Raw genomic sequence first — 57,671 nt, 5'->3', positions numbered from 1 at the left:
CCGGAGGCATTCGTGACCCGCTCAGCCGTGCGCTCCGCCCATGCGCTCGCCACTCGGCGGCTGCTCTCTCTTCAGTGTGAGAACGGGAGTTGGGAGGGGGAGTTGGTGATGAACAACACGCCGCTGTCCCAGTACGTGATCGTGCGTCAACTCGTCGGGCGGCCGGTGCCCGAGGCATCGCGGGCGGCGATGATCCGGCACTATCGGGCCACGGTCACCCCGGAGGGCGGTTGGCGGATCATCCCCGATCGGGAGGCCGGGCCGTCGTCGCACTGCACCGTGCTCGCCCATGTCGCCCTGCGGTTGTTGGGGCTGCCCGCCGACGATCCGCTGCCCGCGCGCGCCGCGGCCTGGGTGCGGGCCCAGCCCGGAGGCGCCGCGGCCGTGCCGGCATGGGGGAGGATCTGGCTGGCGGCATGCGGACTGTACGACTACCGGGCCATCAACCCCCTCCCACCCGAGGCGTTTGTCATGCCGCGCCTCTCCCCCTTCCACCCGGACCGGCTCTACAACAACGCCCGCGTCGTCTATCAGGCCATGGCCTGGCTGTACGGCACCCGCTACCACGGCGACCTCGGACCCGTCACCGCCGAACTCCGACGCGACCTCTTCGCCGACCGTCCCCCACGCCCGGCCGACCGCACCCTCCTCGGCATCGACACCCTCCGGCCGCCGTCACCCGTCCTGCGCCTCGGCCACACCGCGCTGTCCTGGTACGAGCGGCGCCCGGCCGGCGCCCTGCGGGAGCGCGCGCTCGGCGCCTGTCTGGCGCGGGTCCAGCACGAGCAGCGGGTCACCGGGCAGGCGGCGCTGTCGTCCATCGCCAATCTGCTCAACGTCCTCGTCCTGCACGCCTCCGGCGCCGCACCCGACACCGTCGACCGGGCCCTCAAGGGCCTGGAGTACTGGAGGTGGCACGACGAGGAGGAGGGCACGCGCTTCGTCGGCAACCGCTCGGCCACCTGGGACACGGCGTTCGCCGTGGAGGCCCTCCTCGCCCACCCCACCGAAGCCGCCGACGCTCCCAGCGCTCCTATTACCTCCGGGAGCCAAGGCACTCCCGGCACCCCCGACATCCGCAAGGCCCTGCGCCGCGCCTGTCACTTCCTCCTGGACGCCCAGGAGACCGAGGAGATCGCGAACCCCGCGCTCAGCGCCCGGAGTCCGGTCGTGGGCGGCTGGTCCTTCTCCGACGGTTCGGCGCACTGGCCGGTCAGCGACTGCACGGCCGAAGCGGTGGTCGCCCTGCTGCACGCGGGGCACCCGCCGTCGGAGCACCTCCTCGGCCGGACGGCCGCCTTCCTGCTGGACCGGCAGAACCGCGACGGCGGCTTCGGCGCCTGGGAGGCGCGGCGCGGCAGCCGATTCCTCGAACTCCTCAACCCCTCCGAGCTGTTCACCCAGTGCATGGTCGAGCACTCCTACGTCGAGTGCACCGGTTCGGCCCTCCTCGCCCTCGCCCCGCTCACCGCCCGCGCACCGGCAACAGAGCGCGCCCGACTGCACGCCGCCCTGCGCCGGGGCGTGCGCTTCCTCCTGCGCCGTCAGCACGGTGACGGCTCCTGGTCCGCCGCGTGGGGAGTCAACCGCCTCTACGGCACCTTCTTCGCCGTACGCGGCCTGCTCGCCACCGGCTGTCCGCACAACCACCCCCGGCTGCGCCGCACCGCCGCCTGGCTCCAGTCCGTCCAACTGCCCGATGGCGGCTGGGGCGAGCACTATCAGGGCTTCCTCGAACAGCGTTACGTCCCCCATGCCGAGAGCCAGCCCGTGATGACGGCCTGGGCCCTGCTCACCCTGATGGAGATCACCGGTCCCGACCACCCGGCGGTCCTCGACGGCATCCGTCTGCTCACCGAGCGACAGCGACCCGACGGCACCTGGCGGCAGACCACCGCCGTCGGCGCCTTCAACGGCAGCGGAATCCTCGGCTACCGCCTCTACCCGCAGTACTTCCCCCACTGGGCCCTCGGCCGCTGGCTCGCCCTGACCGCCGCCCGGCCGCTGACCTGACATCCGGAGCGGCCTCGGTGTCGTACAGCTATCTCGTACGGCTGTATGAACATCGCCAATCCGGGCAGTAGGCCCCCGTGACATGTGAACGTTTACGTGCCGTTCACGCCAGACCATTGACTGCCATTCAGTCACAGACAACGCTGAATAGTCATATGCAGTCGGGTGAGGGGCAGCCTTGATCAGATTCGATGCGGTGAGCAAGAGGTATCCGAACGGCACCACGGCGGTGGACGAACTGTCCCTGGAGCTGGCGGAGGGCGGCATCACGGTCCTGGTCGGGCCCTCCGGCTGCGGCAAGACCACGACCCTGCGCATGATCAACCGCATGGTGGAGCCGACCAGCGGCACGGTGAGCCTGCGCGGCCGGGACATCCGTGAGGTCAACGCCCCCGAACTGCGGCGCGGCATCGGATATGTGATCCAGCACGCCGGACTGTTCCCGCACCGCACCGTCCTCGACAACATAGCCACCGTGCCCCTGCTCCTCGGCCGGCCCCGCAAGAAGGCCCGGGCCAGGGCCGCCGAACTGCTCGAACTGGTGGGCCTGCCCGCCGAGTTCGCCAAGCGGTACCCGCATCAGCTGTCCGGTGGCCAGCAGCAGCGTGTCGGGGTGGCCAGGGCGTTGGGCGCCGACCCGCCGGTGCTGCTGATGGACGAGCCGTTCAGCGCGGTCGACCCGATCGTCCGGGCCGAACTGCAGGGCGAGTTCATCCGGCTGCAGAAGGAACTGCACAAGACGATCGTCTTCGTCACCCATGACATCGACGAGGCGATCAAACTCGGTGACAACATCGCCGTGTTCCGAACGGGCGGAAAGCTCGCCCAGTTCGACACCCCCGAGCGGCTGCTGTCCCGGCCCGCCGACGACTTCGTGGCCGATTTCGTGGGCCACGACCGGGGCATCCGCCGACTCTCCTTCGTACGCGCGGCCGATGTACCCCTGCGCGAGGGAACGATCCTGCCCGCGTCAGCCCCCGTGGCACAGGCCCGTAAGACCGACGAACCCTGGGTCCTCGTCGTCGACGACGACCGACACCCCCTCGGCTGGGCCGCCGTCCCCGACCTCCCCGAGAGCGGCACCCTCGCCGACGTTCGACTCGCCTCCCTCGGCCACACCTTCAGCCTCGTCGGCGACTCGGCGCGGGCCGCCCTTGACTCGGCGCTGCTCTCACCGGCGAGGCTGGCAGTGGGCGTGGATGCGGACGGCGCGGTCGTCGGCGTCGCGGATGTGCACGAGATCACCGACAGTGCGGGCGGTGACCACGAGTGAACGAGGACGAACCGCTCGTCCGGTGGGGGTGGATCGCCGATCACGCCGGTGAACTCGCCGACTACACCGGCGTCCATCTCAGACTCGGACTGCTCCCGGTGCTGTTCGGGCTGATCATCTCGGTGCCGCTCGGCATGCTGTGCCATCGCTGGCGCTGGCTGTATCCGCCGGTGTCGACCCTGGCGAACATCCTGTACGCGATCCCGTCGCTGGCCCTGTTCATGATCTTCGTGCGGTACACGGGGCTGACCGAGCAGACGGTGATGATCCCGCTGACCCTCTACACCCTGTCCGTGCTGGTGCCCAATGTCGTGGACGGTCTCGCCTCGGTGCCCGAACCGGTCCGGCTCGCGGCCACCGCGATGGGATTCGGCGCCGTTCGAAGGGTCGTCCAGGTCGAACTGCCCATCGCCGTACCGGTCGTCATCGCCGGCGTACGGGTCGCCGCCGTGTCGTCGATCAGCCTGGTCGCCGTGGGCCAGCTGATCGGGCAGGGCGGCCTCGGCTACTACATCACCCGGGGTCTCCAACTCGACTTCCCCACCCCGATCGTCACCGCGATCGCCCTGATCATGCTGCTCGCCCTCGCCACCGACGCCCTGCTGGTCCTGGCACAGCGACTGCTCACCCCCTGGTCCCGAAGCAAGGTGACGGCGGCATGAACGACTTCCTCAACCAGATCGAGCTGGTCGCCGACTGGCTGACGTCCTCCGCGCAGTGGCACGGCGACGACGGCATCCCCCAGCGCCTCCTGGAACACCTCACCTACAGCGGACTGTCCCTGCTCTTCGCCGCGCTGATCGGGCTGACGTTCGGGCTGCTCGTCGGGCACACCGGCCGGGGCGCGTTCGCCGTGGCCAGCGTCGCGAACCTCGCCCGCGCGATCCCCACCTTCGGCCTGGTCGTCCTCGTCGTCACCCTCGCCGGCCTCAGCACCGCGCCCGTCCTGGTCGCCCTGGTGGCGCTCGCGGTCCCGCCGATCCTCATCAACACCTTCGAGGGCGTACGGGGAGTGGACCCCGACACCCGCGACGCGGCGCGCGGGATCGGGATGACCGAGTGGGAGATCCTCACCAAGGTCGAGGTGCCGATGGCGCTGCCGCTGATCCTGCTCGGGCTGCGGGTCGCCGCGATCCAGGTGGTCGCCACCGCGACCGTCGCCGCCTACCCCGGGCTCGGTGGACTCGGCCGGTTCATCGTCGACGGACTCTCCCGCAACGACTACGAGTTGGTCATCGGCGGCTCCACCGTCGTCGTCGCCCTCGCCCTGGTCGTCCAGCTCGCCTTCACCGCGCTGCGGCGCGTCGCCGTCTCCCCGGGCCTGAGGGCCTCGGCGTCCAAGTCCTGAACTTCCTCCGCCCCGGCCAACGAGGGCTCCCAGAAAGGAAACACCCATGCGAGGCATGTACAGAGGCACGGCGTTCGGTCTGATCACCGCGCTCACCCTCACGCTCACCGCCTGCGGCGGGGGCGGCGACAGCGACGACAACCCCCTGACCGGCGGAGACGAGGGCGACGGTACGTCCATAGTCGTCGGCTCGGCCAACTTCCCCGAGAACCAGCTCCTCGCCGAGATCTACGCCCAGGCCCTGGAGGACAAGGGCCTGAAGGTGACCCGCAAGTTCGACATCGGGGCCCGCGAGGTCTACTACGACCAGGTCGTCAAGGGCGGCATCGGAGTCTTCCCCGAGTACAACGGCGCCCTGCTGTCCGTGGCCGTCGACAAGAACAGCACCGCCACCACCACCGAGGACGTCAACGCCGAACTGAAGGAGAAACTCCCGAAGTCGGTCGAGATCCTCGACTCCTCCCCGGCCGAGGACAAGGACTCCGTCACCGTCACCGCCGAGACCGCCGCCAAGTACGACCTCACGACCCTCGCCGACCTCAAGCCGGTCGCGAAGGACCTGACCATCGGCGCCAGCTCCGAGTTCAAGACCCGCACCCAGGGCCTGGTCGGGCTGGAGAAGGTCTACGGCGTGGAGTTCGGCAAGTTCCAGCCACTCGACGCGGGCGCCCAGACCACCCTGGTGAAGCTGCTGAAGTCCAACGAGATCCAGGCCGCCAACCTCTACACCACCGACCCGGCCATCGTCGCCGACAAGCTGGTCGTCCTGGAGGACCCGCAGAACCTGTTCTCCTCGCAGAACGTCACCCCGCTCGTCTACAAGGACGCGGTGAACGACACCGCCAGGTCGGCGCTCAACGCCGTATCGGCGAAGCTCACCACCGAGGACCTGCTGGAGATGATGAAGAAGCTCGTCAACGACAAGGAGGACGCGGACACCGTCGCCGAGGAGTGGCTGACGAAGGCAGGTCTCGCCGGCTGACCGGCCTTCGGGCCTCCGTCACTCCGAACCGCGCAGCACCGGCCACACGCTGGGGCGGACGACTCCGTCGGCGTCGAGGCCGTGGTCGGTCTGGAAGGCGATCACCGCGGCCTCCGTTCCCTCGCCGAAGTAGCCGTCCATGCCGTCGGAGCCCACGTCGTAGCCGCGTTTGATGAGGATGCACTGCACCTGGACCACACGATTGCCGCTCTGGCCGGGCTTGGTGTTGCCGTTGCCGTTGTAGTAGGTGCAGTCCGAGACCCAGGCCGGGTCCCCCGACGTGGGGGGTGAACTGCTCTGGGTCGGCGTGGGTTCGGCGGGCCCGTCGGTCGTGGTGCCGGGCGTGGACGGCTCGGTGCCCCCGTCCTCGCCGGTGGGGGAGGAGCCGGGGGCGTCGACGTCGGCGGTGCCGTCCTCGACGCCCGAGCCGTCACCGCCCTTGCCGCCCTCGCCGGACACCTCCGACACGGAGGCCCCGCCGTCCGCCACGGGAACGCCGTCCGCGGAGGGCCCGGACGCCGTCGAGGAGGCGTCGTCGTCACCGGGGACGCCGTCCACGGCCGTCGACCTCCCCGGCTCCCGCGCCTCGGTCGTGGACGCGTCGGGGCGGGTGAGCACATAGGTGCCGGCGGCCACCGCGCACAGGGCGACGGAGGCGGCGACGACCGACACCTGCTTGCGCCGCGTCCGCGTACGGGACTTCGACGCGGCGGACCGGGACGCCTTCTCCTCCACCGCCGCCGCTCCCGGCCGGGCGCCCTCGCCACCCGGGGTCTCGCGCTTGTCCTGGGCGGCGCCCTCGTCCCGAGCCGCGCCTCCGGCCGAGGCGGCAGCCGCGCCCGCCGCCGACCGTTCGCTCTCGGACGGGCCACGGCGGACCTGTTCGAGGGGGAGCACGCGCAGCTCCTCGTACGCCCGCTGCCGGGCGCGCACCCGGCCGCCGAGCGGCTCCGACCAGTCGACGGCGCCCATGGCAGCCGCGGCCCCGGAGGCACCCGCGACCTTGGCCCCGCCGAGCGCATCTGAGGCACCCGCGGCCCCGGCCCCGCCACGCGCACCGGCGTGCGGCCGGGCCGCCTCGACGAGGTCCTGCGGGGTCGGCCGCTGACCGGGCTCCTTGGCCAGACAAGCGGTCAATAACGCGGCGAGCGTGGCGTCGGCCGCCGCGATCTCCCCGATGACCTTCGCGTTCGGCTCCTCGAACGCCACCCGGTGCATCACATCGACACCGGTGCCGTCACCGAACGGGGCGCTGCCGGTGACCGCGTAGACCAAAGTGCAGGCGAGGGAGAACACATCCGACGCGGTGTCGCACTCACCGGTCCGCAGATACTCCGGCGACATGTACGCCGGGGTGCCCACCCGGTTTCCGGTGCCGGTGATGGCGCTGGCGTCGGCGGCCTTGGCGATACCGAAGTCGATGACATGCGCGCCCCGCACGGACAGCAGGACGTTCGACGGCTTGAGGTCCCGGTGCACGATCCCGGCGGCGGAGAGATCGGCGAGGGTCCGCCCCAGCTCCGCCACCAGCCGCCACACGGTCGCCGCGCCCAGGGCACCGCCCTCCTGGACGGCGACCGAGAGATCGAGTCCCGGCAGATACTCGGTGGCCATCCACAGCAGTTCGTCGTCGAAGCCCGTACCGCACAGCCTCGGCATGTTCGGCGTACGGACCCGCTCATGGACCGACGCCTCGCGCTCGAACCGGCGCCGGAACCGCACATCCTCCGCGTACTCCGGCCGGATCACCTTCACCGCGACCAACTCGGGGCTGCCGTCCATCGGACGCGCCACATAGACGCGCCCCATGCCACCACTGCCGAGCAGCCCCAGCGACACATACGGACCGACACGATCCGGGTCGCCGGGGCGCAACGGCAGAGCGCCGGACCGTTTCAGCGCCTCCGGCGCCGGAACCCGGTCCGACGCTCCCCGCGTCGGCACCCCCTCAGCCGCCCGACGCGCCGGAACCCCGTCTGCCGCTCGATGTGGTGGCACCGGCCGCTGGTCTGACACAACACCCCCGAAGTGACTTTCCCCGTACGTCAGTTCGCCCCCAAGGGTGTTGACATTAGCTCAGCCGGGGCCGGGGTTCCGGGTTTCCGTCACTTCCGTACCACCTCCGTGACGCCCGAGCCGACCGGACCGATCCGCAGCACGGTGCCCGTGAGGTCGGTGAACGACTCGACCTTCACCGACCCCCGACCGTCGGCCGCCGTCCCGGTCACGTCGTACGCCGCCGGATCGGCCTCCCCGATCTCCACCTCCAGCACCGCACGGGAGTTCGGCGGCACGGTCACCCGCGTCGAGTGCGCGTCGCCGGAGCGGCGCACCCGTACGGAGACCGGCCCGCGCACCGAGGGAACCGTCCCCTCGGCCTCCGTCAGCGCCCCCGTCCTGGGCCGGATCAGGAACCCGGCCGCGCCCGGCTCGCTGACCTGCACGCCGAGGATGTGCCGGGCCACAGCGTTCGCGGGCGCGGACGCCCAGGCGTGGGAGAGCGTCATATTGGACTTCAGCGCGGGGTCCCACGCCTCCGTGACGATGGTCGCCTTGAGCGCGTCCAGCATGTGCAGCCACGAGTTGGTGGCCGTGGAGGTCAGCAGGGCCAGCGCCGCGTCGGAGCGGCCGAGCCGGAAGAGCGCGTCCAGCAGGAACTGCGACCCGTAGACGCTCACCTTCATCCCGCCGCCCGCGAGGGTGTCGCCCAGTTTGGCCAGGACGTCCTCGTCCAGCCCGTCGGCGACACCGAGGGCCACGGGGAACGCGGTGGCGTGCTGGGCGCTGTGGGTGGTGCCGATGCCGTCGACGAACCGCCCGGCCGAGGAGTCGAGGAGCGTGGTGCGCATGGCCTTGGCGAGGGTGTCGGCCCGGTCGTGCAGCGTGGCCGCGTCGTCGTCCTTGCCAAGGACCTCGGCGCACTTGGCGAGGGCTTCGAACGCCGCGTACTGGAAGGCGTTGACCACCGTGTTGACGTTGGTGAAGACATACCCGTCGCGGCTGGCGGCCGGCCAGTCGACCAGGTCGCCCAGGTTCTGGCTGGTGTTGCCGGGCGCCTTGCGGACCAGACCGTCGGTGTCCAGATAGGAGGTGAGGTTCTTGGCCGTGAGCAGGTCGTAGTCCTTGGCGAGCTGCCGGTCGTCCCCGGTGGCGAGATAGTCCTCCCACGCGGAGATCGCGCACATCAGCCGGTACTCGGTGGGCCAGGTGCCCTTGCGGACCAGATAGTCGTTGGACCAGCGCGCGAGGGCGTACGACCGCTGGACGCCGTACTCGGAGAGCTGGTTGATCAGCGCGTCGCCCTCGTACGGGCCGCGTTCGCGGGTCGGGGTGTCGGTGTAGAGGTCGCCGCGGGTGGCCTCGATGGAGTACCGGCACAGTTCCCACACCCGGTCCAGGTCGGCGTTCGAGCTGCGGAACGAGGCGTGGGAGTCGTCCCAGTCGAGTTTCCAGGCGCGGCCGGTGACGACCGCCGTCGACAGGTCGAGGGAGGTGCGCAGCTCGGCCCAGCGGAAGCCCCGGTAGCCCCAGTGCTCGAAGCGCTGCTCGCCGTCGCGCAGCGTCCACACCTCGCGGTAGGTGTTGGTGGCGCGGAGCTGGTACTTGACCGTGCCGTCGGAGTTCAGCTCCTCGCCGAGCCGCACCTCGACGGTGTCGCCCGCGCCGCCGGAGATCTCCAGGGCCAGCCCGCCGACGATCTCCCGCCCGAGGTCGACCAGCCAGCGGCCGTCCGCGACCTTGGTGACGGAGGCGGGGGTGACGTCGTGCGGCCGTACCGCCTCGATCGGCGCCGGTACGAGGGCGTCGATCGCGGTCCGGACGACCGGGGCGAGCCAGTCGCCGTCGTCGAAGCCGGGCTTCGTCCAGCCGACCGGCTCGCGCCGCAGATCCCAGTACTCCTGCGGGACGGTGAAGTAGCTGCTGCCCGCACTGCCCTTCGACGGCAGCAACCCGGCCTGACGGCGCGCCTTCCAATGGTCGCCGGACGCGACGGTGGTCCGGCTGCCGTCCGCGTACGTGATCTCCAGCTGGGCCAGGAACTTCTGCTGCGAGGTCGTCCAGCACAGCGCCGCCAGCGCGTTGGCCTTGCCGTCGGCCCGCAGCGTGGAGGTGATGTCGAACGCCTGGTAGGCGGTGCCGGAGCCGGAGCGGACGGAGGCGTAGCCGACCGTGCTGCCGTTGCTCCACACCTTCGCGACGTACTGCCGGGCCGGATCGGGCGAAGTGGCGGCGACGTAGAGGATCGCGGCGGCTATCTCCTTGCCGGCCTTCGTCTCGTACTCGTGGCGCAGTAGCGCCCAGGTGTCGTCGGCCCCGTAGGAGGACAGCGAGGAGGCGCCCGTGGGGAAGGTGAGCGTGCCGCCCGAGACGGTGCCGGTGGCGAAGGTGCCCTTGTCGGAGGCGAAGTCGTCGTCCAGCAGGACCGTGCCGTCGACGGCGGTGAACGTGACCCGGTCGTAGATCTGCGACTCGCTGAGGCCGTTGCGCAGGCCGACGTTCCCGGAGGCGTAGCGGCTGTCGGTGGTCGTGTCCACGACGGTGCCGTTGACGGAGGTGGTGAAGGTGGCGCCGGTCATCGTGACGGAGAGGTCCAGCCACTCCCCGGTGGTCACGGCGAACGGCAGCTTGACCTCGCCGAGCACGCTGTACGTCCCGTTCACACAGACGTGCTTGCGCAGCACACCGGGGCTGCCCGCGCGCAACTGCCACATGTAGTTGTTGGCGGTGTTCGTGGCCCGGAACCACAGCCCTGCCGCCACTGCCGTGATCTTCAGCCGGACGGTGAAGGTGCCGTCGGTCATCACCGGCCCGGCCGGCACCCAGATCGGCTCCGCCTCCCACTCGTCCTCGACCGAGGTCGCCAGCAGCGAGGGCTCCGACCACGCCGACCGCTGCTCACCCCAGCTGCTCACCCGCCACCAGTACGCGGTACGAGGCTCCAGCGCGGGCCCGCCGTACGGTACGGCGGTGGAGTCGGCGGACGTCCGCTTCCCGGAGTCCCAGACCAGCTCGTCGGAGTCGAAACCACCCGGAGTGGCCGCCACCTGGAGCTGGTAGGCGCGCTGGACCGTTCCCGCGCCGAAGTCGGGCATCCGCCAGCTGAACCGGGGGCGTTCCCCGGCGCTCGTCGCGAGGGCCCGCGGCAGCAGATCGGTGAGCATCCCGCTCGGCGCGGGCGGCTTCCCGGCGGCGAGCGCGCCCGTCGGAACGGCGGCCCTCGGGCCGGGCGCGGCAAAGGCTTGCGTACCGCCCGACAGGACGACGGAGGCGGCCGCGGCGCCGCCGAGCCGGAGAAGTCTTCGCCGTGAGAGATCCCGCGCCATGGTGCACCTTCGGTTCGATCGATGATGGGTGGAGAGCGTGAGGGGGTGGTGAAAGGTTTCAATGCGATTGCCCGGAGGTTAGGGTTCCGCGACGAATTCGGTCAATGGGTGATGCGAAATCGACCTCATGAGGAATGAAACGATTTAACCGGCTCCGCGGACAGGGGGCCGGGCCCGGCCAGGACACCCACGTCCGTGATAATCGCCTCGCCCCGCTCGCCGGAACCACCGGAGGACACCGTGTCCGCACTCCATGACTTCGCCACCTGGGAGCCGCTGTTGAGGCTCCTGTGGGCCGACAAGGCGGAGCCGCTCGCCGCCCCGGGCGGCCAGGTGGCGGGGCAGATCAACGTCCACTCGTGGAGCGTGCCCCTGACCCGGGCACGGCCGAGGCCTCAGGCCGACGACATGAAGACCGAGTGGGACGCGGTGGAACTGGTGCGCAACGCGCTCATGGAGGCCGACGTCGAGGGCGTCTCGTTCACGCTGGAGGCGATACCCGACGGGCGGGCCCGGCTGACCCTGATCGGTCCGAACCCCGCCGTGGAGTACGGCGTCGGCGGGCCGCACCCCGGCTCGCTGATCCTGGTCGAGGGCGCCGTCCCCGAGCCATGGCGCCGTCTGCCCGAACCGACGCCCGACGCCGTCCCCGCCCCGACCAGGGACCTCACCCTGCTGGAGCGGACCCTGCGCGAACGGCTGCCCGACGCCGTCGGCGCCACCGACGAGGAGATCGCCGCCACCGAGGAGCGCTTGGGCGTCCCCCTGCCCGACGAACTCAAGGTGCTCTACCGGGTGACACGGGCGCGCTGGCAGGACGGGGGCGGCGGCTACGAGGCGGCCGAGGCCCAGTACAAGGCGGTCGGCTGCGAACTGCTGCCCCTGGACAAGGTGTACGTCGCGGACGCGCCGTCCCGCCCGGCCCTGTGGCGGTTCGGGGCGAAGGACGCGGTCGTGACACCGCCCGACGCCGCCGTGCAGGGCCTGGTCGGCTCTCCCGGCTGGATCGCCTTCGGCGACAACGGCGGCGGCGACCGGCTCGCCGTCGACCTGACCCCCGGCCCGCGCGGACACGTGGGACAGATCGTCATCCTCAGCCACGAGGAGCACGTCGGCGCCGGCCTGGTCGCCGACTCCCTCACCGACCTCGTGCTGCACGGGCGCAAGAAACACTCCGGCGGCCGTCGCCGGAACGACGAGGCGCCGCCGGTGGTCTGGGTCAACCACGCCAGTGTGCGCAGCGTCGAGGCCGCCGCCCACCCCGGTCTGGAAGTCCTGAGCATCGGCGTGTGGGAGGGCGAACCCTTCAGCCTCGCCCCCGTCGTCGACCTGGCCCGGCTGCGCACCCTCTGCGCCTACCCCGGCACCCTCGCCGACCCCCTGGAGATCACCCGGCTCAACGGCCTGGAGTTCCTCGAACTCCCGCCCGAGGACTGGCGAATCCTCCTCGACGCCGAAGCCGTCCCGCGCACCCTGCTCTCCGCCTTCATCGAGGTGCGCAACGACCGCCCCGTGCACCCGATCGTCGACCTCGCCAACGAGATCCTCGCCCTCTGGGACCGCCCCCCGATCCCCCGGACCGTCCTCGAAGGCGACCTCGGCCCGCTGGGGTGGCCGACGGCGCACACCGACTCGGCGTACTGATGTCCGAACCCTCCGCTAGAGTCTCGCCTCGTCCCCGGATGGACCTCCTGTCCGGGGTTGCGCGCTGGGGGTAACGGCGGACATGGGGCCCGAAGGAATGCGACTGCCCGGCTACGAGATCCACGAGGTCCTCGGCCAGGGCGGATTCGCCACGGTGTACCGGGCCCGGCAACTCGCCGTGGGCCGGGAGGTCGCGCTCAAGGTGGACAGCAGACTGCTGTCCACACCGCGCGACCAGCAGCGGTTCATGCGCGAGGTCACGGCCGCCGGGCAACTGTCCGGCCACCCGCACGTCGTGCCCGTCTACGACGCCGGGGTGCTCCCCGACAACCGCCCCTACATGGTCCTGGAGTTGTGCCCCGGCGGCTCGCTCGGCGACCGCCTCCACCGACAGGGCCCCCTACCCCTGAAGGAGGCCCGCGACATCGGCGTGGGCCTCGCCGACGCGGTGGCCGCCGCCCACGCCGCAGGCGTACTCCACCGCGACATCAAACCCGGCAACGTCATGGTCAACCGCTACGGCGGCATCGCCCTCACCGACTTCGGCCTCGCCGCCATGCCCCGCCCCGGCCGCGAACTCTCCGTCACCCGCGAGGCGTTGACCCCCGCGTACGCCCCGCCCGAGGCCTTCCACATGGCCGACCCCACCCCCGCGGGCGACGTGTACTCCCTCGCCGCCACCGTCTACGCCCTGCTGCGCGGCCTCCCGCCCCACTACCCGGAGGACGGCACCCAGCTCAGCCTCGCCGAACTGATCGTCCGCCACACCTGGCCCTACCCCGACCTCGGCCAGGTCCCCGCCGCCCTCAACGACACCCTGCGCTACGCCCTCGCCGCCGACCCGGCCGGGCGCCTCTCCGACGCGGGCGCGTTCCGTGACGCCCTCGCCGCCGTCGACCTCGACACCATCGACCTCGGGCCGACCGGGGGCGGGGGCTTCGGCCCGGCGCCCAGCACGACCACGGTCCCGCGGTACCGGGACGCCCCGCCCTCCTCGTACCCCGGGACCTACGCCACGACCGACCCGTACGGCGGCACGCCCCCGACCGCTCCGGTGGCCCCCTCCACCACGGTGACTCCGGGACGGCCGGGTGGAGCGGGCGGTACGACCGTGGCCCCCGGGCCGGGCGGTACCGGTCGTACGACGGTCGTTCCCGGGCGGGGCGGTGACGGCGGCGGTGATGACGACCGTGGGCGGAAGGCGACGCGAGGCCGACGCCCGCTGGTCCTCGCGCTGGCGGCGGTGGCCGTGTCCGTGAGCCTGTCGGTCACCGTCTTGGTGTACCAGGGCGGTTCGTACGACGACGGGGGAGGGGACACCTCGTCGGCCGCGTCGCCGTCCGCCGGTGCGACCGCCGAGGACGACAAGGGCGGCGAGGACGGAGAGTCGGGCTTCGGCGTGGCGACGGTGACGGAGAACTGCGCCGCGACGAGCGTCGAGGGAGTCGGCGGCCGGTGCGTCGAGACCCCCGAGTGCTGGAGCGGGATCACCGACATCTCCGGCATCATCACGGTCAGCCGCGCCGACTGCCAGGCCAAGCACGTCTGGGAGACCTTCGCGACGCACCGCTGCCGAAGGACGGCCAGACGAACAACGCCCGTGATCTGATCAAGCACCCGGACATCAAGAAGCTCTGCTCCCAGAAGGTCAGGTCCGCGTCGATGGTCCCCGGCGGCCGCGAGGTCGCCAAGAAGTGGAGCGTCGACATCATTCCGCCGAGCTCTGCGGAATGGGCCGATGGGCTGCGGGTCGTCCGCTGTGTCGCGGCGGCCCGGACGGAGGACGGGGAGAAGACGGGCAGCCAGTTCGCGGTACAGAGCTGACCGCAGTCCCATACAGAGCTGACCGCCGCCCCGTACCCACCGGACGGACAGGTCGGCACGGGGCGGCGGCCGACTGGCCGGCCGGCCGATTGGAGCGGTGCGGCTCAGAGCGCGGAGGCCGCGCCGTGGAGGTTCTTCGCGGCCAGGGCCAGGCCCTCGGTCTGGGAGTAGGCGGCGTCCTCGTGCTCGATGTTGACGGCCATGTCGGGGTCGATCTCGGCGAGGGCGCGCAGGAACTCGGTCCAGAAGGGGACGTCGTTGCCGAGGCCGACGGCGACGAACTTCCAGGCGGGGTTCTCGGGCCAGGCGTTGCACCAGAAGCCGTAGCCGGTCGGCACCTTGCCCGGGGCGTCGGCGGGGACACGGGTGAAGGACGTGTCCAGGACGCCCCGGATGTCGGCGCCCGGACAGAGCGTCGCGTCCTTCGCGGCGGCGTGGAAGACGAGCGGGCCGAGCCACTTGACGGAGGCGATGACGTCCATGCCCTGCCACATCAGATGGGAGGGGTCCATCTCCGCGCCCACGTTGGTCAGAGCGCCCTCGTCGACGAGCCGCTTGAGCGTGACGGGGGAGAAGACGACGTTGTGCGGGTGCATCTCGATGGCGACCCGGACGTCGTTCTCCCGGGCGAGGGCGTCGATCTCCTTCCAGAACTCGACGGCCACGCCCCACTGGTAGTCGAGTACGTCCATGTAGACGCCGTCCCAGGGGTTCACCACCCAGGAGGGGTACTTGGCGTCCGGGTCGGAACCCGGGGTCCCCGACATGGTGACCACATGCCTGACACCGAGGAGCCCCGCGAGACGGATGGTGCGGCGCAGATCGTCGGCGTGCTTGGGGCCGACGCCGGGGAGCGGGTTGAGCGGGTTGCCGTTGCAGTTGAGGCCCGTCAGTTCCATCCCGCGCTCGGCGAAGACGGCGAGGTATTCCTCGCGGGCCTTGGCGGAGGAGAGAAGCAGATCGACGGGGCAGTGCGGCGAGGGGATGAAGCCACCGGTGTTGACCTCCACGGAGGTCAGACCGTTCTCCTTGAGGATGTCGAGGGCCTCGGTCAACGTCCGGTCGTGCAGACAGGCGGTGTACGCGCCGAGCTTGAGAGCCATGGATCGTGTCCTTCGGTGGGCGGGCGATCGGTGACAGATCAGTGAGTGATCGGGAGGTGATCGGGGGTGATGGGTGAGTGAGCAGGGAGTCGGCGGGGAGCGAGCGGGAGGGAGATCAGACGGCGGGCGGAGCGGCGACAGGGGGAACGGCGACGGCCGCACCCTCGTCGCGGGCGGAGTCGACGACGGCCCGGATGATCTCCATGGTCCGCAGCGCGTCGGCGAAGGTGGCGCATGCCGGCAGGGCCTCGGCGACCCCGGCGACCTGGTCGAGGAACGCGCGGGCCTGGTAGGTGAAGTTGTCACCGTTGCTCGCGCCCACACCCGGCGCCTCCATCGGAACCCCGCCCGCGAAGTAGGGCAGGTTCGGCCCGGCGATGATCTGCCGGGCGCCGCGCGTACGGGCGTTGGGCTGGGCGTCGTCGAAGAGGTACTCGGCGGGCCGGTGCTGGTCGAACGCGGCCCGGCCGCCGAGGCCCAGCACATCGAAGGCGAGCCCGTTGGGCAGACCGAAACCGGTGCGCGTCACCGAGAAGGTGCCGACGAGCCCCGACTCGAAGCGGGCGGTGAAGGACGCCGTGTCCTCGTTCTCCACCTCGCCGAACTCGTCCGACACGGGCGCGGCGTTGTGCCCGACGACCGCCCCCAGCGGCAGCGGACGCTTGGTGATCCGCGTCGACAGCGAGGCACCGGAGACGGACGCGATCGGTCCGGCGACATACTCGGCGGCGTCGATGATGTGCGACCCGATGTCCCCGAGCGCACCGGAACCGGCGCCCCCCTTGAACCGCCAGCTCAGCGGCCCGTTCGGGTCGGTCGCGTAGTCACACCAGTACCGCCCGCTGAACAACGTCAGATCACCCAGCTCACCCCGCTGGACATGCTCACGGATCGCGGCGATACCGGGCGCCCGACGGAAGGTGTACCCGACCGCCGTCACCACCTCCGCCGTCCGCTCCAACTCGGCCATCGCACGCGCGTCTTCGAGCGATCCGGCAAGCGGCTTCTCACACAGCACATGCTTGCCCGCCGCGACCAGCGCCTCCGCGATCGGACGGTGCAGGGCGTTTCCCACGACGATGCTGACCGCGTCGATCGTCGGGTCCTCGGCCACGGCCTCCCAACTCGGGAGCGCCTCCTCGAAGCCGTACCGGCGGGCGGCGTCCTCGCCGAGCGCGACATTGGCATCGGCGATCGCCGCCAGCCGCACCGGCGGCAGCCCGGCCCCGAACACCGTGTTGACGTTGCGATATCCGGCGGCGTGACTGCGACCGGCCATACCGGCTCCGATCACCGCGACGGAGAGAGGCTTTGACGTTGTCATGAGGGTGCCTTTCAAAAGGACACGTGGCGGTGTCAGTTGGAGGTGGGGAAGTTGAACCCGGCGGTGACGTGCTGGGCCTGCTGGGGCCAGCGGGTGGTGACGACCTTGGGGCGGGTGTGGAAGCGGATGCCTTCAAGGCCGTGGATGGGGTTGTCGCCGATGAGGGAGTCCTTCCATCCGCCGAAGGAGTAGTAGGCCATGGGGACGGGCACCGGCACGTTGATGCCGATCATGTCGGCCGGGTCACCAGGTCACCAGGCACCAAGTCACCAAGCACCCAGCCCCCTGAGTCACCAAGTCGCCAGATACTCGTCGATCTTCTTCCGCATGAACACGGACGACTCCTTGGCGCGGTCCTCCCAGGCGAACACACAGGACGTGAGGGTCCCGTCGAACTCGTTGGCCTTCAGCTCGCGGAACAGTTCGTCGAAGTCGACCTCGCCCTGGCCGATGTCGAGATGTTGGTGGACACGGGCCGTGGTGCCGGGCGGGTTGAGGATGTAACGGTTGCCCGACGACGCCGTGTGGTCGAGGACATCGGCCAGGTGGACGTGGGTGAGCAGGTCCCCCGCGTATTGGATGATCCCGGGGGCGTCGTTGCCGATGTGGAAGGTGTGCGGGGCGCAGTACAGGAAGCTGACGTTGGGATGGTTGATCCCACGGATCAGGTTGACCGCGTCGTAGCCGTTCTCGATGAAATCGTCCGGGTGGGGCTCAAGGGCGAGTTTGATGCCCTCCTGCTCGAAGAGCGGAAGGAGTTCCTCCATCGACTTCCAGAACTGCGCCTCGCTGCAGTCGGGTTCCTCCGGTCGCCCGTTGAACTCGGAGATCATGCTGTCCACACCGAGGTCGGCGGTGATACGGATGGCCCGCTTCCAGTAGCGTACGGCCGCCTGCCGGGCGTCCTCGTCCGGCCCGGACCAGCGGAACAGAGGCAGTACGGAGGAGACGCCGACGCCCGCCGCGTCCAGGGCCTTGCGGAACTTCCGTACCGTCCCGTCGTCCACACGCGGGTGACGGAAGAACGGGATGAAGTCCTCCCGAGGGGAGAGCTCGATCCATTCATAGCCCAACTCGGCTACCACGGCCGGTAGTTCGAGCAAGGGGACATGGCGGATCATGTACGGGTCGAGGGCGATCTTCACGGGGGATGCCTTCCGGGTGTGAATGGGGGGACGGCGGGCGTGGGGCCGGTTCAGCCGCTGCGGTCGGATGTGCTCGCCACGGGTGCGGTGAGGTCCTTTTCCTCGGGGAGTTCCTCGACGTCGACGCCCTGGACCTGGGCCAGTTCGTACGGTCCGGCCGTCCTTCCGGGCGGTCGGCGGAGCCGACGGCGAGGAGTTCGCCGCCGGTGCCGTTGCTTGGGCCATCGTCGGATCACCGGGTGCCCTTGGCGGCGAACGAGGCGATCTGGTCGACGTTGCTCTTGTCGACGAAGGCGGGGCCGGTCAGCACGGGAGCCTCGCCGCCCCCCATGTAGTTGCCGTTGTTCTTGTAGAGCCACAGCGAGTCCACGGCCAAGTAGCCCTGCAGATACGGCTGCTGGTCCACGGCGAACTCGATGTCGCCCGCCTTGATGGCGTCCGTCAGCTCCTTGTTGAGGTCGAAGGTCGCGACCTTGGCCTTACTGCCCGCGTCGTCCACCGACTGCACCGCCGTGAGCGCGAACGGGGCGCCCAGCGTGACGACCTGGTCGATGGACGAGTCCTGATTGAGCTTGGCGGAGATGGTCGACTTGGTGGCCGGCATGTCGTTGCCGTTGACGTAGAGGTTCTCGGTCTCGCCCTTGAACGTCTTCTTCACACCGGCGCAGCGGGCTTCGAGACCGACATGGCCTTGGACCTGGACGACACAGAGGGCCTTCTTGGCGCCCGTCTCATTGAGCTTCTCGCCGAACGCCTGTCCGGAGACCGACTCGTCCTGGCCGAAGAAGGACAGCAGGCCCTGCTCCTTCCACACCTCCATACCGGAGTTGAAGCCGACGACGGGGATACCGGCCTTCTCGGCCTTGGCGATGGCGTCCTTGAGGGCGTCCGGCTTGGCGAGGGTGACCGCGATGCCGTCGACCTTCTGGTCGATCGCGTTCTGGATCAACGTCGCCTGGCCGCTCGCGCTCTCGTCGTTGGAGTAGATCAGCTTGACGTTGTCCTTGGCGGCGGCCGCCTCGGCGCCCTTGCGGATGATGTCCCAGAAGGTGTCGCCGGAGGGTGCGTGGGTGACCATCGCGATGGTCATCTGCGGGGTGTCGGCCTTGCCGGCCTCTGCGGACGTGTCGCCTTCCTCGGACTTCTTCCCGCCGGAGCTGCTGGAACAGCCCGCGACGACCAGGGCGGCCGCGGCGGTTACCGCCACGGCCGTGGCGAGTCTGCGGGAACGGGCGAGAGCTGTGCGGTTCATAGTGCGTGCACCTCACTGTGCAACTGGGCGGGAACTGAGTTGGGAACCGAGTTGGGGACTGTGGGGGGAGGGGGGACCGGGATCGGCCGGTCTCGGCGAGCGGTGGCATCGCCCGTGGGGTGACCTCGACCGGACGCACGCCCTTGAGCGCATCCGATGGGTCCGGCTCGCTCCTGTGACTCGGGGACGGGTGGTCCCTCGGCTTTCGGCGGAGCCCTGTGCTGGGGTTCATTGGAACAACAGGACAATTTAAAGCGCTTTAAGTCCTGGTACTATCGGCTTGTTTCACGAGGGTGTCAAGGGCGTTTGCGCGAGGAGATCGAGCGAGGGGAGGGCCCGGTGGGCGAAGGCGGTACCGCAGGTCACCGGAACGGCGCGGCCAAGCGCCCCCGGCTGGAGGACGTGGCCGCCCGGGTGGGGCTGTCCACCGCGTCGGTCTCCCTGGTGCTGCGCGGCGCCCCCGGCCCCAGTGACCGGACCCGGCAGCGTGTGCTGAAGGCGGCGGCCGACCTCGGCTACCAGGTGGACCGTACGGCGAGTCTGCTGGCCAGCAGGCGGACCCGGCTGCTCGGCGTCATGGTCGACATCCACAGCCCGTTCCACGCCGAACTGGTCGAGCATCTGCACACCGCCGCCGAGGACGTGGGCTACGACCTCGTCCTGAGCACCCTCACCCGTACACGTGACGAGTCCACCGCCGTGGACACGCTGCTGGCCTTCCGAAGCGAGGCGCTGATCCTTCTCGGGCCGACCGCTCCCGCCGACACGCTCGCCTCCCTCGACAACAAGGCGCCTGTGATCGCCGTAGGCCGACGCATCGACGACGCCGAACTGGATGTCGTACGCACCGCCGACGACGACGGGGTGGGGCAGGTCGTGGACCACCTCGTGCGGTTGGGGCATCGCGACATCGTTCATGTGGACGGCGGCAAGGGGGTCATCGCCACCGATCGGCGGCGTGGTTATCGGGCGGCCATGCGTCGGCATGGGCTGGACGCGCACATTCGTGTGCTGCACGGCGACAACACAGAGGCGGCGGGGGAGCGGGCGGCTCGGCATCTCCTCGACGGGGGTGGGAGGCTGCCCACGGCTGTCGTCGCCTTCAACGATCAGTGCGCGATCGGGGTGCTGGCCGCGCTGGGGCGGGCCGGGGTTTCCGTACCCGGGCGGGTGTCTGTCGCCGGGTATGACGATGACACGCTGTCCCGGTTGAGCTGCTTCAATCTGACCACTGTCAGTCAGGGGGCGAGGGAGCAGGCGCGGCACGCGGTGACAGCGGCTGTGGAGCGGCTGGATCAGGGGCGTACGGAGCCTCGTGAGGTGGTGCTCACGCCGCGGCTGGTGGTGCGGGGGACTACGGGTGGGCCCGGCGTTTGACTCAGGCCGGGGTGGCACTGAGGGTCACGTGGGGCGTGAGCCGGGGCTGCAGCTCGGGTTTCGGAGATGGTGCTCTCCGGCGCTTGCCGGGTGCCGCTCTCTTTGGGATGGGTGCCGCCCCAGCGGCACGATTGCCCGCAGCTACGAACGACGATCGTCCTGCTGGCAGCTCCTGGTGACGGCTGCCCCTGCCCGCAGCTGGGGTTGCCCGAAGTGAGCGGCCTCACATGGCACTCAGTGACACGATTCTTGTGGTGCGGCGGCATCATTGCCGGGACCATGGTTTCCTCATGGCAGGTCGAAGGGATCAGGGATGCTCCGCAAGGTACTGGTCGCCAACCGTGGCGAGATCGCGATCCGCGCTTTCCGCGCCGGGTACGAGGTGGGCGCGCGTACGGTCGCCGTTTTCCCGCACGAGGACCGGAACTCGCTGCACCGGCTGAAGGCCGACGAGGCCTATGAGATCGGTGAGCCGGGGCATCCCGTGCGGGCCTACCTCTCCGTGGACGAGATCATGCGCGCCGCTCGTCAGGCAGGCGCCGACGCCGTCTATCCGGGATATGGGTTCCTCTCCGAGAACCCGGAGCTGGCGCGGGCCTGCGAGGAGGCGGGCATCACCTTCGTCGGACCGAGCGCCGACATCCTGGAGCTGACCGGCAACAAGGCGCGCGCGGTGGCCGCCGCCCGCGCCGCGGGCGTACCCGTGCTGGGGTCGTCCGAGCCGTCCACCGACGTGGACGAACTCGTGCGCGCCGCCGACGAGATCGGCTTCCCCGTGTTCGTGAAGGCCGTCGCCGGTGGTGGCGGGCGCGGTATGCGCCGGGTCGAGGACCCCGCCGCGCTGCGGGAGTCCATCGAGGCGGCGTCCCGCGAGGCCGCGTCCGCGTTCGGCGACCCGACCGTCTTCCTGGAGAAGGCCGTTGTCGAGCCCCGCCACATCGAAGTGCAGATCCTCGCCGACGGGCACGGCAATGTCATCCACCTCTTCGAACGCGACTGTTCCGTCCAGCGCCGCCACCAGAAGGTCATCGAGCTGGCCCCAGCCCCGAACCTCGACCCGGCCCTGCGGATGCGGATCTGCGCCGACGCCGTACGGTTCGCCCGGGAGATCGGCTACCGCAACGCGGGCACCGTCGAGTTCCTCCTCGACCGCGACGGCAACCACGTCTTCATCGAGATGAACCCCCGTATCCAGGTCGAGCACACGGTCACCGAGGAGGTCACCGACGTCGACCTCGTCCAGTCCCAGCTGCGGATCGCCGCCGGGGCCACCCTCGCCGACCTCGGCCTCTCCCAGGAGACCGTCACCCTGCACGGGGCGGCCCTCCAGTGCCGTATCACCACCGAGGACCCGGCGAACGGCTTCCGCCCGGACACCGGCCGGATCAGTGCCTACCGCTCGCCCGGCGGCTCCGGTATCCGTCTCGACGGCGGTACGACCCACGCCGGTACGGAGATCAGCGCGCACTTCGACTCGATGCTGGTCAAGCTCACCTGCCGGGGCCGGGACTTCACCACCGCCGTCAACCGCGCCCGGCGCGCGGTCGCCGAGTTCCGTATCCGAGGCGTGGCCACCAACATCCCCTTCCTCCAGGCGGTGTTGGACGACACCGACTTCCAGACGGGCCAGGTCACCACCTCGTTCATCGAGCGGCGCCCGCATCTGCTGACCGCCCGGCACTCCGCCGACCGGGGCACCAAGCTGCTCACCTATCTGGCCGACGTGACGGTGAACAAGCCGCACGGCGAACGGCCCGCGCTCAGCGACCCCGCCACCAAGATCCCGGCCGTCGACGTCCCCGTACCGCCCGCAGGGTCCAAGCAGAAGCTCGTCGAGCTGGGCCCGGAGGGCTTCGCCCGCTGGCTGCGCGAGTCGCCGACCATCGGCGTCACCGACACCACGTTCCGCGACGCCCACCAGTCGCTGCTCGCCACCCGGGTCCGCACGAAGGACATGCTCGCCATCGCCCCCGTGGTGGCCCGCACCCTGCCGCAGCTGCTCTCCCTGGAATGCTGGGGCGGCGCGACGTACGACGTGGCCCTGCGCTTCCTCGCCGAGGACCCCTGGGAGAGGCTGGCCGCGTTCCGCGACGCCGCGCCGAACATCTGCCTGCAGATGCTGCTGCGCGGACGCAACACCGTGGGCTACACCCCGTACCCGACCGAGGTCACCGACGCTTTCGTCCAGGAGGCCACCGACACCGGCATCGACATCTTCCGCATCTTCGACGCCCTCAACGACGTCGGCCAGATGCGCCCCGCCATCGAAGCCGTACGCGCCACCGGCACCGCCGTCGCCGAGGTCGCCCTCTGCTACACCTCCGACCTGTCCGACCCGGCGGAGAAGCTCTACACCCTCGACTACTACCTCCGCCTCGCCGAGCAGATCGTCGAGGCCGGGGCCCATGTCCTGGCCGTGAAGGACATGGCGGGCCTGCTCCGCGCCCCCGCCGCCACCAAGCTGGTCTCGGCGCTGCGCCGCGAGTTCGACCTGCCGGTGCACATCCACACCCATGACACGACGGGCGGCCAGCTCGCCACGTACCTCGCCGCGATCCAGGCCGGCGCCGACGCCGTCGACGGGGCCGTGGCCTCCATGGCCGGTACGACCTCGCAGCCGTCGCTCTCCGCGATCGTCGCCGCCACCGACCACTCCGACCGGCCCACCGGCCTCGACCTGCGGGCCGTCGGCGACCTGGAGCCCTACTGGGAGAGCGTCCGCCGGATCTACGCCCCCTTCGAGGCCGGCCTCGCCTCCCCGACCGGCCGCGTCTACGACCATGAGATCCCCGGCGGGCAGCTCTCCAACCTGCGCACCCAGGCCGTCGCGCTCGGCCTCGGCGACCGGTTCGAGGACATCGAGGCGATGTACACCGCCGCCGACCGCATCCTCGGCCGACTCGTCAAGGTCACCCCGTCGTCCAAGGTCGTCGGCGACCTCGCCCTCCACCTCGTGGGCGCCGGAGTGGCCCCCGCCGACTTCGAGTCCACCCCGGACAAGTTCGACATCCCGGACTCCGTGATCGGCTTCCTGCGCGGTGAACTCGGCACCCCGCCCGGCGGCTGGCCCGAGCCCTTCCGCACCAAGGCCCTCCAGGGGCGTGGCGAGGCCAAGCCCGTCCAGGACCTCGCCGCCGAGGACCGCGACGGCCTGGAGAAGGACCGTCGCGCCACCCTCAACCGGCTGCTCTTCCCCGCCCCGACCCGCGAGTTCGAGGCCCACCGCCAGTCGTACGGCGACACCAGCGTGCTGGCCAGCAAGGACTTCTTCTACGGTCTGCGCCCGGGCACCGAGTACACCGTCGACCTCGAACCCGGTGTCCGTCTCCTCATCGGCCTGGAGGCGGTGGGCGAGGCCGACGAGCGCGGTATGCGCACGGTGATGGCCACCCTCAACGGGCAGCTCCGGCCCATCCAGGTCCGTGATGCCGCCGCCTCCTCCGACATCCCCGTCACGGAGAAGGCCGACCGCTCCAACTCCGGCCATGTCGCCGCCCCGTTCGCCGGAGTGGTGACGCTGGCGGTCGCCGAGGGCGACGAGGTCGACGCCGGTGCCACGGTCGCCACCATCGAGGCGATGAAGATGGAGGCCGCCATCACCGCCGCCACGTCGGGCCGTGTCTCCCGGCTCGCCATCAACAAGATCCAGCAGGTGGAAGGCGGCGATCTGCTCGTCGAGATCGTCTGACACACCGACGGGGGGCCGTGTATCGCGGGCGTATCGAAAAACGGATACGGCACCGCAACGGCTCCCCGTCTCCAATGGGGGCCATGAACCACGACGCCCCTGGCCTCATGAACCACGACTCCGCCGGGCCCATCAACCCCGACGCATCCCTGTCGGCGCCGGCGCCCCACCGCATGCGCGGGATCGTGCTCACCGCCCTGGCGGCCCTCGGAGCGGCGGGCGCCCTGTTCGCCGTGCGCGGCCCGCTCATGATGTCCGCACCGAGGTGCGTGGCCGGGCGCTGGCACGGCTGCTTCGACACGTTCAACGGTGTGGTGCTCATGACGTTGGTGACACTGCCGTTGGCCGTGCTGGTGGCGTGGGCTCTGGCGTACCGTCGGCGTGCGGCCGGTGTCCTGTCGGCGTGGCGGTGGTCGCTGGCCGAGGTGGGCATGGTCCACGGGACGGTGCCGTTCGTCTGGCTGACCATGATGCCGGGCGCCGGGGCCGGTGTCGTCCCCGCCCGGGTGAGCCTGGTACCGCTGCGGGACCTGGTCACGATGGGGTCGCTCGGGATCGTCGGCAATCTGCTGGTCTTCGCGTCCCTGGGGTTCTTCGCCCCGATGCGGTTCGCGGCACTGGCGTCCGTGCCGAGGGTCCTGGCGCTCGGGGCGGGCTGCTCGGTCCTGGTCGAGACCGCCCAGTACGTCCTGGCGCTGGACCGGGTGTCCTCCGTGGACGACGTCCTGGTCAACGCCACCGGCGCCGTGCTGGCCGCGCTTGCCTCGCGCCGCTGGTGGCGCACCACGACGGAGGCGCCGTCGCATACGCCGGCGATATGCGGTGCTGCCTAGGCTTCCGACATGCGCGTACTGATCGTGGAGGACGAGCCCTATCTCGCCGAGGCCGTCCGTGACGGTCTGCGGCTGGAGGCGATCGCCGCCGACATCGCCGGGGACGGCGACTCCGCCCTGGAACTGCTCAGCGTCAACTCCTACGACCTCGCGGTCCTCGACCGCGACATCCCCGGCCCCTCCGGCGACGAGGTCGCCCGGCGCATCGTCGCCTCCGGCAGCGGTATCCCGATCCTCATGCTCACCGCCGCCGACCGCATCGACGACAAGGCCTCCGGGTTCGAGCTGGGCGCCGACGACTACCTCACCAAACCGTTCGAACTGCGGGAACTCGTCCTGCGGCTGAGGGCTCTCGACCGCAGACGCGCCTACGCCCGGCCTCCGGTCCGCGAGATCGCGGGCCTGCGGCTGGACCCCTTCCGCCGGGAGGTCTTCCGCGACGGACGCTATGTCGCGCTCACCCGTAAGCAGTTCGCCGTGCTCGAAGTCCTCGTCGCCGCCGAGGGCGGGGTCGTCAGCGCCGAAGAGCTGCTGGAACGGGCCTGGGACGAGAACGCCGACCCCTTCACCAACGCCGTGCGCATCACCGTCTCCGCACTGCGCAAACGGCTCGGCGAACCCTGGATCATCGCCACGGTGCCAGGCGTCGGCTACCGCATCGACACCGGTACGCATACCGATACGGACACGGGTACGCACACCGGCAGGGACGACACCACCGACCCCGGCGGCGCCCGTGCGTAGACACCCGAGCCTCAGCGCCCGACTGAAACTCACCCTCAGCTACGCCGGATTCCTCCTCCTCGCCGGCACCCTCCTGCTGGCCGTGATGTGGGTCTTCGCGCTGCGCTGGGTACCGGACAACGATCCCAGAGCCCTCCAGAACACCTTCGGCGCCGTGATCATCACCGGGCCCAGCCGCTCCGACCTCCTGCGCGGCTTCGCCCCCGCCGCGGCCACGGCACTGGCCTTCCTCCTCGCGTTCGGCCTCCTGGGCGGCTGGATTCTCGCCGGCCGGATGCTCGCCCCCCTCACCCGGATCGCCCACGCGGCACGCATGGCCGGGAACGGGTCGCTGTCCCACCGCATCCGGATGGAGGACCGCCAGGACGAATTCCGCGAACTCTCCGACGCGTTCGACTCGATGCTCGAACAACTGGAGTCCCACGTCGCCGAGCAGCGGAGGTTCGCCGCGAACGCCTCCCATGAACTGCGCACCCCGCTGGCGATCTCGCGAACGCTCCTCGACGTCGCCCGCAAGGACCCCGCACGGGACCGGGCCGAACTCCTCGAACTCATCGAACGCCTGCACGCGGTCAATACACGGGCGATCGACCTCACCGAGGCCCTTCTGCTGCTCAGCCACGGCGACCGCGCGGACTTCACCCGCGAGAGCGTCGACCTCTCCCTCCTCGCCGAAGAAGCCGCCGAAACGCTGCTTCCCCTCGCCGAACAGCGCCGCATCACCCTCGACGTCACCGGCACGGCGGCCCGGACCGGCGGCTCCCCGGAACTCCTGCTGCGGATGGTGACGAACCTCGTCCAGAACGCCATCGTCCACAACCTCCCCGCCGACGGCACCGTGACGGTCCACACCGAGGCCCACGGCGACACGAGCGTGCTGCGGGTCGAGAACTCGGGCCGCCCGCTCCCACCGGAACTGGTACCGACCCTCACCGAACCCTTCCAGCGCGGAACGGAACGCGTACGCACCGACGAGCACGCCGGCGTCGGCCTGGGCCTCGCCATCGCGCACAGCGTCGTCCGCGCCCACGACGGGACCCTCGACCTCGCCCCCCGCCCCACCGGCGGCCTCCTCGTCACGGTCCGGCTCCCGGGCACACCGTAGGCGTCCCCGGCACACCGTAGGCGTCCCCGGCACACCGCAGGCCGCGCCGGAACGCCGTATTGGTTCGCCGGCACACAGTGGGCCGCGCCGGAACAGCCATCAGGCGCGGGGGAAGAACTCCAGCACCGCCGTGCCGCCCCTCAGGGACTTCACACGGAAGCCGAGGCCGTTGAGACCGCCGGTGGAGCCCTCGCCGACCGAGCTGCTCAGGAACGTACCGGCGCCCGAGGACTGGAGGACGACGGTGTCCTCAGTGATCTTCGTGATCCGCAGGTCGCTGACCCCGAGCCGGCCGTCCATCCTGACGGTCATGGGCTCGGAGACGGTGAGGTCGCAGCGCCCGTCGAAGCAGGCTTCGACATCGGAGGCCGATGCGTCGCTGTCGCTTTCGCCGCCGCCGGTTCCCGTTCCGGTGCCGGTCTCGTCGGGTGCGGGCGTCGGGGAGGGCGGCTGTTCCTCGCCGCCCGACGGCGACCCCGTACGGTCGGCGCCCGCGCCCCCGCCTCGGCTCCCGCCCCCGTCCGCCCCCGTGGGCGTACGCGAGGCGGTCGACGACGGTTCCGTCCCCTCCGCGGAACCGTCGTCCCGACCGTCATCCCCGCCGCAGCCGGTGAGAGCCATCGCCACGGCCAGCGCCACCGCGACACCGACCCGGCCCCTGCCCGTGCTCATCCGCCAACCCCTCAACCCAACTCGACTCAACTCGTACGCCTTTGGACGTGGCCGAGCCCCGACGCCGGGGCACGTCCCTTTATACGGGCACCATGTGGGGAGGGGTCCCGGCACGGGCGTGGACCCTGGTGACAGATGCCGTACCGCGTGGCCGTGTCGCGGGCCGAGCAACGCCGAGAACCGACGAGAACAGGGAGTCCAGCGATGCCCCTCTCCACCAGCCTCGCGCGAGGTGTCGCGCCCGCAGCGCCCGGTACGCTGCACGCCCGCACGGTCACCGGCGACCTCAGCGCACCGCCCCGCGCCGGCCTGACGGTCCGCTTCGGACGCGGTGAGGAACCCGAGGTGGACCTCGGCGTCGGTGTCGACGATCTGGGGGTGAGCCGACGGCACGGCGAGTTGACGTTCCGGCACGGCCACTGGTGGCTGCGCAACGTCGGACAGCAACTCGTACGGCTGCCGCGCGGCCAGATGATGCATCTCAGCACCGAGCCGATCCCCCTCGACACCGGCTACACCCCGCTGTTCGTACGCGGCTCCGGCTATCGCGAGCACCTGGTCGAGTTGTATGTGGCGGGCCACGACGACGAGGGGCCGGTCTCCCGCCGCCGCGCCGCGACCGTACGCCCGGAGATCTGGCCGCTCGACGACGACGAACGGCTGCTGCTCGTCGTCCTCGGCCAGCGCTATCTGCTCTACGAGGAGAGCCCCCGGCCCCTGACCTACGCCATGGCGGCCAAGCAACTCGCCTATCTGCGCCCGGACGCCAAGTGGACCTCGCGCAAGATCGAGCATCGGATCGAGGCCGTACGGCGGCGCCTGCACCCGACCGGCTTCCGGTACCCGCTGATCCACGACGACTCCGAGAGCCGCCCCTCCGACAACAGGTTCCTGCACAACCTCCTCAGGGGCCTGGTGGAGTCCACGACCCTGGTGCCGCCGGACCTCGACCTGATGGAGGACGAGGCCGACTGGCCGGACACCTCGCCCTGAGCGGCCACTTCAGCCACCCGGCCCGTCTCTCGCTTCAGGAAGTCGTACCGGCGCCCAGGCGTGCCGTGGTCGCCATGAGCGAGGCGGTGAACGGGTGCTTCGGTGCCGTGAGGATCTGCCGGGCGGGCCCCTCCTCGACGAGTTCCCCGGCGTCCAGGACGGCGATGCGGTCGGCGACGGCGGCGGTCTCCAGGTCATGGGTGATCAGGACGAGGGAGAGGGCGCCGGACGCGTGTGCTCCGGTGCGGGGGCCGGTTCCGCTGCCGCGCAGCCCGGCGAGGACGTCCAGGATGCCCTGCCGGGTGACCGTGTCGAGTCCGGAGGTGATCTCGTCGCAGATGAGCAGCCGGGGCCGGGCGAGCAGGGCGCGCGCCAGGGCGGAGCGCTGGAGTTCACCGCCGGAGAGCTGTCCCGGGCGGCGGTGGACCAGTTCCGCCGGGAGACCCAGCCGGGCCAGGGTGCTCAGCGCCTCGGCCTCGGCGGCACCGGCGTCGACACCGCGCAGCCGGACGGCCGTTCGGGCGACCTGGTCCAGTACCGGACGGTGCTCGTCGAACGCGGCGCGGGCGTCCTGGAAGACATACTGCACGGCCGCGAGCTGCCCCCGGTCACGGTCCCGCAGACTGCGCGGCAGAGGAGTGCCGTCGAGGAGCACCTCGCCGTCGAGATCACGGTGAAGTCCCGCCAGACAGCGGGCCAGGGTGGTCTTCCCGCTTCCCGAACGGCCGACGACGGCCGCGAACTCCCCAGCTTTCAGGGAGAGTTCGGGTACGCGCACGGCGACGGTCGTACCCCGGGCGCCGTCACGGTGACGGGCGGTCAGGCCGCGTACGCGCACTACGGGTGGCCGCAGGGCCTCCGACGGCTCCGGGCCACCGCCGTCGCCCGTTCCTCCTCCCCTTTCCTCTCCCGCGAACGGCCTCCGCGCGTCGATGAGTCGGCGGGTCCACTCATGTGCCGGCGCCGCCCACACCCGGTCCGCGGGGCCCGCTTCCACGACCCGTCCGTCCCGCATCACATGGATGTCGTCGGCGAGGGCGCGGACGACATCGAGGTCATGGCTGAGCAGGACGACTCCGATGCCGCGTGCCACGACCGCCGCCAACTGGTCGACCACACGGCTCTTCGTCAGGGCGTCCTGGCCGGTGGTCGGTTCGTCGGCCACGATGATCCGGGCACCGAGGAGGAGGGCCTGGGCGAGGACGATCCGCTGTTGCTGACCGCCGGAGAGCTGATGCGGATAGCGGCGCAACAGGCTCTCGCCGTCGGGGAGTTGAGCCTCGGTGAGGGCCCGCAGAATGTTCTCGCGGGCCGCCGTCCGGCGGTGGGCGCGGGGCAGGTGCCGTACCTGTCGGCGGGCGATGTCGTTCAGCAGCGCGGCGACCCTGCGGGCCGGGTTGAGGACGGTCGCCGGATGCTGGGGGACGTAACCGATCAGGCCCTCGCCCGACCGCCGGACCTCACCGGAGACCCGCGCGCCCGCCGGGAACTCGCCGAGCAACGCCAGCCCCGTGGTCGTCTTGCCACTGCCCGAGGCCCCGACCAGCGCGATGACCCGGCCGGGCGGCACCCGCAGACTCACCCCGTCGACGATGGCCTTCCCGCCCACCTCGACCCGGAGATCCTCGATCGTGGCGAGGGGCTCCGGCAAGGGGCCTGCCACGGCTTCCGCCAGGGGGTCCACGGCACCCCGCTCGTCGCCGTCGTCGTACCGCCTCACGGCTGGTGCTCCTTTCCGCGCTGCCGCCGACCCGGCTTCTCCAGCGCCGCGTCGAACAGCAGATTCGTCCCGGTGGTCAGGCCGACGATCAGCAGTGCGGGGACGACCACCGCCCAGGGCTGGACGAACAGGCCCGTGCGGTTGCGGTCGACCATCACCGCCCAGTCGGCGGCGTCGGGAGCAACCCCGACGCCGAGGAACGCGGCCGTGGCGACCAGATAGAGCACTCCGGTGAGCCGGGTGCCGGCGTCGGCGACCAGGGTGCGCAGGATGGCGCGGCCGACATAGCCGACGGCGGTACGCCACCAGGTCTCACCCTGGAGCCGTAGCGCCTCCACGACGGGCCGGGCGGCGGCCTCCGTGGCGGCGGCGCGGACGAGCCGGGCCGCGTCCGGCACATTGACCAGCGCCACCAGCAGGGCGAGTCCCAGGGCGCCCGGCGAGAACACCGAGGCGACCAGCAGGATCAGCAGCAGCGACGGCACGGCGATCAGGACGTCCAGGGGCCGCATCAGCAGCTCCTCCAGCCACCGCCGATGGGTCAGCGCGGAGAACAGGCCGACCGGCAGCGCCACCAGATAGGCCAGGACACCGGCGCCGAGCGCCGTCAGGACCACCGGTCGCCCGCCGTGCAGGATCTGCTGCCAGACGTCCCGGCCCACGAAGTCCGTGCCGAGCCAGTGCCCGTCGCCGAGGATGAACGACGGGGACCGCGGCCCCGGTTCACCCGCGAACACCGGCCCCAGCAGGGCGAGGAGCAGCGGTACGGCGACGACGGAGACCCCGAGCGCGAACCGCCTCGTACGCCGCCGCGAGCCCGTCGCGGAGGTCATACGATCACCCCCGCCCTCGGTGCGAACCGTCGGGCGATCACATCGGCGCCCAGGTTGAGGACGACGGTGAGGACGCCGAAGACCACGGCGAGGCCCTGGACGACGGGCACATCGCGTTCGGCGACGGTGTTGAGGAGGACCGTGCCCAGTCCGGGGATCACGAAGAGGGCCTCCACGACGATGACACCGCACAGCAACCAGTCGACGGTGCGGGCGAGTTGCTGCGCGGCCGGGGCCAGGGCGTTCGGCAGGGCGTGGACGTAGCGGACACGGGCGCCCGGCACGCCGTATCTGCGGGCGTGGGCGACATACGGGGAGGCGAGCGCGTCGATCATGCCGGCGCGCACCAGACGGACCAGGGAGCAGACCGGCCGGGAGAGCAGGACCACGACGGGCAGGACCAGCGCGGCCGGGTGGGCGAGCAGATCGGTGCCGTAGCCGACGGCGGTCGGCGGCAGCCAGCCCAGCCTCAGCGCGAACACGGTCACCAGCAGCACCCCGAGCGCGAACTCGGGGACCGCGTACACGGCGAGGGTGACCGAGCTGACCAGCCGGTCGACGAGGCCGCCCTCATGGCGTGCGGCCAGCACCCCCAGCCCGAAGCCGACCGGTACGAGCAGGGCCACGGTGAGCGCGGCCAGCAGCAGCGTCGGGCCGAAGCCGTCGGCGATGTACTGGGCCACCGGGCGCCCCGAGGCGAGGGAGGTGCCGAGGTCGCCGTGGAGCAGCCCCGCCGCCCAGCCGACCAGCCGTTCGTGCACCGGCCGGTCCAGATGCATCGCCTCGCGGATGGCGGCGATCCGGGCCGGGTCGGGCTGGTCCCCGGCCAGGGCCACCGCCGCGTCGCCCGGCAGCGCCTCGGTGAGCGCGAAGACCAGCAGCACGACGGCCACGGTCTGCGCGACACCGAGGAGCAGCCGTCGGACGACGAACGACCGCAGACCGCCTCCGCCGAGCGCTCCGCGGGAAGCACGGAGATGGGGTGTCGTGCCAGTGCGGCGCCGTCGTGGCTGGTCGCGCCCCGCGGCGGAGCCGCATATCGATAGGGCCCCGCGCCCCTTTGGGGCGCTGTCGAACCCTAGGGGATGTCGCTCGGTCTGCCTGGGTGTCACGCCATCCACACCTTGTCGAAGCGTGCCCAGTCGAGGGTGTTGGCGGGGGCCTTGGTCTCAACCCCCCTCACAGTGCGGGCCGTTCCGAGAATCCAGTCGGCGAATCCCCAGATCAGGAAGCCGCCCTCGGTGTACAGGCGGCGCTGCATCCGCTCGTACACGGCCGTCCGCTCGGTCTTGTCGCGGGTGGACTGGGCCTGTTGGTACAGCGCGTCGAAGTCCTTGTGCCGCCACTTGGTGGCGTTGGTGGTCGAGTCGGAGAGCAGCCGCTGGGAGATGTGCGCCTCGATGGGCATGGCGCCCGAGCGGTAGCAGGCCAGCGTGCCGGAGTCGAGGATGTCGCTCCAGTAGGAGTCCTTGCTGCCCATCTTCACCTCGATGGTGACGCCCGCCTCGGCGGCCTGGTCGCGGAAGATGCTGGCCGCCTCGGTGAACCCGGCGGCCACGGCCGAGGTGTCCAGCGTGACCTTCAGATTCTCGGCACCGGCCTGCTTCAGCAGGGCCCGCGCCCGGTCCAGGTCCTGCTCCCGCTGGGGGAGATCGGCGGCGTAGTACTCGTACCCCTTGCCGAAGAGGTCGTTGCCGATCACGCCCGCGCCGGACAGCGCCCCGTCGACGAGTTCCTGCCGGTCGGCGATGAGGAAGAACGCCTCCCGCACCCGCTTGTCGTCGAAGGGCGCCCGGTCGGTCTTCATGCAGAACGCCTGCATGGCGCTGCCCTGGAGCCGGACGATCTCGATCTGCCCCTTGCCCTCGTGGGCGCGGGCGGTGGTGGGGTTCAGTTCGTGGGCGTACTCGACCTGGCCGCCGAGGAGGGCGTTGACGCGGGCCGACTCCTCGTTGGCGACGACGAATTCGAGTTCGTCGAGGTACGGGGCGCCCTCCCAGTAGTCGTCGAAGCGGCGGAGGACGGCCGAACGGCCGGGGGCGAAGGACACGAAGCGGAAGGGGCCGGAGCCGATGGGCTTCTTGTCGAAGTCGCCGGCGTTCTTCCCCGCGTTCTCCGGGACGATGTACGCGCCGAACGCGGCCAGGACGTTGGGGAACTCGGCGGTCGGCCGCTTCAGCACGAACTCGATGCTCCGCTCGCCGGTGGCGCGGCTGGCGTCGAGGTCGATGGGCTCCAGGGACGCCTTCGCGCGGAACGCCTTCTCCGGGTCGGCGATCCTGCGGTAGCTGTAGAGGACGTCGTCGGCGGTGACCGGCTTGCCGTCGTGGAAGGTGGCCTCGCGGAGGGTGACCTGCCAGCGGTCCAGGCCCTTGTTCGACTCCCATTTCGCGGCGAGGCGGGGCTGGGCGGACAGATCGGCGCCGTAGTCGGCCAGCTTGTCGAACAGCGCCTTGGCGCGGGCGACATCGGCGAACAGGTTGGCCAGATGCGGATCGAGGGTCTCGCTGGCACCGCCGCCCGCGAACGCGGCCCGCAGCCGTCCACCTCGCCGGGGCTTGCCGTCGCCGCTCTGGTCGGCCGTGTTCTCGGTGCCGCCGCCGCATCCGGCGAGGGCGAGGGCGGCGGCCCCGGTGGTGGCGGCGAGGAAGCCGCGTCGGCGCAGCCCGGAAAAGCGTTCGTCGTACATGACAGTCCCTTGGGGTGTGGTGGATCAGTGGGTGGTGCGTGGCGCCGCGCGGCGGGCCCCCGGGCGCACACGCGCGACGAGGTGCAGACGGTCGTCATCGGTTGCGTTGCCGGGCAACTGGCCCTCCCGCCAAGGCGGTTCGGTACGCGGTCCGGGGCCGTCGTGCAGTTCCAGGACCTCGAAGCCGTGTGCGTCGAGGAGGTGCCGCAGCTCCTGGGGGAACAACAGCCGCCAGGCGGAGTGCTGTTCGACGGGCGGTGTCCCGTCGTCCGACGTCCAGACCCGTTTACGGCGCAGGAGCTGGGCCGTGCGGTCGACGGTCAGGGTGGTGGTGGAGCGGTGGGCGGTGCCCCGCCAGATGAAGGAGTTGACGGTGGGGGTGTCGAGGAGGTCGGTGCGGCCCAGGAAGTAGGCGCCGTTGCGCATCTCCGCGACCAGCAGCCCGCCGGGCGCGAGCGCCCGGCGGCAGGAGGCGAGGAAGCCGTCGAGTTGGTCGTTGGTGTGGCAGTACAGCAGGGAGCTGTCCAGGCAGACGACCGCGTCGAAGGCGGCCCGGCCCAGGTCGAAGCCGTGCAGGTCGGCCCGTAGGTACTCCGGCCCGGGGTGGTGGGCGCGGGCGTGGGCCAGCATCGCCTCGGACAGGTCGGCGCCGGTCACCGTACGGCCCACGCCGTGCAGATGGGCGGCGTCGCGGCCGGTGCCGCAGCCCAGGTCCAGGACGCGCGGCCCGGCCCCGTGGCGGCGCAGACAGTCCTCGGCCCAGCGCCCGGCCAGCCGCTCGGGGTCGGGGAAGCGGGCCTCGTACAGCTCGGGGTTGTCGGTGAGGAGGTTGCCGCCGGTCATGCGCTGCTCCTCTCACCGGCCGGAGCGGGGGAGACCGGCGCAGGATCGGCGGGCAGCGCCCCACGCCGGTACAGCCAGGCCACCCCTCCCGCCGAGACCAGGCCGAACAGGGCGCAGCACACCCACGGCAGCCACGCGTGACCGCCGTCCGCGCCCGCGTCCATGGCCCAGCCCACGACGGCGTTCCCGACAGCCGCCGCGATGCCCGAGACGACGTAGAAGATCCCGAAGTAGGTGCCGGTCAGCTCGGGGCGTCCGAAGCGGGGGATCAGCTCCATCACGAACGGTGAGGCGATCATGAGCCCGAGGTAGAGGAGCAGCGCGCCGAGCAGCACGGGCACGGCATCCAGCCAGCCCCCGGAACCGAACCCGAGCCCGAGTCCGGACCCCGACACCAGCGCCGGCGGCAGGAAGGCCAGCCCCGTGACGCTGAGCCCGAGGGCGATCCAACGCGCCCTGTCCCCACGGGCCTTGAGCGCGGTGGTGATCCGCAGCTGGAGCGCGAGGTTGGCGAGGGTGCCGACGAGGAAGACCAGACCGGCCGCGCCGTCCCAGCCGGTGGCCTGGCGGGCCCCGGCCGGCAGCAGCAGATACAGCTGGTTCTCCAGCGTGAACATTCCGACCATGGCGAGCGCGAAGGCGAGGAAGGCACGGTTGCCGAGCACCTCACGCCAGTCGCCGAGGACCCCGCCACCGCTCGGCTCGACCCGCCGCGCGGGCAGCACGAGGGCCTGGGCCACGGTGAGGACCGCGAAGATCCCGGCGGCGGTCAGCGCGGACGTCCGGAAGTCCACGAGCAGCAGCACACTGCCCAGCAGCGGACCGATCAGTGCCCCCGTCGTCGCGAACACATTGAACAGCGCGAACGCCTCCGCCCTGCGCTCCCCGGCCTCCTGCGCCAGATACGCCCGGACGGCGGGGTTGAAGAGCGCACCCGCCAGGCCGCTCAGCACCGATGCGGCGAGCAGCACGACCAGCCCGTCGCCCAGCGCGAACAGCCCGAACCCGACGGTCCTGAGCGCACACCCGGCGATGATCACGCCCCGCGCGCCCAGCCGGTCGGATGCCGAGCCGCCGATGATGAACAGGCCCTGCTGGCTCAGATTCCGCACCCCGAGCACGACCCCGACGATCGCCGCCGACATGCCCAGGTTCTCGGTGAGGTGGGTGGCGAGGTAGGGGATCAGGAGGTAGAAGCCGATGTTGACGCCGAGCTGATTGACCAGCAGGAGGCGTACGGCGAAGGGGAAGCGGCGTATCTCATGCCACGTCTTCACGGGACGTCACCTCCCGCAGCCCGACTCCCAGCCCCGGCAGGTCGGTTGTCCTTACCCGGCCGTCCTCGCCGCCGATGCCGGTCCACGGGTCGTGGGCGAGCAGCAGATGCCCGTCGAGGTCGACCCAGCGGGCGCGGTCGGCGAGATGGACGGCGGGGGCGAGGCCGAGGGTGCTGGCGGTGAGGCAGCCGAGCATCAACTCGGTGCCGCTGCCCTCGATCTCCTCGGCGATCCGCAGGGCCGCGTGGACACCGCCGCACTTGGCGAGCTTGACGTTGACCCCGTGGACGCGCCCCGCGAGACGTCGTACGTCGTCGAGGCTCACGGCGTCCTCGTCGGCGATGACGGGCAGCGGCGAGCGCTCGGCGAGGGCGGCCAGGGCCTCCGGGTCACCGGGGGCGAGGGGCTGTTCGACGGCTTCCACGCCCAGGTCGGCGAAGCGGGGGAGGAGGGCGTCGGCCTGGGCCGGCGTCCAGGCGCCGTTGGGGTCCAGGAGGACGCGTACGCCGGGTGCGGCGTCGCGGACGACCCGGACGCGCTCGATGTCGTCCTCCGGATCGGGCGCCCCGGCCTTGACCTTGACGACCTCGAAGCCGTTCGCGGCGAGCCGGCGGGCCTCGGCCCCGGCCTGGGCCGGCGGGGTGATGCCGATGGTCCGCGCGGTGGCGGCGACCGGGGCCGACGGCGCCCCCAGCAGCCGGTGGACGGGATGGCCCGCCCGCTTCCCGACAAGGTCCAGCAGCGCGGCGTCCAGGGCGGCGGTCACGGCGGGCGGAAACTCGGCGGCGGTCGCCAACTCGCCGTCCCGCAAGGCATCCAGGGCGCCCTCGGGATCGCGGAAACGTACGAGATCCGTGGCGACGGAGGCGAAGTGCCGCCCCAAGGTGTCGGCGTCGAGGCCGTAGTACACGCTGGTGACGGCCTCGCCATGGCCGTACTCCCCGTCGTGCTCGACGGTCAGCCACACGGCGTCGCGGGCGGACATGGTGGAGCGGGATATGCGCAGCGGCTCGGTGAGTTCGAGGCGTACGGTGCGCTGGGTGACCTTCACTGACTCTCTTCCGAAACGGGTGGAACGGCGGCGGGGGCGCCGAACGGAACAGCGGCGGACCGGCCGGGCGGGGCGGCGACTTCGAGGGAACCGGCGGCGGGCACCGCGAGCGGGTCGGTGACCCTGCCGCAGCGGACCCAGCCGACGGCCTCGGCGGCGCCGGGGTGCGGGATCTCGACGGGGCGGACGACGGCGGTGGCCGGGTCGAGACCGTGCGCGGTGGTGAAGTCGTCGTCGTAGACACTGCCGAGGTAGCGGTGCGGGCCGTCCGGGAAGACGGTGGCGACGACGGCGCCGGGATGCACGCGGGCCGCCCACGCGGCGACGAGCGCGACCGCGCCGGTGCTCCAGCCGCCGCTGACGAAACTGCCGCGCGCGAGACGCCGACAGCTGTCGACCGCCTCCACCGGACCGACCCAGTGGACCTCGTCGAAGGCGTCGTAGGCGACATTGCGCGGATGGATGCTGCTGCCGAGGCCGCGCATCAGCCTCGGCCGGGCCGGCTGGCCGAAGATCGTGGAGCCGATGGAGTCGACGCCGATCAGCCGCAGCCCCGGCCAGTGCCGCCGCAGCGGACCGATGATGCCCGCGCTGTGCCCGCCGGTGCCCACACTGCACACCAGGATGTCCAAGTGGTCCAGCTGGACGGCGAGTTCGGCGGCGAGCGAGGCGTAACCGGCGGTGTTGTCGGGGTTGTTGTACTGGTCCGGCCAGTACGCGTCCGGCAGTACGGCGAGCAGCTCCCGCAGCCGGGCGAGGCGTGCCGCCTGCCAGCCGCCCCGGGCCGCCGGACGGTCCACCAGCTCCAGCCGTACGCCGTGGGAGCGGAGCAACTGCCGCATGGACGGCTCCAGTTCGGCGTCGCCGACCAGGACGACGGGATGGCCGAGCGCCTGCCCCGCGAACGCCAGACCGATGCCCAGCGTCCCGGACGTCGACTCCACCACCGGGGCGCCGGGCCGCAGTTCCCCGCGCTCCCGGGCACCCATCAGCATCGACACGGCGGCCCGCGCCTTCATCCCGCCCGCCGCGAGCCCTTCGAGCTTGGCCCAGAAACCGGGCTGGGGGCGGGGCAGTTCGGCGGTGATCCGCGCCAGCGGCGTACGCCCGAGGAGGGACAGCAGCTCGGGGCGGGCGACGGCACGGAGGGCGGTCGAGGAGGTCATCGGGCGCCTCCCGAAGGGCGACAGCCGAGGTCGTGACGGTCGCCGGAGGTGTCCGCGCGATAGCGGTGCAGGGTGCCCTCGCCCGCGTCCAGCCAGAAGAACGGGTACGGCTCCGCGCACACCGCGCTCACTCCGTGGCCGAGGAAGCGGGGGAGCACCGCGCTGCCGGTCTGGGCGAACATCACCAGCTGCTTGCCGTGCCGCAGCGCGTGCCGCCGCAGCGGCTCGAACGTGCCGTTGCCCAGCGTCATCCCGGACACGAGCAGCGCGTCACAGGCTTCCGCCGCGTCGAGTGCGTCGGTGACGACCTCCTCGCCCCACTCCGTGACCCCGCCCTTGAGATCGCACGGCAGATAGCCGAGCCCCCGTGAACGCAGCGCCTCCAGAAGGGAGTTGACGACACCGACCACGAGCACACGTGCCCCCGGCGGCACATCCAGCAACTCGACCACGGCGTGCGCCCGCGCGCGGGACTTCTCCAGCGAAGTCCCGGCAGACAGCGGGAACGGACGCGCCCCGTTCTCGACGGCGTGCGGGGTCACATGCATCAGGTAGGCGTCCAGCGCGGCCACCCGCACCGGGAGCAGCGGATGGTCCAGCAGCCGGGCCACATCGGCGCCCACGCAGTCGTCGATCGCCGCGTCGGGCAGCGCGCCAGGCTCCACCGCGCAGGACCCCACGGCCCCGGCGAGCCGCAGGCTCAGCACCTCGTTGCGGTAGCCGGTGCCCCGGCCGTCGTGCCGCACGGCCTGCCGGGTCGCGAAGGCCACCGCCATCCGCAGCGACCGGGGGTCCGGACCCAGCTCACCGGCCCGTACCCGCTCCACCAACTCCTCGTACGTGGCCGCGCGGGCCATCGACGCGACGGCGGTCACCGGATCACCAGCCCGGAACGCACCTCACCCAACAGCGCCTCGACATGCCTCCGCGCGCCCAGCCCCTCGGCGTCGCCGACCATCACATGCCCGAGGTACTCGTTGTTGCTGCCGGCCGCCTTGACCTGCCTGCCCGGCTCGGCGAGCTGAGCCTCCAACACACCGTGGGCGCTCGCGAGTCGACGGGCATCCAGCGCTTCGAGGGTGCCCGACGTCTCCGGCACGAGGAAGCCGACGGCCGCGCTGCGCAGCCCGGTCTCGCGGCGCCGCAGATCGGGTGCGCGGCCGAGGGCGACGTCCACGGCGGCAGCCGCCAGATCGATACCGGTGACATGGCGGACCAGCTCGGTGATGCGGTTCCCGGCGGGCCGGGGGTTGACCTCGACGAGCCGGGGACCGTCGGACGTCAGCTTGATCTCGGTGTGCGCCACGACCCCGTCGGTCAGCCCCAGCGCCTTGAGCGCGTCCATCGCGGTCCGCTCGGCCTCCTCCGCGTCGGCGGCGGACAGGTCGGCGGGGAACATATGGCCGGTCTCGATGAACGCGGGCGCCCCGCCGATGCTCTTGTCGGTCACCCCGACGACGTCGACCGCACCCGCGTACGACACGGTCTCGACGCTCACCTCGGGCCCGGTCAGCAGCTCTTCGAGCAGCACGGCGGGTGTACGCCGCTGCCCACGCGCGTTCATCGGGAAGCCCGTCAACGCCCGTACGGCCGCCGCGAGTTCGGCCTCGTCGTCCACGCGCCGTACATACATCCCGGCGCACAGGTCGACGGGCTTCACCACCAGCGGATAGCCGATCTCCCGCGCCGCCCGTGCCAGATCGGCCCACTCCTCGTGCACGGCGAAACGAGGGCCCGGCACGCCCGCGTCGGCGAGGACGCGGCGGGTGGCGTCCTTGCGGCAGGCGTCGCCGACCGCCTTCGGACCCGGGCCGGGCAGCCCGAGGTGCCCGGCGATCCACGCCACCGTCGGCAGGTAGTAGTCACAGGACGAGATCACCCCGTCGAAGCCGAACACCGAGTGCAGCCGGGCGACTTCCGGCAGCAGGGTCTCGATGTCATTGGTGTCGGCCGTGATGACGTTGCGTGCGCCGAGCAAGGGGTGCGAGGTGCCCTCGGGGGCCGAGCGCAGGTAGTGGTGCAGATCGCGGGTGAGGAACGTGAACTCGTGTCCGCCCTCCCGGATCGCCCTTGGCAGCAGCCTGCTCATCGATCCGACCCAGCTCTCGACCACCAACAGATGAGCCACGGCTCCCCTTTTCGTGCGGTGCGGTTCAGACATCCGGGCAGCCCGACGAAGCCCCCGTGAGGCGGCGACCGGCTTGACATGCGCACCTTATCGATAATCATTTTCATTGTCAGGTGGGTGGGAGAAGTAAAGGCGACGAGAAGGGGGGAATCGGACCGGCCATGGAGCGGAGGGGCGGCCCCGATGAAGAGCGCGGCTCAGCCGATCTCGACCACCCGGGCCCAGTCGGGAGGGGTGTCCGGGACGTAGTCGGGGTCCTCCTCGATCCAGGAACCATTCGAGTCCGGGCGGGGGAACAGACCCACCACCGTGCGACACGATGGCCGTCGGGAAGGCCAGGGGGTCTGGCCGTCGGTGAGGGCCACGACGACATCGGGCCGGGTACGCAGCGCCGTGGCGAACCCCGTCCGCAGATCCGTGCCCCCGCCGCCGACCAGCGGGATGCCCTCACCCCGGCACAGCGGGTGAGCGATACGGGCGGCCGCGTCGCACGGCACCACGGTGACCAGATCCCGCCGCCCGCCCAGCGCACGGCCGATCGCGGCCACCTCCAGCAGCGCACTGCCCAGTTCGGCGTCGCTCACCGACCCCGAGGTGTCGATGACCACGGACACCCGGGGCGGCCGGCGCCGCAGAGCCGGCAGCACGATCCCCGGCAGGCCCGCCGAGCGGCGCGACGGCCGACCGTACGTGTAGTCCTCGCCCGCGCCGGCCGCCGCCGACCGGATCGCCGACCCCAGCAACTCCCGCCACGGCTGCGGCGGATGGAACGCCTCCTCCGCCCAGCGACGCCACCCCTCCGGTGCATCCCCCGGACGGGCCTTGATACCGCGCGCCACCCGGAACCGCACCGCGTCGATCTCCTGGCCGTTCAGTCCGTTCGCCCCCTCGGGCCCGAGGTCCCACTCCCGTTCGAGACCGTCGGCGCCGCTGCCGCAGTCCAGCCAGGAGAAGTCGTACGTCAGCGGCCCGAGGGTGAACCGGCGCAGATACTCCTCCATCAGCTGCCCCTCGGGCAGCCGCAGCGTCCGGGGCTCGACGACGCCCTCCGGCTTGAGCAGGCCGTCCCCGTACACGTCGTCGTTGATCTCGCAGTCGGCGGCGATGTTCATCCGCAACCGTTCGCCGGGGCCGGTCAGTTCACGCTCCCGGGCGACCCGGTCACTGCGCCCGTGATGGTCGCGCAGCAGATGCGACACCTCGTGCACCCAGACGCCCGCCAACTCCTCGACCGGCATCCGGTCCACGAAACCCGGTGAGACATAGCACCGCCAGTACCGGTCGACTCCCATGGTGGGCACCTGCCGGGACTCGACGACATGCAGCGCGAACAGGGCCGTGGCCAGATAGGGCCGGGCCCGCGCCGCCTGCAGCCGGGCGGTGAAGAGCTTGTCGAGGTCCAGGGGGCGCGGCACGTCCCTGCCGGTGCTCACAGGCCCACCCGGTTCCGGGCCTTGGCCAGGGCCTCCGCCCGGGTCGCCCGGTCCGCGGCCTCGTCCGCCCGCCGGGACAGCGACACCACCCCGGCCAGCTTCTCGATCGTCGGCGGGACGTCCCAGCCGTCGCGGCGCAGGGAGGCGAGCGTGGTCGCGGGCACCACGACCAGATCCGGCGCTCCCGTCTCGATCGCCCGCACCAGCAGCGCCCACGCCGCGTCCCACCGCGCCCGCTCCGGCCGGGCCCGGACCGCCGCGACCACACCGTCCAACGCGGCCTGCCGCAGATCCCCGCGCTCGGGCAGCACGGCCCCCGCCGGATCGGCCAACAGCGTCTCGGGATCGGGAAGATCCATCCGGTCCAGACTCGCCAGCAACTCCAGCCCCGGCCCGTCCCCCACGGTCCCGCGCACCAGCAGCGACAGCACCTCGCGCGACACCCCGGAGGCGGTGGCGAAGGCCACCAGACGCAACGTCATGTCCCAGCTCCGGGGCGACGGCCAGGCCCCGCCCCGACGACTCTCGCTGCTCGGCAGCTGATGCACCAGCTTGGGCCGGGCCGCGAGCAGCCCGCACACCGCACGCCGGGCGAAGTCCACGGCCTCCGCCAGCCCTTCCGGCTCCAGCCGGGGCAGCGTGGCCCTGGGCCAGGTCCCACCCAGACCCCGTACGACGACCTCGTGGTCGTGCGCCCACTTCAGATGCACGAACCGGTTGGCGAGCGGCGGGCTCAGCTCCCAGCCGTCCGCCGCCGAGGACCGAGGGTTGGCGGCGGCCACGATCCGTACGTCGGGCGGCAGTTGGAGCGCGCCGATACGACGCTCCAGTACCAGCCGCAGCAGGGCCGCCTGCACGGCGGGCGGCGCCGTCGACAACTCGTCGAGGAACAGCAGCCCCTTACCGGCCCGCACCAGCCGCACCGCCCAGTCCGGCGGCGCCATCGGAACGCCCTGCGTCGCCGGGTCGTCACCCACGATCGGCAGCCCCGAGAAGTCCGACGGCTCATGCACACTCGCGATCACCGTCGTCAACGGCAGCTCCAGCTCCTCGGCGAGCTGTGTCAACGCCGCGGACTTCCCGATCCCCGGCTCACCCCACAGCAGCACGGGCAGATCGGCGGCCACGGCCAGCGTCAGCGCCTCCAACTGGGAGTCGGGACGAGGCTCGGTCGTGGTCTGGCGGAGGAGGGCCAACAGGTCACCGGCGATGTCGAGTTGGGAGGTGGTGGAGGGGGAGGAGGCAGGGTTCTCGGGCGTGACGGGCGGAGTGCAAATGGGCATATGTGATCACCTTTTGTGTGTAGTAAAGCGAGTGGTTACCTGGGCGGAGCCCGGAGATGGGTATGCGACGGGGAGGGCAGGGGGTCAGTAGAAGAGCGCGTCGCGGGAGCGGCGCGTGCGCCGTCGGCGGCGGTCGCCGACGTGACGGACATGGTTCGAGCCGTCCTGGAGCAGCCCCGCCCGGTACAACCCGTAGGTGATCCGGCGTCGCGCCGCGTCCTCCAGCTCGTCCCGCAACGCGCCGTCGCGCAGCACCGCGTCAGGGCCCAGCAACCCCTCCACGACGGCCAGCGCACCGGCGGTGTCGCCATGGTCGAGACGCTCGCGCACACCGGACAGACAGTGCGGCCGGCGGTGTGCCTCGTCGATGGCCCGCAGACAGGGGAGCGGGGTACCGGCCAGCGCGACCAGCAGTTCCTCCCGCCGGATCTCGTCGGGGCCATGGTCCAGGGGCACCAGCACCCCGTCGACCAGCCCGATTCGATGCCGGGCCCCTCGGCACTCCACGATCCGGGGTGCCCCCGCGATGTCCGCCGCCGGGGACGGCCCCGCCGGAACATGCCCCGGCACCAACGCCGAGGCGACCAACGGATGCAGCCGATCGACGTCGATCGCACCGGCCCGCATCAACGCCAGGTCCGGCGGCGTCCAGGTGGCGGCGTCGGGAAGCAGTGGCAATGAGCCGAGGTCAGGCACCGAGCCCGGGGCGGCGAGCGCGCACGTGGAACTCGCCCCGGAGCGGCGGTCGGCGTCCGCGTCCCGGCGCAGGTTCAGTACCAGCCGACGTCCACCCCCGAGCCGTACGAGCACCGACCCGGACCCGGCGGACCGCCCCTCGGCACGCAGCAGGATCGCCGCCTCGTCCGCCCACCGATGGACGGCGCAGCCGGGCTCGGGCGGTGGCTCTGGCGGTACGACCCCCGCCGGCTCCGGAGCGCGGACCGGCGGCCCCTCCGCCCCGCACCGCATCCGCAGCTCATCCGCCCTGCGCGCGTCCCACAGATGCCGATGCAGATCGAAACGGAACCGACGGCTGGGCAGGGGATGCGGATGCCGGGAGACAGCGCCTATCGAGCGGCGTCCGTCCCACAGGGCAAGGCTGATCCGCTGCCCACCGTCCGCCCAGGCGGGCGGAGTCCGTACGACGAGCCACACCGAGTCCGGCCCTCGGGACCCCTCGGTGTCGTACCGGGCCAGAGGAACGGTCAACGCCGGGCGCAACAGCCCATCGGGAGCGACCCTCGGCATGTGCCAGCGCAGCAGATCCGGCGCCAAATGCCGTAGGTCGCCCCGGAGTCGGACCGCGAGACTCTGCCCATGGGTACGCGCCACGGCACGCACATTCAGATCGACGTCGAACCCCGCCGCGGCACAGGCTCCCGCCCAGTCGCCGACCTCACGTCGGGCTGTGGCGGTGTCGATCATCGAGGGCGGCACGGCGAACTCCCGCACGCGCGCCCAGAAGGAAAGCCGGGAATCCCCGTCCACGACATGAGTGCCCATCAGCACTCACCTTGCGCGGACGGTACCCCCGATCTGCTGATGGAGTGAGTAGTCATCGCGGCGATGGTAATACTCCCGCCACACCCTCGCACACTTGTTTTTCGCTCCCGATGACCGGCCTGCCGACCGCACCCGTTCGAGTGGTGGCCCGAGCGGCGCGGGCGTACGGTCGTACAACGGACGTAGGCGTGGACGGGACCGTCCACTCAGCCTGCGGAGATTCCGATCTGTGTCGAGCGATGTGCTATGAGCGACAGCCCGCAGCCGACTTCCGCAGTGGGGACCACCACCCGGGAAACGGGTGGTGGCGGAAGCGCGATGGCGTTGTTCGTCATCGCGTCGTGTCAGCTGATGGTGGTGCTGGACATCACCATCGTGAATATCGCGCTGCCGGACATCCAGCGGTCGCTGGACTTCTCCACCACCAGCCTGGCGTGGGTGGTCAACGCCTACACCCTCACCTTCGGCGGTCTGCTGCTGCTCGGCGGCAGGGCCGGTGACATTCTCGGGCGGCGGCGGGTCTTCATCTTCGGTGTGCTGCTGTTCGTCGTGGCCTCGCTCCTCGGCGGGCTCGCCCAGAACTCCGCTCAACTCCTCGCCGCCCGCGCCCTCCAGGGCGTCGGCGGCGCCATCGCGTCCCCGACCTCCCTCGCGCTGATCAGCACCACCTTCCGCGAAGGACCCGAACGCAACCGGGCGTTCGGTGTGTTCGCCGCGGTATCTGCGGGCGGCGGCGCCATCGGCCTGCTCATGGGCGGCGTCCTCGTCGAGTGGCTCGACTGGCGCTGGGTGCTCTTCGTCAACGTACCGATCGGCCTGCTGATCGTCCTCGCCACACCCCGCTGGATCAGGGAGTCCGAACGCCACCCGGGCCATTTCGACATCACCGGCGCCCTCACCTCCACCGCGGGCATGGTCCTGCTGGTGTACGGGTTCATCAGGGCCGCCCAGGACGGCTGGAGGGACGCGCTGACCCTGGCCTCGTTCGCCGGAGCCGCCGTCCTGCTGGTGCTGTTCATCCTGGTGGAGAAGCGTTCCCGGCAGCCGATCACGCCGCTGCACATGTTCGCCGACCGCAACCGTGCGGGCACCTACGGCATCATGCTCTGCCTCGCCGCCGCGATCTTCGGCATGTTCTTCTTCCTGACGCTCTTCACCCAGAACGTGCTGGACTTCAGCCCACTGGCCACCGGGTTCGCGTTCCTGCCGGTCAGCGCGGTGATCGCGATCGGCGCCGGGCTGGCCTCGCGGTTCCTGCCCGTGTACGGGCCCAAACCCTTCATGGTGGGGGGCGCGATCCTCGCGGCGGCCGGCCTGGGCTGGCTGACCCTGACCGACGTCCACTCCACCTATGCCGGCAGTGTGCTCGGGCCGATGCTCGTCTTCAGCCTGGGCATGGGCATGGAGTTCGTCTCGCTGACCCTGATGGCGCTCTCCGACGTCACCACCGCGGAGACCGGCGCGGCCTCCGGACTCCTCAACGCCACCCAGCAGGTGGGCGGGTCACTCGGCCTGTCCATCCTGGTCACCATGTACGGCACGGCCAGCAGCAACGAGGCGGACGAGCAGGTCTCCCGCTTCCTGTCCGAGGCGACACCGGTCGAGCGACTCCAGTTCCAACGCACCGGGCAACTCCCGAAGCCGTACGCCGACGAGATCCTCACCGCCGGTGTGTCGGCCGCCTTCGTCATGGCCGCCATCTTCACCGTGATCGCCGCCCTCATCGCCCTCCTCGCCATCCAGGTACGGCCGTCCGATCTGGAACGGCTGAAGGGGAACGGGACGATGCCGGGAGCGGGTTGAGCGGATCGGTCCGCGTCGCCACCGGCCGTCACCGAGAGGTGGCGGCCTTCGGCGTCCCCGACCGGGTGGCTGATACCCGTGTGACAGAGGCGCATTGGCGGCCTTAGAAAGCGATCACCCTTTCGATATCTTTACACGCGCTCCTTCGTTCGCGTCTGACATCACTGTCAACACCCCCCGCTTTGAACGGAGTTCGCGTGAAGAGACCTCGCGTCCGCACCTGGACGGGCAGCGCACTCGCCGCACTTCTGCTGGCCACCACCCCGACCGGCTTATCCACCGCGGCCACCGCCACCGCCACCGCCACCACCCCCTCTACGACGACCGAGTCCCCCTCCACCTCCCTCACCGCCCTCAAGGGCAAGCGATTCACCCTCGTCACCGGCGATGTCGTCACCGTCGGCACGGAGAAGGGCGAGCCCAGGGTCGACATCGAGCCAGGCAAGGGACGCGAGGGCATCGGCTTCGTCCAGCAGGGCGGCGGCTCCGAGCTCAACGTCATCCCCATGGACGTGGCCCCGCTGGTCGCCACCGGCAAGGTCGACGACCAGCTCTTCAACCTCAGCGCCCTGGAGCGCTTCGGCTACGACGACGGCGCCGACCGCTCTGACAACGATGGCACCGCGGACGGCGCCGGTGACGACCGAGGGCTCCCCCTGATCATCCGGCACACCGGCACCCGCCTCCCCGCCGCCACCCGCGCCGAGGGCACCCCCGGGGAGACGGTGACGCTGGAGTCGATCGACGCCACCGCCGTCACCCTGCCCAAGGACGACGGCGGCGCTCTCTGGCGGACGCTCACCACCTCCGAGAAGGGCGCCGACGCCGAACTCCGGCCCGCCATCGGGACCGTATGGCTGGACACCCCCGTCGAACTCACGGACAACGGCGGCCGGGCCGACACGGCCGACGAACCCGAGACCACCCCGGAGGGCGACGTCGCCGTCTCCGACCTCGTCGGACAGATCAACGCCAAGGGCGTCCGGGAGCGCGGTCTCGACGGCAGCGGTGTCCGGGTCGCCGTCATCGACACCGGCGTCCGCGCCACCCACCCCGACCTCAAGGAACAGGTCTCGAAGTCCGAGAACTTCATCACCTGGGACAACGAGACCGGCGACATCGACGGCCACGGCACCCACGTCGCCGGGATCATCGCCGGTACGGGCGCCGCGTCCGACGGCCGGTACACGGGTGTCGCCCCCGGCGCCGAGATCCTCAGCGCACGCGTGCTGTCCGGCCCCCTCGGCTCGCTCTCCCACATCATCAACGGCATGGAGTGGGCGGCCGACGAGGGCGTCGACATCGTCAACATGTCCCTCGGCTCCAGCGCGTTGAGCGACGGCACCGACCCCTGGTCCCTGGCCACCGACGCCCTGCTGGAACGGGGCGTCCTCCCCGTCGTGTCGGCCGGCAACAGCGGCTCGGACCCCTTCACCGTCTCCCCTCCGTCGGCCGCCGAAGGCGCGCTGGCCGTGGGCGCGGCCGGCGGCGACGACACGATCGCGAGCTTCTCCAGCCGGGGCCCGCTCTACGGCGACTACAGCGTCAAGCCCAACATCAAGGCCCCCGGAGTCGCCGTGACGGCCGCCCGCGCCCAGGGCACCGCCATCGGCGATGTCGACCCTGAGGGCCCGGTCGGCCCGGTCGACGACAACTACACCCGCCTGTCCGGTACGTCGATGGCGTCGCCCGCCGTCGCCGGTGCCGCCGCCCTGGTGATGCAGGCCCACCCCGACTGGACGCCCCGCCAGGTGGCCCAGGCCCTGGTCTCCAGCGCCCGTCCAAGCACCGACGAGACCGTGTACGACCAGGGATCGGGCCTGGTCGACGTGGAGCGGGCGGTGGACCAGCCGGTCACGGCGACGGTGTCCACCCTGGACTTCGGCCGGCTGACCTGGCCGCGCACCGCCGACGACAACAGGCGCAAGGTGGCCTTCACCAACGCCTCCGACCAGGACATCACCCTGGACCTCACCCTCGACGTCACCTCCACCCGGGGCGAACTGCCCACCGGACTCCTCGGCCTCGCCGACGACGAGGTGACGGTCCCCGCGCACGGCACGGCGTCCGTCGCCGTCGAGTTCCGCGACACCGGCATCCGAACCGGCGGCACCCTCTCCGCCCTGCTCACCGCGACCGGCGGTACGACGGCCGTACGCGTCCCCGTAGGCCTCAGCCTCGAACCCGAGGCCTACGACCTCACCCTCAACCTCCGCGACCACCTGGGCGAACCGGCCGACGGCATCTCGATCATCGACGTCCTGCCGCTGGACCGGTCCCTCGAACCCTTCGAGAGCCCCCACCTCGCCACCGTCGCCTCGCAGCTCACCGTCCGGGCGCCCGCCGGGACGTACGGCATCTCCGCGTTCATCGGACGGCACGAGAACGACTCGTACTGGTACGACAGCGACATCATCCTCGCCGGTGAGCCACGCGTCCGGATCGACAAGGCGACCGAACTGACGCTGGGCGGCACGGCGGCCCGCAAACTGGCCCACACCGTGGACAACGACAAGGCGGAGAACGTCTACCGCCAGGTCGGTGTCGCCCAGCGGCAGAAGCGCACCCCGGCCGGGGCCGACAGCCCGCTGGGCATCCACACCAATGTGTCGTTCAAGCATCTGGCCCCGGTGTACTGGTCGGTGCCGTCCACGACCCGCGCCAAGGGCGACCAGTACACGGCGTACTTCCGTGAGGATCTCGCCGAGGGCTATGTGTACGGGAAGATCCCGGACGGCGCCCCGAGCGACGGCTACTCGTACCCCACCGCCACCGGCCCGGTCTACTATCTGGCCTCCGTCCACGAGGGCCGTGTCCCGGCCGGGTTCACCGGTCGGGTCCGGGACTCCCGACTGGCCCGGACCCAGGCGTACTACGGGGCGTCCGAGCAGGTCGGCGGCTTCGACCGGTCCTTCCCGCTGAAGGCGAAACTGGCCACGGCCACCATCAAGGGCATCCCGGTCGCCGGACGCCCCCTCAACGTGCCCTCGCCCAGCAGCCGCATGGAGTACTTCACCCCGTCCAAGGACGTCGCCTGGTCCCAGGAACTGCGCCGGAGCTGGCAGAACGCCGACAACATCGACCCGCTGAAGTACCGGGCGCTGTACACCGAGCCCCAGTCGTTCCGGCCCGGCCCCCGCACCGAGTACTGGAACCACCCGGTGGGCGCCCCCGTACTCGACCCGGACGGCGGCCAGTTCACCCGCGCCGGGGACACCGTCACCGTCGACCTGCCGCTTGGCGGCGACTCGGAGCGACGGCATCTGTTCAGCAGCGACGACGTGTACGCCCGGTACGACTACACCCTCAGCCGGGACGGTCAGCAGCTCACCAAGAGCCGTAACGGCGCGGCCGAGTTCCCCCGGAACACCGCGCTCGCCGCCTGGAACGTCCCGTCCGACACCGGCACCTACACCCTCAGGGCCCACGCCGACCGCAGTCAGTGGAACAACGTGAGCACCGCCGTCGAGGGTGTGTGGACCTTCACCTCCGGCCCGACCGCCGACGGCGACACGGCCGCGCTGCCGCTCACCAGCGTGCGCTTCCGGCCGCCGGTCGACGAGTGGTCACGGGCGGAGGACGACCGTACGGTGGCCGTGCCGTTCACCGTCGAGCGGACCGGCGACAAGGCCGCCCGTGGCGGGCTGCGCGGGCTGACCGTCGAGGCGTCCTTCGACGGCGGTACGACCTGGCAGCATGTCCCGGTGGCCGGGAACCGCGCCCTGATCCCGCACCCGGCACTCGCCACCCTCCCCGCCGAGCACATCGACCGCAACGGCCACGGCTATGTCAGCCTGCGCGTCAAGGGCTCCGACCGCGCCTCCACCTTCGAAGTCACGGTGAAGAAGGCGTACAAGCTCAAGAAGTCATGACCCCATGAAGGCATGACCGCATGAGGTGGGGCCTGTCCGGCGGCAGCCGACCCCCGGACAGGCCCCACTCGCAGTGCGCCCGGCCTGTCAGACCCGGTCGGCCACGATCAGCAGATACTGGAAGCTGCCGTTCTCGTAGGCGGTGATGAAGGTGTCCTCGATGCCCGTCACCAAGTGGTCGGCCTGCTTGCGCAGTTCCCAGTAGGGGAGCGCGGCGGCGGTCAGGTCCTGCACATGGACGGGCACGAGTCGGTTGCGGGACATCGCGCGGAAGTACTCCGAGCGGGAGTGGATGTCGCAGATGTAGTGGGCGTTGATGAGGGAGACCTCACGGGAGGCCCGCCCGTAGCGGTCGTTGTAGCAGCCGGTGATCGTGACATACCGTCCGCCCCGGCGCAGCAGCCGGGCGTGCTCGGCGAACAGCAGGTCCAACTCGACGTACATCGTGGACTCGTTGTTCCAGGACGCCGCGAACGCGCCCGACGGCAGCCCGGTGTCGAGCATATTGCCGTGGTGGAAGCGGACCCGGTCCTCGATGTCCCGCTTACGGGCCTGTTCGCCCGCGAAGTCGGCCTGCTTGCGGGAGATCGTCACCCCGTCCACGGCACACCCGTACCGCAGATGCGCCACCACACTGCCGCCACCGCGTCCGCAGCCCGCGTCGAAGACCCGGTCGGCGGGGGAGAGCGGGCCGAGGTGATGGGCGAGGAGATCGGCCTGGGCCTGTTCCAGGCGGTGCAGTTCGGCCGTGACGCGGTCCCGGCGGCGGGTCGTATCGGGGTCGTCGTCCAGGACGGACCAGTCGGCGTCACCGATGCCGTAGTGGTGGTGGTACAGGTCGTCGATCCTGCCGAGTTCGAGATTGACCGGATTCTCCTCGGCGTTCCAGTAGTCGGCGATCCGGGACTGGTACGAGGAGTGGGCGGGGGACCGGCTCGGCAGTGGGGCGGGGGGCGTGGCGACGGCGTCGATGATGGTCAACGAAGGCTCCTCTGCTGCGATGGACGCGTAAGAGACGTCGGCCGGAACCGGTGACAGCGGCACGGCCACCGGGAGGCGGGCAGGTGGTGGCGGCACGGTCACCAGTAGTCGGGCAGGTGGTAGCGGTCGGTGTTGGTGGCGTGCCACTCGTGGTTGCCGGCCACCCAGGCGGCCAGACCGGTGGCGTAGCGCTCGATGAGCGGTGAGGTCGCGGACAGGGCGGCGGACTCCTCCTCGAACGCCTCCATGATCCGGTTGTGGATCTCCACGGCCCTCAGGAAGGCGGCCTTCAGCCCGCACCGCTCATTCGCGGCGATCACCTTCGGCAGATTCAGATGCTCGGGATCGCTCGCCATCTCCTTGGCGAAGGAGTACAGGTCGTTGACGAGGGTCGACGCGTTGCCCGCGAGCGCGGTGATCCGCTGGACCTCCGCTCGGGCGTACACCGCCTCCGGCAGCTCCCAGCCGTCCACGGCGTCCACGACCGCCAGACAGGGCCGGAAGTTGTTGAACTGCCGCATCGTCAGGTACTCCCACACGCTGGGCAGGTACCGGGTCTCGGACCAGGCGGCCTCACCGAGATATCCGAGGTGCAGCCGGGCCAGATCGTGGACGAGCCGGTCGGTCTGGCTGGGCGTGGCGAGGACCGCGTAGTCCCTGAGCGCGAAGTGGTACGACCGCAGCGGCCCGTCCGCCCTCACCCCGCGCGCCCACCGCTCCTCCGACTCCGGGGTGGCGTGCAGGGGGTCCAGCGCCGACTGGGCCATGAGCAGCCGGCCGCCGAGTCCGCGCGGTGAGCCGCCCTTGCCCTCGTCGACCTCGCAGTACACGTTGTCGACGAGATGCTCGGCCAGCAGCAACTTGCCCGCCGCGGTGAGGTGTTCGACGCTCGCCCCGCCGGGATGCGCGAGGACGATCGCCCGGCCCAGCCCGAATCGCGCGAACTGCCCCTTCCACTCCCGGGGGAACAGCTCCAGCCGCTCCGCCCACTCCGCGAGCCTGCGCTCCACCTCCGCCGCCTTCGCCGGTTCGGCGGGCACGGCGGGCCGGTGACGCAGCCCGGGGATCACCCCGGTCCGGCGGGCCTGCCGGGAGGGGACGATGCTCGGCGGCCCCGGCAACCGGGGCCGAACCGCCGCGACGGGCGCGGACGACGGGGTTCCGGTGACGGCGACAGGTGCTGAGGGCAGGCTCATTCGGGCATCCACCCGATCTGTACGTTCTCCAGGATTCCGGCGGCGTCCGGCACCAGGATCGCCATCGAGTAGTAGGCGGTCACGAGATAGCTCATGATCGCGGTGGTGTCGATGCCCATGAACCGTACGTTCAGGGAGGGCTCGTACTCCTCGGGGAGGCCCGTCTGGTGCAGTCCGACGACGCCCTGGTCCTTCTCTCCGGTGCGCAGCGCGATGATGCTGGTGGTGTGCTGCGGGCTGATCGGGATCTTGCTGCACGGGAAGAGCGGCACACCCCGCCAGGCCGGCACCTCGTGTCCGTCGACGTTCACCGTGCCGGGGACGAGACCGCGCCGGTTGCACTGGCGGAAGAAGGCCGCGATCGCCTTCGGATGGGCCAGATACAGCCGGGTCTTGCGGCGCATCGACAGCAGCTCGTCCATGTCGTCGGGTGTGGGCGGGCCGGAGAAGGTGCTGATGCGCTGCCCGTAGTCGATGTTGTGCAGCAGCCCGAACTCGCGGTTGTTGACCAGCTCCCACTCCTGGCGTTCGCGGATCTCCTCGATGGTCAGCCGGAGTTGCTGTTCCGTCTGGTCCATCGGATGGTTGTAGAGGTCGGCGACCCGGGTGTGGACGCGCAACACGGTCTGGGTGAGGGAGAGTTCGTACTCGCGTGGCGCGAGGTCGTAGTCGACGAAGCCGCCGGGGAGCGCCGGCTCGCCCACATGCCCGGCCTCCAGCGGGACATCGGCCTCGCCCTTGCGGTTCATGGGCAGGCTCTGCCGTGCGGCATACGCCTCGAACTGGGCCGTCAGCGACGGGGTGCGCTCCACGAACGCCATCAGGGTGTCCCAGTTGAGCACCAGCACCACGGCGTTGGTCTCGGCCCGCACCGAGCTGAACCACAGCGGATCGGCGTGGCCGATGGCCTCGTCGCCCATGCCGTCGCCGTCGGAGACGACCCCGAGGACCTCCTCCTCGCCGTACTTGCCGGTGGTGTACCGGGTGAACCGGCCGTGCACCACGAGATACGCCTCGGTCACCGGCTGCCCGGCGTCGAACAGCACGGTCCCGGCCCGCACCTCCCGCACCCGGAAGCGGCCGGAGATCTCCCTGAGCGCCGGGATGTCGGTGTAGCCGCGCAGCGCGGGCAGCTCGGTGAGCGTCTCCGGGATGACCCGGACGTCGTCGGCGCCGTTCTGGTCGAACTGCACCCGGCCCCGGCCGATCCGCAGCTGGAGCCGCCGGTTGACCCGGTAGGTGCCGCCCCGGACATCCACCCAGGGCAGATTCTTGAGCAGCCACCGTGAGGTGATGGCCTGCATCTGGGGTTCGGACTTGGTGGTGGTGGCGAGCTGACGGGCCGCCTGAGTGCTGAGGCTGGTGAACCGCCGTTGTTCGTCGGGGGGTTCGGGGGCGCTTTCGGATGAGTGGACTGGGGCGGTCATATTGCCTCCCTGCGGGCGAGCGGGCGAGCGGGCGTGCATGGGCGTGGAGCGGTGTTGTCTGGACGTGCGAGAGGGCGCCGAACCGCCGTGGGCGACGCCGCCCGGGGCGGATTCCGAGATGACGGATGTCGGACGGTCCGGGATGACGGGTGTCGGATCGGCGAGATGAGACGGCGCGGACTGCTGGGCGCCGGGCGCGCAGAACAAAGCCAAACAGGTGACGAGGCGGGTCGGGCACGGCGTGAACGGGGCGTCTTCGTATCCCGGAGGGGCGGAAACCGTCGACTGAGGCACACGACCCGTCGCCCCGCGCACCCGCGCCGGTCCGCTGCCTCCGGCCCCCGGCTCGCGGGGGCGCACAACGCCGAAGGGGCCGCCCGAGAGCGACCCCTTCAACAGTTCAACAGTGGCTCGGCGCGGTGCCGGTGGCTCACCGGTGCCGGCGGCTCACCAGCGCGGCAGCCTCAGCTCGTACCCCGGCTGAATCCGGCGCATGTACCCGGTGTCGTCCCGCGACCGCATCCCCGAGTCGATGTACAGCCTGTGCAGCCGTTCGAGGGCGTCATGGTCCAACTCGACACCCAGGCCCGGCCCGGTGGGGACGGCGACCTCCCCGTCCCGGATCTCCAGCACACCCGGCAGGATCACATCGTCCGCCGAGTTCCACGGGTAGTGCGTGTCGCAGGAGTGGTCGAGGTTCGGGATGGCGGCGGCCACATGGGTCATCGCGGCGAGGCTGATCCCGAGGTGCGAGTTGGAGTGCATGGACAGCGCGATCCCGAACGCCTCGCAGACGGCGGCCAGTTCACGGGTGCGCCGCAGTCCGCCCCAGTAGTGGTGGTCGGTGAGCAGCACCTGGATCGCGTCCTGCTCGATCGCCGGCCTCAGATGCTCCCAGGCGACCACGCACATATTGGTGGCCAGCGGCATCGGCGACTCCTTCGCCACCTCCGCCATGCCCTCGATGCCCTTGGTGGGGTCCTCCAAGTACTCCAGTACGCCGTCCAGTTCACGGGCGACGTACGTCGAGGTCTCGACCGTCCAGGCCGTGTTGGGGTCCAGCCGCAGCGGCTCGCCGGGGAAGGCCTCCGCGAGCGCCTTGATCGCGGCGATCTCCTCGTCCGGCGGGAACACCCCGCCCTTCAGCTTGAACGAGCGGAAACCGTACCGCTCCCGCATCAGCCGGGCCTGCTCCACGACCCCGGCCGGGTCCAGCGCCTCGCCCCAGTCGTCCCCGACCGCCGGGCGGCCGTCGAGAGCGGGGTGTTCGGCCCACTTGTAGAAGAGGTACGCGGCGAAGGGCACGGAGTCGCGGACCGTGCCGCCGAGCAGATCGCTGACCGGGCGGTCGAGCAGCTTGCCCTGGGCGTCGAGGCAGGCGACCTCGACGGCCGAGGTGGTCCAGCCCCGTTCGTGGGAGCTGGGCACGGTCGGCAGCAGGGCGCGGTCGATCGCGGCGGCGACCGTGGTGGTGTCGAAGACGTCCAGCCCGACCACGGCCTCGGCGGCGATGTCCAGCCGCTCCAGCCGCACGGTCCCGCCGGTCGACTCGCCGAGCCCCACCGTGCCGTCCTCCAGGACCAGTTGGAGGACGACCCGGAGGGCGAGGGGCTCGTGGACGCCGCCCGAGTTGAGCAGCGGGGGGTCACGGAAGGCGATCGGGGTGACGATCAGCTCCCGGATGCGGGTACCGGGCGTACGGCTCACGCGCCCACCACCCCCAGACCGTGCTCGATCAGCTTGGCCAGCCGGGCCACATGCTCCGGAGTCGGGTCCAGCAGCGGAGCCCGTACGCCGCCCACGTCCAGGCCCCGCAGGGTCACCCCGGCCTTGATCAGCGACACCGCGTAGCCCGGCATCTCGTCCCGCAGCTCCACGAGGGGGCCGTAGAACTCGTCGAGCAGCGTGTCGACCAGCGTCCCGTCGCCCTCCGCGAGCGCCCGGTGGAAGGCGAGCGCGATCTCGGGGGCGAAGGCGAACACGGCGGAGGAGTACAGGCCGACGCCGATGCCCTGGTAGGCGGGGGCGGTCATCTCGGCGGTGGGCAGCCCGTTGAAGAACTGGAAGCCCTCCGTGCCCGGCACGGCCCGTACCGCGCGCACGACGCGGTGCATGCGCTCCAGGTCGCCGATGCCGTCCTTGAGGCCGACGACCCCGGGCAGGGCGGCGATCTCGGCGGCCGTGGCGGCGGTGAGCCGGGCCGTGCCGCGCTGGTAGAAGACGACGGGCAGGCTCGTGGCCCCGGTGACCTCCTTGACGTAACGGACCAGCCCCTGCTGCGGGGCGCTCACCAGATACGGCGGCAGCAGCAGGATGCCGTCGGCACCGGCGCGTTCGACCCGGGCGGCCTGGTCCCGGGCGACCGGGGGCGGACCGCCGGCGGCGGCGAACACGGGCACGCGCCCGCCCACCGTCGACACGGCGACCCGGGTCGCCCGTTCGATCTCCTCGGGGGTCAGCGCGTGGAACTCCCCGGTGCCGCAGGCGACGAACACGCCCCCGGCACCGGCCGCGACCCCGGCCTCGATGTGCTGCGCGAGCCGTCCCTCGTCCAGCGAACCGTCCGCGGCGAACGGGGTGACCGGGAAGAACAGCACTCCTTGGAACTTCATGTCTCTCTCAAACGTGGGGGTCGGTTTGGTTCAGCCCTTGGTGGCGCCGGCGGCGATGCCGGCGACCAGCGAGCGCTGGAGGAGCAGATAGACGACCAGGCTGGGGACGAGGGCGATGACCGCGCCGGCGAGGACGACGCCCGAGCCGACCTCGGGGTCGGTGCGCAGGATGGACAGGGCCACGGTGACCGTGTAGTCGGTGGGGTCCTTGGCGGCGATCAGCGGCAGCAGGTACTGGTCCCAGATCATGATGAAGCCGAGGACTCCGGCGACACCGAGCGCGGGCTTGCACAGCGGCAGGATCACCTGCCACAGCATCCGCAGCTCACCCACGCCGTCGAGGCGGGCGGCCTCCTCGATCTCGGTGGGGATGTCCCGCATGAACTCCGTCAGGAGCATCACCGAGAAGCCCCAGGCGCCCAGCGGCAGGATCACACCCCACACGGTGCCCTTGAGGTCGATACCGACCACCGGCACATCCCCGAGGACCAGCGACAGGGGGATGGCGATGACCTCCTCCGGCAGCATCATCGTCAGCATGAACAGGGTCATGATGATCGCCTGGCCCCGGAACCTGTGCCGGGCGAGGGCGTACGCGGCCAGCACGCACACCACGAGTTGGAGGAGCAGTCCGCCGCCCGCGATGACCAGCGAGTTGGTGAAGTAGTCCCAGATGCCGCGCTCCCCGGCCACCCGGAAGTTCGTCAGGGTGGTGTCGTGCGGGAGCAACGACAGCGACGAGCCGCTGGGGTGGGTGGTGAGGGCGCCGGAGACGATCGTCATCAGGGGCGCGGCGAAGATGCCGAGGGCTATGGCGCACAGCAGGATGCGCAGGGCCCAGGAGACGCCGGGCCTGTCGTTCCAGCCGAGCGCGGTGTCGAAGCGGGCGGGGGTCGTACGGGCCTTGCCCGCTCTTCTGGACGATGCGGCGGCCTCGTCGGACGACGGGGTCCGGACGGGGTCGAGGGCGGGTGCGCTCATCGCACGTCTCCCCTCTTGCGGAAGTAGTTGACGGTGACGGTGAGCAGCAGCGTCACCGCGAGGAGGACGACGGAGGCCGCCGAGGCGCCGCCGATGTCGTTACGGGTGAAGCCCAGGGTGTAGGCGCGGGTCATCCACACCTCGGTCGACCCGGCCGGACCGCCACCCGTGAGGACGTACACCTCCGTGAACACCCTGAGCCCACGGATGGCGGCCAGCGTGAGCACGA

44 protein-coding genes and 1 pseudogene (1 of these 45 only partly in view) are annotated in these 57,671 nt (G+C 71.2%); 16 read left to right on the top strand and 29 right to left on the bottom strand.

Features of this window, described 5'->3' with window-relative positions; genetic code table 11:
- Positions 1-12 precede the first annotated feature (12 nt).
- The 5 genes from ACWD4G_RS16405 to ACWD4G_RS16385 all read left to right on the top strand — a co-directional run bounded on the left by ACWD4G_RS16405 (position 13) and on the right by ACWD4G_RS16385 (position 5,616).
- A complete protein-coding gene (locus ACWD4G_RS16405) occupies positions 13-2,013 on the top strand; it encodes a hypothetical protein (protein ID WP_451293771.1) in 2,001 nt (666 codons plus the stop codon).
- A 178-nt stretch (positions 2,014-2,191) separates the two neighbouring features.
- Positions 2,192-3,286, top strand: a complete 1,095-nt coding sequence (locus tag ACWD4G_RS16400) for an ATP-binding cassette domain-containing protein (RefSeq protein ID WP_451293769.1) — start codon at positions 2,192-2,194, stop codon at positions 3,284-3,286.
- Positions 3,283-3,948, top strand: a complete 666-nt coding sequence (locus tag ACWD4G_RS16395; protein WP_451293768.1) for an ABC transporter permease — start codon at positions 3,283-3,285, stop codon at positions 3,946-3,948. Before ACWD4G_RS16400 ends, ACWD4G_RS16395 begins: the two co-directional genes overlap by 4 nt.
- Positions 3,945-4,634, top strand: coding sequence for an ABC transporter permease (locus tag ACWD4G_RS16390; protein WP_451293766.1), 690 nt, complete (start codon positions 3,945-3,947; stop codon positions 4,632-4,634). Before ACWD4G_RS16395 ends, ACWD4G_RS16390 begins: the two co-directional genes overlap by 4 nt.
- 55 nt (positions 4,635-4,689) lie before the next feature.
- Positions 4,690-5,616 (top strand): ABC transporter substrate-binding protein, encoded by a 927-nt coding sequence (locus ACWD4G_RS16385; RefSeq protein WP_451293928.1) that lies wholly within the window; start codon positions 4,690-4,692, stop codon positions 5,614-5,616.
- A gap of 18 nt (positions 5,617-5,634) precedes the next feature.
- On the opposite strand, the gene ACWD4G_RS16380 is transcribed toward ACWD4G_RS16385, so the two are convergent.
- A complete protein-coding gene (locus ACWD4G_RS16380; protein ID WP_451293764.1) occupies positions 5,635-7,560 on the bottom strand; it encodes a protein kinase domain-containing protein in 1,926 nt (641 codons plus the stop codon).
- 161 nt (positions 7,561-7,721) lie between these two features.
- Complete coding sequence (locus ACWD4G_RS16375; RefSeq protein ID WP_451293762.1) at positions 7,722-10,940, bottom strand: family 78 glycoside hydrolase catalytic domain; 3,219 nt, start codon at positions 10,938-10,940, stop codon at positions 7,722-7,724.
- Between the two features lie 240 nt (positions 10,941-11,180).
- Between ACWD4G_RS16375 and ACWD4G_RS16370 the strand changes: the two genes are divergently transcribed.
- The 3 genes from ACWD4G_RS16370 (at position 11,181) to ACWD4G_RS16360 (ending at position 14,408) form a co-directional block, all read left to right on the top strand.
- Complete coding sequence (locus ACWD4G_RS16370; RefSeq protein WP_451293760.1) at positions 11,181-12,584, top strand: SMI1/KNR4 family protein; 1,404 nt, start codon at positions 11,181-11,183, stop codon at positions 12,582-12,584.
- Positions 12,585-12,666: 82 nt separating this feature from the next.
- Positions 12,667-14,193: a serine/threonine-protein kinase gene (locus ACWD4G_RS16365; RefSeq protein ID WP_451293758.1), complete on the top strand. Its 1,527-nt coding sequence runs from the start codon at positions 12,667-12,669 to the stop codon at positions 14,191-14,193.
- A 53-nt stretch (positions 14,194-14,246) separates the two neighbouring features.
- Positions 14,247-14,408 (top strand): hypothetical protein, encoded by a 162-nt coding sequence (locus ACWD4G_RS16360; protein WP_451293756.1) that lies wholly within the window; start codon positions 14,247-14,249, stop codon positions 14,406-14,408.
- Positions 14,409-14,512: 104 nt separating this feature from the next.
- Here ACWD4G_RS16360 and ACWD4G_RS16355 read toward each other — a convergent pair whose 3' ends face one another.
- The 6 genes and pseudogenes from ACWD4G_RS16355 to ACWD4G_RS16330 form a co-directional block, all read right to left on the bottom strand.
- Positions 14,513-15,511: a sugar phosphate isomerase/epimerase family protein gene (locus ACWD4G_RS16355; protein ID WP_451293754.1), complete on the bottom strand. Its 999-nt coding sequence runs from the start codon at positions 15,509-15,511 to the stop codon at positions 14,513-14,515.
- A gap of 115 nt (positions 15,512-15,626) precedes the next feature.
- Positions 15,627-16,835: a Gfo/Idh/MocA family protein gene (locus ACWD4G_RS16350; protein WP_451293752.1), complete on the bottom strand. Its 1,209-nt coding sequence runs from the start codon at positions 16,833-16,835 to the stop codon at positions 15,627-15,629.
- A 32-nt stretch (positions 16,836-16,867) separates the two neighbouring features.
- Positions 16,868-17,068: pseudogene (locus ACWD4G_RS16345) on the bottom strand (methylmalonate-semialdehyde dehydrogenase (CoA acylating)); the annotation flags it as partial.
- Positions 17,069-17,125: 57 nt separating this feature from the next.
- On the bottom strand, positions 17,126-17,980 hold the full coding sequence (locus ACWD4G_RS16340; RefSeq protein ID WP_451293750.1) for a sugar phosphate isomerase/epimerase family protein: 855 nt from the start codon (positions 17,978-17,980) through the stop codon (positions 17,126-17,128).
- A 50-nt stretch (positions 17,981-18,030) separates the two neighbouring features.
- The gene (locus ACWD4G_RS16335; protein WP_451293748.1) at positions 18,031-18,216 is read right to left on the bottom strand and encodes a hypothetical protein; all 186 of its coding nucleotides are present in this window, start codon (positions 18,214-18,216) and stop codon (positions 18,031-18,033) included.
- Complete coding sequence (locus ACWD4G_RS16330; RefSeq protein ID WP_451293747.1) at positions 18,213-19,232, bottom strand: sugar ABC transporter substrate-binding protein; 1,020 nt, start codon at positions 19,230-19,232, stop codon at positions 18,213-18,215. Before ACWD4G_RS16330 ends, ACWD4G_RS16335 begins: the two co-directional genes overlap by 4 nt.
- A 402-nt stretch (positions 19,233-19,634) precedes the next feature.
- Between ACWD4G_RS16330 and ACWD4G_RS16325 the strand changes: the two genes are divergently transcribed.
- From ACWD4G_RS16325 to ACWD4G_RS16305, 5 genes are all read left to right on the top strand, one after another.
- Positions 19,635-20,609, top strand: a complete 975-nt coding sequence (locus ACWD4G_RS16325) for a LacI family DNA-binding transcriptional regulator (RefSeq protein ID WP_451293926.1) — start codon at positions 19,635-19,637, stop codon at positions 20,607-20,609.
- Positions 20,610-20,922: 313 nt separating this feature from the next.
- On the top strand, positions 20,923-24,297 hold the full coding sequence (locus tag ACWD4G_RS16320) for a pyruvate carboxylase (RefSeq protein ID WP_451293745.1): 3,375 nt from the start codon (positions 20,923-20,925) through the stop codon (positions 24,295-24,297).
- Between the two features lie 131 nt (positions 24,298-24,428).
- A complete protein-coding gene (locus tag ACWD4G_RS16315) occupies positions 24,429-25,130 on the top strand; it encodes a VanZ family protein (protein WP_451293924.1) in 702 nt (233 codons plus the stop codon).
- A 9-nt stretch (positions 25,131-25,139) separates the two neighbouring features.
- Entirely contained in the window at positions 25,140-25,874 is a 735-nt protein-coding gene (locus ACWD4G_RS16310; protein ID WP_451293743.1) for a response regulator transcription factor, read from the top strand.
- Complete coding sequence (locus ACWD4G_RS16305) at positions 25,867-26,979, top strand: sensor histidine kinase (protein WP_451293741.1); 1,113 nt, start codon at positions 25,867-25,869, stop codon at positions 26,977-26,979. Before ACWD4G_RS16310 ends, ACWD4G_RS16305 begins: the two co-directional genes overlap by 8 nt.
- A gap of 99 nt (positions 26,980-27,078) precedes the next feature.
- Here the strand turns inward: ACWD4G_RS16305 and ACWD4G_RS16300 are convergent, their stop codons facing one another.
- Positions 27,079-27,651 carry a hypothetical protein gene (locus tag ACWD4G_RS16300; RefSeq protein ID WP_451293739.1) on the bottom strand — a complete coding sequence of 191 codons (573 nt, stop codon included), beginning with the start codon at positions 27,649-27,651 and terminating at the stop codon, positions 27,079-27,081.
- Between the two features lie 204 nt (positions 27,652-27,855).
- On the opposite strand from ACWD4G_RS16300, the gene ACWD4G_RS16295 reads away from it, so the two are divergent.
- Positions 27,856-28,644: an FHA domain-containing protein gene (locus tag ACWD4G_RS16295; protein ID WP_451293737.1), complete on the top strand. Its 789-nt coding sequence runs from the start codon at positions 27,856-27,858 to the stop codon at positions 28,642-28,644.
- Positions 28,645-28,678: 34 nt separating this feature from the next.
- On the opposite strand, the gene ACWD4G_RS16290 is transcribed toward ACWD4G_RS16295, so the two are convergent.
- From ACWD4G_RS16290 to ACWD4G_RS16230, 13 genes are all read right to left on the bottom strand, one after another.
- A complete protein-coding gene (locus ACWD4G_RS16290) occupies positions 28,679-30,364 on the bottom strand; it encodes an ABC transporter ATP-binding protein (protein ID WP_451293735.1) in 1,686 nt (561 codons plus the stop codon).
- A complete protein-coding gene (locus ACWD4G_RS16285; protein WP_451293733.1) occupies positions 30,361-31,197 on the bottom strand; it encodes an ABC transporter permease in 837 nt (278 codons plus the stop codon). Before ACWD4G_RS16285 ends, ACWD4G_RS16290 begins: the two co-directional genes overlap by 4 nt.
- Positions 31,194-32,138 carry an ABC transporter permease gene (locus tag ACWD4G_RS16280; RefSeq protein WP_451293922.1) on the bottom strand — a complete coding sequence of 315 codons (945 nt, stop codon included), beginning with the start codon at positions 32,136-32,138 and terminating at the stop codon, positions 31,194-31,196. Before ACWD4G_RS16280 ends, ACWD4G_RS16285 begins: the two co-directional genes overlap by 4 nt.
- Before the next feature lie 167 nt (positions 32,139-32,305).
- On the bottom strand, positions 32,306-33,886 hold the full coding sequence (locus ACWD4G_RS16275; protein WP_451293732.1) for an ABC transporter substrate-binding protein: 1,581 nt from the start codon (positions 33,884-33,886) through the stop codon (positions 32,306-32,308).
- A gap of 24 nt (positions 33,887-33,910) precedes the next feature.
- A complete protein-coding gene (locus ACWD4G_RS16270) occupies positions 33,911-34,729 on the bottom strand; it encodes a class I SAM-dependent DNA methyltransferase (RefSeq protein ID WP_451293730.1) in 819 nt (272 codons plus the stop codon).
- Positions 34,726-36,006, bottom strand: coding sequence for an MFS transporter (locus ACWD4G_RS16265; protein WP_451293728.1), 1,281 nt, complete (start codon positions 36,004-36,006; stop codon positions 34,726-34,728). Before ACWD4G_RS16265 ends, ACWD4G_RS16270 begins: the two co-directional genes overlap by 4 nt.
- Positions 35,990-37,057, bottom strand: a complete 1,068-nt coding sequence (locus ACWD4G_RS16260) for a dipeptide epimerase (RefSeq protein ID WP_451293726.1) — start codon at positions 37,055-37,057, stop codon at positions 35,990-35,992. Before ACWD4G_RS16260 ends, ACWD4G_RS16265 begins: the two co-directional genes overlap by 17 nt.
- A complete protein-coding gene (locus ACWD4G_RS16255) occupies positions 37,054-38,223 on the bottom strand; it encodes a PLP-dependent cysteine synthase family protein (protein WP_451293724.1) in 1,170 nt (389 codons plus the stop codon). Before ACWD4G_RS16255 ends, ACWD4G_RS16260 begins: the two co-directional genes overlap by 4 nt.
- Positions 38,220-39,098, bottom strand: a complete 879-nt coding sequence (locus ACWD4G_RS16250; protein WP_451293722.1) for a Rossmann-like domain-containing protein — start codon at positions 39,096-39,098, stop codon at positions 38,220-38,222. Before ACWD4G_RS16250 ends, ACWD4G_RS16255 begins: the two co-directional genes overlap by 4 nt.
- The gene (locus ACWD4G_RS16245) at positions 39,095-40,351 is read right to left on the bottom strand and encodes an ATP-grasp domain-containing protein (protein WP_451293720.1); all 1,257 of its coding nucleotides are present in this window, start codon (positions 40,349-40,351) and stop codon (positions 39,095-39,097) included. The genes ACWD4G_RS16250 and ACWD4G_RS16245 overlap by 4 nt, the downstream gene beginning before the upstream one ends.
- Before the next feature lie 197 nt (positions 40,352-40,548).
- Positions 40,549-41,784, bottom strand: a complete 1,236-nt coding sequence (locus ACWD4G_RS16240; protein ID WP_451293718.1) for a vWA domain-containing protein — start codon at positions 41,782-41,784, stop codon at positions 40,549-40,551.
- A complete protein-coding gene (locus ACWD4G_RS16235; protein WP_451293716.1) occupies positions 41,781-43,067 on the bottom strand; it encodes an AAA family ATPase in 1,287 nt (428 codons plus the stop codon). The genes ACWD4G_RS16240 and ACWD4G_RS16235 overlap by 4 nt, the downstream gene beginning before the upstream one ends.
- A gap of 84 nt (positions 43,068-43,151) precedes the next feature.
- Positions 43,152-44,570 (bottom strand): hypothetical protein, encoded by a 1,419-nt coding sequence (locus ACWD4G_RS16230; protein WP_451293714.1) that lies wholly within the window; start codon positions 44,568-44,570, stop codon positions 43,152-43,154.
- A gap of 318 nt (positions 44,571-44,888) precedes the next feature.
- Between ACWD4G_RS16230 and ACWD4G_RS16225 the strand changes: the two genes are divergently transcribed.
- Together ACWD4G_RS16225 and ACWD4G_RS16220 are read left to right on the top strand one after the other, a co-directional pair.
- Complete coding sequence (locus ACWD4G_RS16225) at positions 44,889-46,373, top strand: MFS transporter (protein WP_451293712.1); 1,485 nt, start codon at positions 44,889-44,891, stop codon at positions 46,371-46,373.
- 197 nt (positions 46,374-46,570) lie between these two features.
- Positions 46,571-50,245 carry a S8 family peptidase gene (locus ACWD4G_RS16220; RefSeq protein ID WP_451293710.1) on the top strand — a complete coding sequence of 1,225 codons (3,675 nt, stop codon included), beginning with the start codon at positions 46,571-46,573 and terminating at the stop codon, positions 50,243-50,245.
- 87 nt (positions 50,246-50,332) lie between these two features.
- Here ACWD4G_RS16220 and ACWD4G_RS16215 read toward each other — a convergent pair whose 3' ends face one another.
- The 7 genes from ACWD4G_RS16215 to ACWD4G_RS16185 form a co-directional block, all read right to left on the bottom strand.
- Positions 50,333-51,220 carry a geranyl diphosphate 2-C-methyltransferase gene (locus ACWD4G_RS16215; RefSeq protein WP_451293920.1) on the bottom strand — a complete coding sequence of 296 codons (888 nt, stop codon included), beginning with the start codon at positions 51,218-51,220 and terminating at the stop codon, positions 50,333-50,335.
- A 104-nt stretch (positions 51,221-51,324) separates the two neighbouring features.
- Positions 51,325-52,422: a family 2 encapsulin nanocompartment cargo protein terpene cyclase gene (locus ACWD4G_RS16210; protein WP_451293708.1), complete on the bottom strand. Its 1,098-nt coding sequence runs from the start codon at positions 52,420-52,422 to the stop codon at positions 51,325-51,327.
- Entirely contained in the window at positions 52,419-53,849 is a 1,431-nt protein-coding gene (locus ACWD4G_RS16205) for a family 2B encapsulin nanocompartment shell protein (protein ID WP_451293706.1), read from the bottom strand. The genes ACWD4G_RS16210 and ACWD4G_RS16205 overlap by 4 nt, the downstream gene beginning before the upstream one ends.
- Before the next feature lie 447 nt (positions 53,850-54,296).
- A complete protein-coding gene (locus tag ACWD4G_RS16200; RefSeq protein WP_451293704.1) occupies positions 54,297-55,556 on the bottom strand; it encodes a glucarate dehydratase family protein in 1,260 nt (419 codons plus the stop codon).
- Complete coding sequence (locus tag ACWD4G_RS16195) at positions 55,553-56,461, bottom strand: 5-dehydro-4-deoxyglucarate dehydratase (protein WP_451293702.1); 909 nt, start codon at positions 56,459-56,461, stop codon at positions 55,553-55,555. The genes ACWD4G_RS16200 and ACWD4G_RS16195 overlap by 4 nt, the downstream gene beginning before the upstream one ends.
- A gap of 30 nt (positions 56,462-56,491) precedes the next feature.
- Positions 56,492-57,442: a carbohydrate ABC transporter permease gene (locus ACWD4G_RS16190; RefSeq protein WP_451293700.1), complete on the bottom strand. Its 951-nt coding sequence runs from the start codon at positions 57,440-57,442 to the stop codon at positions 56,492-56,494.
- Positions 57,439-57,671, bottom strand: partial view of a carbohydrate ABC transporter permease gene (locus ACWD4G_RS16185; protein ID WP_451293698.1) — the 3' portion only. The gene runs 700 nt beyond the window's last position; the window shows 233 of its 933 coding nt (coding positions 701-933); its start codon lies beyond the right edge, outside the window; it ends in the stop codon at positions 57,439-57,441. The genes ACWD4G_RS16190 and ACWD4G_RS16185 overlap by 4 nt, the downstream gene beginning before the upstream one ends.

This window comes from Streptomyces sp. NPDC002643 (genome assembly GCF_053592555.1).
The sequence above is the reverse complement of the archived record's forward strand: the minus strand, read 5'-3'. Positions and strand labels throughout refer to the sequence as shown.

Bases quoted from the DNA above. Each gene is read 5' to 3' on its own strand.
- ACWD4G_RS16390 (WP_451293766.1), top strand. From the start codon at position 3,945: ATGAACGACTTCCTCAACCAGATCGAGCTGGTCGCCGACTGGCTGACG.
- ACWD4G_RS16385 (WP_451293928.1), top strand. From the start codon at position 4,690: ATGTACAGAGGCACGGCGTTCGGTCTGATCACCGCGCTCACCCTCACG.
- ACWD4G_RS16375 (WP_451293762.1), bottom strand. From the start codon at position 10,940: ATGGCGCGGGATCTCTCACGGCGAAGACTTCTCCGGCTCGGCGGCGCC.
- ACWD4G_RS16365 (WP_451293758.1), top strand. From the start codon at position 12,667: ATGGGGCCCGAAGGAATGCGACTGCCCGGCTACGAGATCCACGAGGTC.
- ACWD4G_RS16360 (WP_451293756.1), top strand. From the start codon at position 14,247: ATGGTCCCCGGCGGCCGCGAGGTCGCCAAGAAGTGGAGCGTCGACATC.
- ACWD4G_RS16355 (WP_451293754.1), bottom strand. From the start codon at position 15,511: ATGGCTCTCAAGCTCGGCGCGTACACCGCCTGTCTGCACGACCGGACG.
- ACWD4G_RS16350 (WP_451293752.1), bottom strand. From the start codon at position 16,835: ATGACAACGTCAAAGCCTCTCTCCGTCGCGGTGATCGGAGCCGGTATG.
- ACWD4G_RS16330 (WP_451293747.1), bottom strand. From the start codon at position 19,232: ATGAACCGCACAGCTCTCGCCCGTTCCCGCAGACTCGCCACGGCCGTG.
- ACWD4G_RS16320 (WP_451293745.1), top strand. From the start codon at position 20,923: ATGCTCCGCAAGGTACTGGTCGCCAACCGTGGCGAGATCGCGATCCGC.
- ACWD4G_RS16310 (WP_451293743.1), top strand. From the start codon at position 25,140: ATGCGCGTACTGATCGTGGAGGACGAGCCCTATCTCGCCGAGGCCGTC.
- ACWD4G_RS16300 (WP_451293739.1), bottom strand. From the start codon at position 27,651: ATGAGCACGGGCAGGGGCCGGGTCGGTGTCGCGGTGGCGCTGGCCGTG.
- ACWD4G_RS16295 (WP_451293737.1), top strand. From the start codon at position 27,856: ATGCCCCTCTCCACCAGCCTCGCGCGAGGTGTCGCGCCCGCAGCGCCC.
- ACWD4G_RS16285 (WP_451293733.1), bottom strand. From the start codon at position 31,197: ATGACCTCCGCGACGGGCTCGCGGCGGCGTACGAGGCGGTTCGCGCTC.
- ACWD4G_RS16275 (WP_451293732.1), bottom strand. From the start codon at position 33,886: ATGTACGACGAACGCTTTTCCGGGCTGCGCCGACGCGGCTTCCTCGCC.
- ACWD4G_RS16270 (WP_451293730.1), bottom strand. From the start codon at position 34,729: ATGACCGGCGGCAACCTCCTCACCGACAACCCCGAGCTGTACGAGGCC.
- ACWD4G_RS16255 (WP_451293724.1), bottom strand. From the start codon at position 38,223: ATGACCTCCTCGACCGCCCTCCGTGCCGTCGCCCGCCCCGAGCTGCTG.
- ACWD4G_RS16235 (WP_451293716.1), bottom strand. From the start codon at position 43,067: ATGCCCATTTGCACTCCGCCCGTCACGCCCGAGAACCCTGCCTCCTCC.
- ACWD4G_RS16230 (WP_451293714.1), bottom strand. From the start codon at position 44,570: ATGGGCACTCATGTCGTGGACGGGGATTCCCGGCTTTCCTTCTGGGCG.
- ACWD4G_RS16225 (WP_451293712.1), top strand. From the start codon at position 44,889: ATGGCGTTGTTCGTCATCGCGTCGTGTCAGCTGATGGTGGTGCTGGAC.
- ACWD4G_RS16210 (WP_451293708.1), bottom strand. From the start codon at position 52,422: ATGAGCCTGCCCTCAGCACCTGTCGCCGTCACCGGAACCCCGTCGTCC.
- ACWD4G_RS16205 (WP_451293706.1), bottom strand. From the start codon at position 53,849: ATGACCGCCCCAGTCCACTCATCCGAAAGCGCCCCCGAACCCCCCGAC.
- ACWD4G_RS16195 (WP_451293702.1), bottom strand. From the start codon at position 56,461: ATGAAGTTCCAAGGAGTGCTGTTCTTCCCGGTCACCCCGTTCGCCGCG.
- ACWD4G_RS16190 (WP_451293700.1), bottom strand. From the start codon at position 57,442: ATGAGCGCACCCGCCCTCGACCCCGTCCGGACCCCGTCGTCCGACGAG.